Annotated in this window: 52 protein-coding genes (1 of these 52 only partly in view); 31 read left to right on the top strand and 21 right to left on the bottom strand. The window is 59.3% G+C overall.

The features are described from left to right. The 4 genes from tyrR to AB5Y83_RS03500 form a co-directional block, all read left to right on the top strand. On the top strand, positions 1-255 hold the end of the coding sequence (gene tyrR / locus AB5Y83_RS03515) for a transcriptional regulator TyrR (protein WP_005333656.1). It extends 1,293 nt beyond the left edge of the window; the window shows 255 of its 1,548 coding nt (coding positions 1,294-1,548); its start codon lies off the left edge, out of view; its stop codon occupies positions 253-255. Positions 256-444: 189 nt separating this feature from the next. Further along, positions 445-1,002, top strand: coding sequence for a YfiR family protein (locus AB5Y83_RS03510; RefSeq protein ID WP_005333646.1), 558 nt, complete (start codon positions 445-447; stop codon positions 1,000-1,002). Next, positions 999-2,228: a diguanylate cyclase gene (locus AB5Y83_RS03505; protein WP_368174718.1), complete on the top strand. Its 1,230-nt coding sequence runs from the start codon at positions 999-1,001 to the stop codon at positions 2,226-2,228. Before AB5Y83_RS03510 ends, AB5Y83_RS03505 begins: the two co-directional genes overlap by 4 nt. A gap of 35 nt (positions 2,229-2,263) precedes the next feature. Then, positions 2,264-2,752, top strand: a complete 489-nt coding sequence (locus AB5Y83_RS03500; RefSeq protein WP_005333642.1) for an OmpA family protein — start codon at positions 2,264-2,266, stop codon at positions 2,750-2,752. A 94-nt stretch (positions 2,753-2,846) separates the two neighbouring features. Here the strand turns inward: AB5Y83_RS03500 and AB5Y83_RS03495 are convergent, their stop codons facing one another. Beyond that, on the bottom strand, positions 2,847-3,584 hold the full coding sequence (locus tag AB5Y83_RS03495) for a TerC family protein (protein ID WP_005333641.1): 738 nt from the start codon (positions 3,582-3,584) through the stop codon (positions 2,847-2,849). A gap of 120 nt (positions 3,585-3,704) precedes the next feature. Here AB5Y83_RS03495 and AB5Y83_RS03490 point away from each other — a divergent pair, with 120 nt between their 5' ends. From AB5Y83_RS03490 to AB5Y83_RS03480, 3 genes are all read left to right on the top strand, one after another. Further along, entirely contained in the window at positions 3,705-4,820 is a 1,116-nt protein-coding gene (locus tag AB5Y83_RS03490; protein WP_181223970.1) for an ATP-NAD kinase family protein, read from the top strand. Positions 4,821-4,919: 99 nt separating this feature from the next. Continuing rightward, positions 4,920-5,198, top strand: coding sequence for a YfcL family protein (locus AB5Y83_RS03485; protein WP_368174717.1), 279 nt, complete (start codon positions 4,920-4,922; stop codon positions 5,196-5,198). A gap of 98 nt (positions 5,199-5,296) precedes the next feature. Beyond that, a complete protein-coding gene (locus AB5Y83_RS03480) occupies positions 5,297-6,961 on the top strand; it encodes an AMP-binding protein (RefSeq protein ID WP_236322567.1) in 1,665 nt (554 codons plus the stop codon). Between the two features lie 109 nt (positions 6,962-7,070). Here AB5Y83_RS03480 and AB5Y83_RS03475 read toward each other — a convergent pair whose 3' ends face one another. The 3 genes from AB5Y83_RS03475 to AB5Y83_RS03465 form a co-directional block, all read right to left on the bottom strand. After that, on the bottom strand, positions 7,071-8,234 hold the full coding sequence (locus tag AB5Y83_RS03475) for a PLP-dependent aspartate aminotransferase family protein (protein ID WP_279487534.1): 1,164 nt from the start codon (positions 8,232-8,234) through the stop codon (positions 7,071-7,073). 139 nt (positions 8,235-8,373) lie between these two features. Next, positions 8,374-9,417 (bottom strand): isopenicillin N synthase family dioxygenase, encoded by a 1,044-nt coding sequence (locus AB5Y83_RS03470; RefSeq protein ID WP_368174716.1) that lies wholly within the window; start codon positions 9,415-9,417, stop codon positions 8,374-8,376. Between the two features lie 429 nt (positions 9,418-9,846). Continuing rightward, complete coding sequence (locus tag AB5Y83_RS03465; protein WP_368174715.1) at positions 9,847-10,485, bottom strand: NAD(P)-dependent oxidoreductase; 639 nt, start codon at positions 10,483-10,485, stop codon at positions 9,847-9,849. A gap of 101 nt (positions 10,486-10,586) precedes the next feature. Here AB5Y83_RS03465 and AB5Y83_RS03460 point away from each other — a divergent pair, with 101 nt between their 5' ends. Then, positions 10,587-11,477, top strand: coding sequence for a LysR family transcriptional regulator (locus AB5Y83_RS03460; protein WP_368174714.1), 891 nt, complete (start codon positions 10,587-10,589; stop codon positions 11,475-11,477). A 124-nt stretch (positions 11,478-11,601) separates the two neighbouring features. Here the strand turns inward: AB5Y83_RS03460 and AB5Y83_RS03455 are convergent, their stop codons facing one another. From AB5Y83_RS03455 to AB5Y83_RS03440, 4 genes are all read right to left on the bottom strand, one after another. Then, positions 11,602-12,504: a LysR family transcriptional regulator gene (locus AB5Y83_RS03455; RefSeq protein ID WP_013723653.1), complete on the bottom strand. Its 903-nt coding sequence runs from the start codon at positions 12,502-12,504 to the stop codon at positions 11,602-11,604. 100 nt (positions 12,505-12,604) lie between these two features. Further along, a complete protein-coding gene (locus AB5Y83_RS03450) occupies positions 12,605-13,864 on the bottom strand; it encodes a CynX/NimT family MFS transporter (RefSeq protein WP_368174713.1) in 1,260 nt (419 codons plus the stop codon). Then, positions 13,861-14,760, bottom strand: coding sequence for a pirin family protein (locus tag AB5Y83_RS03445; protein ID WP_368174712.1), 900 nt, complete (start codon positions 14,758-14,760; stop codon positions 13,861-13,863). The genes AB5Y83_RS03450 and AB5Y83_RS03445 overlap by 4 nt, the downstream gene beginning before the upstream one ends. A gap of 58 nt (positions 14,761-14,818) precedes the next feature. Then, positions 14,819-15,556, bottom strand: coding sequence for an isochorismatase family protein (locus tag AB5Y83_RS03440; protein WP_017409602.1), 738 nt, complete (start codon positions 15,554-15,556; stop codon positions 14,819-14,821). A 192-nt stretch (positions 15,557-15,748) separates the two neighbouring features. Between AB5Y83_RS03440 and AB5Y83_RS03435 the strand changes: the two genes are divergently transcribed. Then, positions 15,749-16,684, top strand: coding sequence for a LysR substrate-binding domain-containing protein (locus AB5Y83_RS03435; protein ID WP_368174711.1), 936 nt, complete (start codon positions 15,749-15,751; stop codon positions 16,682-16,684). A 5-nt stretch (positions 16,685-16,689) separates the two neighbouring features. Here the strand turns inward: AB5Y83_RS03435 and AB5Y83_RS03430 are convergent, their stop codons facing one another. Next, on the bottom strand, positions 16,690-17,598 hold the full coding sequence (locus AB5Y83_RS03430; protein WP_368174710.1) for a LysR substrate-binding domain-containing protein: 909 nt from the start codon (positions 17,596-17,598) through the stop codon (positions 16,690-16,692). A 276-nt stretch (positions 17,599-17,874) separates the two neighbouring features. On the opposite strand from AB5Y83_RS03430, the gene metE reads away from it, so the two are divergent. Both metE and AB5Y83_RS03420 read left to right on the top strand, forming a co-directional pair. Continuing rightward, positions 17,875-20,139, top strand: coding sequence for a 5-methyltetrahydropteroyltriglutamate--homocysteine S-methyltransferase (metE, locus tag AB5Y83_RS03425; protein ID WP_368174709.1), 2,265 nt, complete (start codon positions 17,875-17,877; stop codon positions 20,137-20,139). A gap of 176 nt (positions 20,140-20,315) precedes the next feature. After that, a complete protein-coding gene (locus tag AB5Y83_RS03420; RefSeq protein ID WP_368174708.1) occupies positions 20,316-21,065 on the top strand; it encodes a substrate-binding periplasmic protein in 750 nt (249 codons plus the stop codon). Between the two features lie 36 nt (positions 21,066-21,101). On the opposite strand, the gene AB5Y83_RS03415 is transcribed toward AB5Y83_RS03420, so the two are convergent. Continuing rightward, entirely contained in the window at positions 21,102-21,965 is an 864-nt protein-coding gene (locus AB5Y83_RS03415) for a LysR family transcriptional regulator (protein WP_368174707.1), read from the bottom strand. Positions 21,966-22,131: 166 nt separating this feature from the next. Between AB5Y83_RS03415 and AB5Y83_RS03410 the strand changes: the two genes are divergently transcribed. The 5 genes from AB5Y83_RS03410 (at position 22,132) to AB5Y83_RS03390 (ending at position 29,900) form a co-directional block, all read left to right on the top strand. Then, positions 22,132-23,565: a glycoside hydrolase family 1 protein gene (locus tag AB5Y83_RS03410; protein WP_120414110.1), complete on the top strand. Its 1,434-nt coding sequence runs from the start codon at positions 22,132-22,134 to the stop codon at positions 23,563-23,565. A gap of 194 nt (positions 23,566-23,759) precedes the next feature. Further along, the gene (ycaO, locus tag AB5Y83_RS03405) at positions 23,760-25,520 is read left to right on the top strand and encodes a 30S ribosomal protein S12 methylthiotransferase accessory factor YcaO (protein WP_005352574.1); all 1,761 of its coding nucleotides are present in this window, start codon (positions 23,760-23,762) and stop codon (positions 25,518-25,520) included. Between the two features lie 381 nt (positions 25,521-25,901). Beyond that, positions 25,902-26,750, top strand: coding sequence for a formate transporter FocA (gene focA, locus AB5Y83_RS03400; protein WP_005333620.1), 849 nt, complete (start codon positions 25,902-25,904; stop codon positions 26,748-26,750). A 46-nt stretch (positions 26,751-26,796) separates the two neighbouring features. After that, positions 26,797-29,079 (top strand): formate C-acetyltransferase, encoded by a 2,283-nt coding sequence (pflB, locus tag AB5Y83_RS03395; protein WP_058056933.1) that lies wholly within the window; start codon positions 26,797-26,799, stop codon positions 29,077-29,079. Between the two features lie 197 nt (positions 29,080-29,276). After that, entirely contained in the window at positions 29,277-29,900 is a 624-nt protein-coding gene (locus AB5Y83_RS03390) for a hypothetical protein (RefSeq protein ID WP_368174706.1), read from the top strand. 93 nt (positions 29,901-29,993) lie between these two features. Here AB5Y83_RS03390 and AB5Y83_RS03385 read toward each other — a convergent pair whose 3' ends face one another. Together AB5Y83_RS03385 and AB5Y83_RS03380 are read right to left on the bottom strand one after the other, a co-directional pair. Next, positions 29,994-30,428: a YcgN family cysteine cluster protein gene (locus AB5Y83_RS03385; protein WP_005352569.1), complete on the bottom strand. Its 435-nt coding sequence runs from the start codon at positions 30,426-30,428 to the stop codon at positions 29,994-29,996. Between the two features lie 410 nt (positions 30,429-30,838). Continuing rightward, positions 30,839-31,324 (bottom strand): cell division inhibitor, encoded by a 486-nt coding sequence (locus tag AB5Y83_RS03380; RefSeq protein WP_139429787.1) that lies wholly within the window; start codon positions 31,322-31,324, stop codon positions 30,839-30,841. 230 nt (positions 31,325-31,554) lie between these two features. On the opposite strand from AB5Y83_RS03380, the gene AB5Y83_RS03375 reads away from it, so the two are divergent. After that, entirely contained in the window at positions 31,555-31,752 is a 198-nt protein-coding gene (locus AB5Y83_RS03375; RefSeq protein ID WP_005333612.1) for a DUF4250 domain-containing protein, read from the top strand. 375 nt (positions 31,753-32,127) lie between these two features. Beyond that, entirely contained in the window at positions 32,128-34,602 is a 2,475-nt protein-coding gene (locus AB5Y83_RS03370; RefSeq protein ID WP_368174705.1) for a glycogen/starch/alpha-glucan phosphorylase, read from the top strand. 63 nt (positions 34,603-34,665) lie between these two features. Here AB5Y83_RS03370 and AB5Y83_RS03365 read toward each other — a convergent pair whose 3' ends face one another. Together AB5Y83_RS03365 and trxC are read right to left on the bottom strand one after the other, a co-directional pair. Beyond that, a complete protein-coding gene (locus AB5Y83_RS03365) occupies positions 34,666-36,048 on the bottom strand; it encodes a DASS family sodium-coupled anion symporter (protein WP_005333606.1) in 1,383 nt (460 codons plus the stop codon). Between the two features lie 161 nt (positions 36,049-36,209). Beyond that, positions 36,210-36,644 (bottom strand): thioredoxin TrxC, encoded by a 435-nt coding sequence (gene trxC / locus AB5Y83_RS03360; RefSeq protein WP_069555989.1) that lies wholly within the window; start codon positions 36,642-36,644, stop codon positions 36,210-36,212. A 187-nt stretch (positions 36,645-36,831) separates the two neighbouring features. Here trxC and AB5Y83_RS03355 point away from each other — a divergent pair, with 187 nt between their 5' ends. From AB5Y83_RS03355 to AB5Y83_RS03340, 4 genes are all read left to right on the top strand, one after another. Then, complete coding sequence (locus AB5Y83_RS03355) at positions 36,832-39,636, top strand: response regulator (protein WP_368174704.1); 2,805 nt, start codon at positions 36,832-36,834, stop codon at positions 39,634-39,636. Positions 39,637-39,802: 166 nt separating this feature from the next. Beyond that, on the top strand, positions 39,803-41,539 hold the full coding sequence (locus tag AB5Y83_RS03350; protein ID WP_368174703.1) for an ABC transporter transmembrane domain-containing protein: 1,737 nt from the start codon (positions 39,803-39,805) through the stop codon (positions 41,537-41,539). Next, entirely contained in the window at positions 41,536-43,287 is a 1,752-nt protein-coding gene (locus AB5Y83_RS03345) for an ABC transporter transmembrane domain-containing protein (protein ID WP_368174702.1), read from the top strand. The genes AB5Y83_RS03350 and AB5Y83_RS03345 overlap by 4 nt, the downstream gene beginning before the upstream one ends. Positions 43,288-43,454: 167 nt before the next feature. Next, positions 43,455-43,928 carry a DUF4442 domain-containing protein gene (locus AB5Y83_RS03340; protein ID WP_005352552.1) on the top strand — a complete coding sequence of 158 codons (474 nt, stop codon included), beginning with the start codon at positions 43,455-43,457 and terminating at the stop codon, positions 43,926-43,928. Positions 43,929-43,961: 33 nt separating this feature from the next. On the opposite strand, the gene ybcJ is transcribed toward AB5Y83_RS03340, so the two are convergent. Then, the gene (ybcJ, locus tag AB5Y83_RS03335; protein WP_005361116.1) at positions 43,962-44,195 is read right to left on the bottom strand and encodes a ribosome-associated protein YbcJ; all 234 of its coding nucleotides are present in this window, start codon (positions 44,193-44,195) and stop codon (positions 43,962-43,964) included. A gap of 260 nt (positions 44,196-44,455) precedes the next feature. On the opposite strand from ybcJ, the gene AB5Y83_RS03330 reads away from it, so the two are divergent. From AB5Y83_RS03330 to pdxY, 3 genes are all read left to right on the top strand, one after another. Next, a complete protein-coding gene (locus tag AB5Y83_RS03330) occupies positions 44,456-45,019 on the top strand; it encodes a hypothetical protein (RefSeq protein WP_043824279.1) in 564 nt (187 codons plus the stop codon). An 83-nt stretch (positions 45,020-45,102) separates the two neighbouring features. After that, on the top strand, positions 45,103-45,879 hold the full coding sequence (locus AB5Y83_RS03325; RefSeq protein ID WP_219594341.1) for a DUF429 domain-containing protein: 777 nt from the start codon (positions 45,103-45,105) through the stop codon (positions 45,877-45,879). A 173-nt stretch (positions 45,880-46,052) separates the two neighbouring features. Next, entirely contained in the window at positions 46,053-46,916 is an 864-nt protein-coding gene (gene pdxY, locus AB5Y83_RS03320) for a pyridoxal kinase PdxY (RefSeq protein ID WP_019446110.1), read from the top strand. Between the two features lie 103 nt (positions 46,917-47,019). Here the strand turns inward: pdxY and AB5Y83_RS03315 are convergent, their stop codons facing one another. The 4 genes from AB5Y83_RS03315 to AB5Y83_RS03300 form a co-directional block, all read right to left on the bottom strand. Continuing rightward, positions 47,020-48,138, bottom strand: a complete 1,119-nt coding sequence (locus AB5Y83_RS03315) for a glycerol dehydrogenase (protein WP_335819347.1) — start codon at positions 48,136-48,138, stop codon at positions 47,020-47,022. A 297-nt stretch (positions 48,139-48,435) separates the two neighbouring features. Then, positions 48,436-48,942 (bottom strand): GNAT family N-acetyltransferase, encoded by a 507-nt coding sequence (locus AB5Y83_RS03310; protein WP_107684903.1) that lies wholly within the window; start codon positions 48,940-48,942, stop codon positions 48,436-48,438. A gap of 91 nt (positions 48,943-49,033) precedes the next feature. Next, a complete protein-coding gene (locus tag AB5Y83_RS03305; protein ID WP_100645713.1) occupies positions 49,034-49,426 on the bottom strand; it encodes an NUDIX domain-containing protein in 393 nt (130 codons plus the stop codon). 17 nt (positions 49,427-49,443) lie between these two features. Beyond that, entirely contained in the window at positions 49,444-50,001 is a 558-nt protein-coding gene (locus AB5Y83_RS03300) for a class IV adenylate cyclase (RefSeq protein WP_368174701.1), read from the bottom strand. A 299-nt stretch (positions 50,002-50,300) separates the two neighbouring features. On the opposite strand from AB5Y83_RS03300, the gene AB5Y83_RS03295 reads away from it, so the two are divergent. Together AB5Y83_RS03295 and AB5Y83_RS03290 are read left to right on the top strand one after the other, a co-directional pair. After that, a complete protein-coding gene (locus AB5Y83_RS03295; RefSeq protein ID WP_181223985.1) occupies positions 50,301-51,146 on the top strand; it encodes a DUF5718 family protein in 846 nt (281 codons plus the stop codon). A 57-nt stretch (positions 51,147-51,203) separates the two neighbouring features. Next, positions 51,204-51,644: an acetyltransferase gene (locus tag AB5Y83_RS03290; protein WP_216962352.1), complete on the top strand. Its 441-nt coding sequence runs from the start codon at positions 51,204-51,206 to the stop codon at positions 51,642-51,644. A 68-nt stretch (positions 51,645-51,712) separates the two neighbouring features. Here the strand turns inward: AB5Y83_RS03290 and AB5Y83_RS03285 are convergent, their stop codons facing one another. Together AB5Y83_RS03285 and AB5Y83_RS03280 are read right to left on the bottom strand one after the other, a co-directional pair. Next, complete coding sequence (locus AB5Y83_RS03285) at positions 51,713-52,033, bottom strand: DUF4377 domain-containing protein (protein WP_368174700.1); 321 nt, start codon at positions 52,031-52,033, stop codon at positions 51,713-51,715. 92 nt (positions 52,034-52,125) lie between these two features. Continuing rightward, positions 52,126-53,412 carry a citrate synthase gene (locus tag AB5Y83_RS03280; protein WP_005333572.1) on the bottom strand — a complete coding sequence of 429 codons (1,287 nt, stop codon included), beginning with the start codon at positions 53,410-53,412 and terminating at the stop codon, positions 52,126-52,128. Positions 53,413-53,854: 442 nt separating this feature from the next. On the opposite strand from AB5Y83_RS03280, the gene sdhC reads away from it, so the two are divergent. From sdhC to AB5Y83_RS03260, 4 genes are read left to right on the top strand one after another with little or no spacing between them, the layout of a single operon-like run. After that, positions 53,855-54,232: a succinate dehydrogenase cytochrome b556 subunit gene (sdhC, locus tag AB5Y83_RS03275; RefSeq protein ID WP_021231296.1), complete on the top strand. Its 378-nt coding sequence runs from the start codon at positions 53,855-53,857 to the stop codon at positions 54,230-54,232. Beyond that, positions 54,226-54,570 (top strand): succinate dehydrogenase, hydrophobic membrane anchor protein, encoded by a 345-nt coding sequence (sdhD, locus tag AB5Y83_RS03270; RefSeq protein WP_005333558.1) that lies wholly within the window; start codon positions 54,226-54,228, stop codon positions 54,568-54,570. The genes sdhC and sdhD overlap by 7 nt, the downstream gene beginning before the upstream one ends. 1 nt (position 54,571) lies before the next feature. Further along, on the top strand, positions 54,572-56,338 hold the full coding sequence (gene sdhA / locus AB5Y83_RS03265) for a succinate dehydrogenase flavoprotein subunit (RefSeq protein WP_040066317.1): 1,767 nt from the start codon (positions 54,572-54,574) through the stop codon (positions 56,336-56,338). Positions 56,339-56,354: 16 nt separating this feature from the next. After that, positions 56,355-57,071: a succinate dehydrogenase iron-sulfur subunit gene (locus AB5Y83_RS03260; protein WP_005333549.1), complete on the top strand. Its 717-nt coding sequence runs from the start codon at positions 56,355-56,357 to the stop codon at positions 57,069-57,071.

Genomic DNA, 57,071 nt, shown 5'->3' with positions numbered 1-57,071 from the left:
CGTGCCATGACCCTGCTGGAAGGGGATGAACTGGGGCCCGAGCAGATCGACCTGCCGGTGGCGGCCGATACCATGCCGCTGATCGACGAGTGGTTTGAGGGGAATCTCGACGATGCGGTGAAGCGCTTCGAGAGCCAGCTGCTGGCCCGGCTCTATCCCGCCTTCCCGTCGACGCGCCAGCTGGCCAAACGCCTGGGCGTGTCGCATACCGCCATCGCCAACAAGCTGCGGGAATACGGCATCAGCAAGAAGTGATTTCCACCTTGCTGCCTGCCACCAGAGAGCCCGTTACCAGACGGGCTCTCCGTTTTCTTTACACGAACTCTGTAGTTGATGGCGGGGTGAGACTTGTCAGGCCAGTGTCAGCCAACTTACTATCTGGGTTCATCTACCCGAACCGCAATGCCATAGCAGCGGTATTGTCAAGGCGACCACCTCCCGATCATGCTGTTACTCTTTTCCCCCCGTTTAACTGCCCGTCTGGCGCTCCTGTTGGTTGCGTTTGGCCTGCTGTTGCCCCGCGCGCTGGCGGAAACGGCCGCGGAGAGCCGGGCGACGGCGGTCAGGGAGCTGGTGCTCGATATCATGAGTTATACCCGCTGGCCCACCGAGCCTGCGGTGCTGCGCATGTGCGTGGCGGCACCGACCGAATATGCCGGCGCCCTCTTTACCATCGATCGTCAGGCCAATGGCCGTACCGTGCAGGTCCATCGTTACGAGGCGAGCGATCCGGCCATCAGCGATCACTGCGATGTGCTCTATCTGGGAGTGCTCGACGAGCCGACCCGGATTGCGCTGTTTGCCCGCCTTCAGGGACACCCAGTGCTTAGCATCAGCGAATACAACCACGACTGCTCCACCAGCTCGGTGTTCTGCCTGCAGACCTCGCCGGACAGCGTGCGAGTGCGGTTTAAAGTGAACCTCGATGCCCTGGCCCTGAGCGGAGTGCGGGTGCATCCCGCCGTGCTCAAGCTGGCCCATGCCGACAAGGGGGTCCCATGAGACGACAGGTGAGCGCGGCTCCCTGCCGTCTGACTCTGCGTCAGAGCCTGGGGCGAACCCATCTGGTGGCCGCCATCACAGCCGTCAGCGTGGCGGGACTCTTTTTTACACTGGTGGCCCTGCTGGTAGTGCGTTTTTACGCCGACCACAATCTGGAGCTGGTCGCCCGCGCCATCAGCTACAGCGCCGAGGCGGCGGTGGTGTTCCATGATGAGGAGGCGGCGAGCGAGGCACTTAGCGGCATCGTTGCCAAGGAAGAGGTGGCCGAAGCCACTATCGTGCTGACTAATGGCCAGCTGCTCGCCAGTTGGGAGCGCCCCAGAAGCAACCCGCTGGTGACGCTCGAAGACTATCTGGCCCAACTGCTGATGCCGGGGCCTGTCAAACTCCCCATGCTGCGGGGTGGTGAGCAGATCGCCACCATCGAGCTGCGCGGCCACGGTGAATACCTGTTGCTGTTTTTGCTCTCGGCGCTGCTGGTGATGGTAGTTTGCCTGATGCTGAGCGCCATGGTGGCACTCTATGTGGCCGACCGGATGCAGGTCTCCATCACCGCACCGCTGCGCAAACTGGCACTTGTCGCCCACTCGGTACGCCGACAGCGCACCCTGGGGATGCGGGCGCCACCGGCCGATATCGTCGAGATTAACGAGCTGGGGGATGACTTCAACTCCCTGCTGGACGAGCTGCAAGCCTGGCAGGCCCAGCAGGCCCGCGAAAATGCCAGCCTGCTCCATCAGGCGACTCACGATGCCCTCACCGGACTGCCCAATCGCGCCCTGTTTGAAGCGCGGCTCGCGCAGGCCATCTCCCTCGGCGAGCAAGAGGGGTTTGCGCTGCTCTATCTCGACTGCGATCGCTTCAAGCAAATTAATGACACGCTGGGGCATAACGCCGGTGACGATGTGCTGATCGCGCTCTCAAGACGGGTACAACATCAGCTGCGTCCGGATGATCTGGTTTTTCGCCTCGGTGGTGACGAGTTTGCGGTGCTGGTTGGCCCACTCCAGCGACAGCATGAGGTGGAAGAGGTGATTGGCCGCATCCAGCAGGCGATGAGCGAACCGGTGGCGCTGCGTGACGGTCGTCAGCTGGTGGCAGAGGTGAGTGTCGGCTTCGCCGTCTATCAGGCGGGCATGAGTGCCAGCGTGCTGTGTGATCAGGCCGATGCAGCCATGTATCTGGCGAAACGGGCGCGCCGCAGCGAACAGCAAACCATCGCCTGACTGGCAAGAATAACAACATAAACAAGGAGCAAACCATGAAGATCACCCACCTGTTGAAAGTGACCCTGCTGGGGTTGATGTTGTCACTGCTGGCCGGTTGCCAGAGTGCCCCCAAGGGGTTGACCCCGGAGCAAATCGCCGTGCTCAAGGAGCAGGGCTTTTATCTGACCGATGAGGGGTGGACGCTGGATCTGGCCAACCGGGTGCTGTTTGCCAACAACGTGGGGGCGCTCAATCCCCAGACTCGCCAATCCGTTGAAAAACTGGGTAAAACACTGCTTGGCGTAGGGTTGGACAAGGCGCGGGTGGATGGCCACACCGACAATACCGGCGAGAGCAGCTACAACCAGCAGCTCTCCCTGAAGCGGGCCCAGTCGGTGGCCGATGTGCTGGTCTCGGTCGGCATGAAGCCAGCCAATCTGGAGATCCATGGCCGTGGCGAGACCATGCCGCTGGCGGATAACAAGACCAGAGAGGGCCGGGCCGCCAACCGCCGGGTTGCCATCGTCATCAGCGATCAATAACCCTTTCATCGTTTCGTTACCCATAAAAAAGAGCGCCCGACCGGCGCTCTTTTTGATCGCGACAGCTGGGGTCGCGAGGGCATCTGGGGCAGGGTTACTGCGCGCTATTTTGCCCGTTATTGTCGTGATGGCTGCGCAGGCGGATGTTGATCATCTCTACCACCAGCGAGAAGGCCATGGCGAAGTAGATGTAGCCCTTCGGAATATGCAGGTCCATCCCCTCGGCCATCAGGGCGAAGCCCACCAGGGTGAGGAAGGAGAGGGCCAGCATCTTGATGGTGGGGTGGCTGTCGACGAAATCACCGATGGATTTGGCGGCAAACATCATGATGAAGACGGCGATCATGATGGCCAGCACCATCACCGGCACGTGATCGGCCATGCCGACCGCGGTGATCACCGAGTCGAGGCTGAACACGATATCGAGGATGGCGATCTGGATCAGGGTGCTGATAAAGCCCGAGGCCGCTTTGCTGACGCTCTCCGGCTCAGCCGCCCCTTCCAGGGTGACGTGGATCTCGTGGGCACTCTTGCCGATGAGGAACAGGCCCCCCAGCAGCAGGATCAGGTCGCGGCCGGAGATGGCTTCACCCAGCACGGTGAAGAGCGGATCGGTGAGGCGCATCACCCAGGCCAGCGATAGCAGCAGCAGGATCCGGGTACCCATGGCGAGCCCCAGACCCAGAATGCGCGCTTTTTGACGCTGCGCCTCCGGCAGGCGACCCACCAGGATGGAGATAAAGATGATGTTGTCGATGCCCAGCACGATTTCGAGCAGGGTAAGGGTGGCGAGTGCGACCCAGGCAGAGGGATCAAGAACCCATTCCAGCATGATTGAACCTTGGTTGAAAATTGGTTGGAAAATTGAAGCAGCGCATTCTAGCAGGGGCGCCACTGCTTGTCCCAGAGGGGGGAAAAGATAAAAATGGTGGCCATCGCAAGGGAGGCAGGCATGTTTCGATTAGGGTTCATTATTAATCCGGTCGCCGGGATTGGCGGTGCAGTGGGGCTCAAGGGCAGTGACGGCGTGGTGGATGAGGCGCTTGCTCGTGGTGCCGTGCCCAAAGCGCAGGAGCGGGCGCGGCAAGCCTTGTTGCCACTGTGCGAGCTGAGCGTCCCGTTCGAACTGCTGACGGTGGCGGGAGAGATGGGGGAGGCGGTGGCCCGCGAGCTGGGGTTGCCCTGTCGGGTCATCTATCAACCGGTCGGGGAGAGCACCTCGGCCGATGATACCCGCCACGCCGCCGGGCTGATGCGCGAAGCCGGGGTCGATCTGCTGCTGTTTGCCGGTGGCGATGGCACGGCGCGGGATATCTGCGCCGCGGTGGGGGAGTCTTGCCATGTGCTCGGCATTCCCGCGGGGTGCAAGATCCACTCCGGCGTCTACGGGGTGACGCCTGCCGCCAGCGGGCGGGTGGTGGCGCGGATGATCGCAGGGGAACTGCTCAGCCTGATCGATGCCGAGGTGCGCGACATCGACGAGGAGGCGTTTCGCGCGGGCAAGGTGCGGGCCCGCCACTACGGCCAGCTGAAGGTGCCCGGCGATCTGCGTTACGTACAGGCGGTAAAACAGGGGGGCAAGGAGTCCGAAGAGCTGGTGTTGGCGGATCTCGCCGCCGGTGTGGTGGAGCAGATGGAGCCCGATACCCTCTATCTGATGGGCTCCGGCAGCACGGTGGCAGCCTGTATGGCAGAGCTCGGTCTGGAAAATACTTTGCTCGGTGTGGATCTGGTGGAAAATGGCCGACTTATCGGGCAGGATCTCAGCGCCGCCGAGATCCTGACCCGGATCCGCGGCCGTCGCTGCCGACTGATCATTACCCTGATAGGCGGACAGGGACATCTGTTCGGGCGCGGAAATCAGCAATTGAGTCCTGAGGTGATTCGGTGTGTCGGGCTGGACAATATCCAGGTGCTGGCAACCAAAGCCAAGCTTGCCGCCCTTGCGGGCAGGCCGCTGCTGGTGGACACCGATGATCCGCAGTTAAACCGGGCGTTGCGTGGTTATCTGCGAATAACCACGGGATACAAGGATCAGGTCATCTACCCGGTGGCCAACCCGGAATAGGACGCCAAGGACGCTGCTGGCCTGGCGCCAGAGAGCTGCAATCAACCGGATTGCGGTTCCATACCCCCGAATTTTTTGCCGCAAATGAGGCTGCGTTACATGACGATTCACGATTTTGAGCACAAGTTGTTGGGACTGATCGACAGCATGGTTGCCACCGCGACCGACGATGAGCTGTTTGCGGGGGGTTACCTGCGAGGTCATATCTCATTGGCGGTTGCCCAGGCCGAGCTGGAAGGCAAGACCCTGGTGCGGGACGTCAAGAGCTATGTGCTGCGCAGCCTCAACGAGGCGATCTTGCAAGGTGAGCTATCTGAAGAGGATGAAAAACTGGTGCAGGCGATGTGGAGTCGTTTGCAACAAGACGCAGAAGCTTGATCGGATACACAATTCAAACTGAAGTTTGAGTTTATCCTTCCCCTGAAGTTAGTGAAAGGTTAATAATAAGTTTCGCCTTTTGTTTCAGGGATTAAACTATGGCCTCCTCCTCACGCATTGCCAATAAACTGCCGCTCGAGATGCTCTATCACTGGGAGCGGCAGTGTCCTGATCGAACCTACCTGCGTCAAACCATCAACCGCGAATATGTCGATTTCACCTGGGGTGAAGTGGCCGATGAAGCGCGGCGGATGGTGACGGCCTTGCGTCACCTCGGTCTGGTGGCCGGTGACAAGGTGGCGCTGCTCTCCAAGAATTGCGCCCAGTGGTTTATCGCCGATCTGGCGATGCAGATGGGGCAATACGTGAGCGTGCCCATCTACCCGACTGCCAACGTCGACACCATCGAATATGTGCTGCGCCACAGCGAAGCCAAAGCGATCTTCGTCGGCAAGCTGGATGACTGGAAGAGTCAGGAGGCTGGCGTACCCACCGATCTGCTGCGCATCGCCTTCCCCTATGACACCATGCCAGCCAGCCACCAGTGGGACGATCTGCTGGAGGCGCATGAGCCGATCCCTGACAGCCCGGTGCAGGCCCCTGACTCCCTGCTGAGTCTGGTCTACACCTCCGGCAGTACCGGCAAACCGAAAGGGGCCATGCTGAGCGTCGAGCGCTACGCCTGGTCGTGCGAGAAGCTGGTGGAGACGGTGAGCCTGAGCCAGGCCGATCGGGGCTTCTCCTACCTGCCGCTGGCCCATATTACCGAGCGGGTCTACATCTACGGCGGCAGCCTCTATGGCGGCGCTACCATCGCCTTTCCCGAATCCCTCGACACCTTTATTGAAGATGTCAAACGCTGCCGTCCCACCGTCTTTATCTCGGTGCCGCGGCTGTGGGCCATGTTCCGCATCAAGATCCACGAGAAGCTGCCCCAGAAGAAACTCGAACTGCTGCTCAAGATCCCGCTCATCTCCGGCCTTATCAAACGCAAGCTGCAAAAGGGGTTGGGACTGGATCAGGCCCGGGTACTCGGCTGCGGCTCCGCGCCGGTCTCCCCTGCGCTGCTTGAGTGGTATCTGAGCATCGGTCTCAAGGTGACTGAAGCCTGGGGCATGACCGAGAACCACGCCTACTCCACCATCAACTACCCGTTCCGCGCCGACAAGATCGGCACCGTCGGCAAGGCGGGGATTGGGGTGACCATCAAGATCTCCGACGAGGGGGAGATCCTCTGCCGCTGCGAAGGGATGATGCTGGGTTACTACAAGGATCCCGAGCACAGCGCCGAGGCCATCGATGCCGAGGGGTGGCTCCACACCGGCGATATGGGCAAGCTGGACAAGGAGGGTTATCTCACCATCACCGGCCGGATGAAGGATGTGTTCAAGACCGCCAAGGGCAAGTATGTGGCGCCGGTGCCCATCGAGGGACTGCTGGGGCAGGAGCCCATTATCGAACAGCTCTGCGTGATTGGTTACGGCATGCCCCAGCCCATTGCGCTGGTGCAACTGGCCGAGAGCGCCATGAAGGGCAATCGGGAGGAGGTCAACGCCAGACTGGAAGCGGCGCGGGTTCGGGTCAACGATCAGCTGGAATCCCACGCCAAGATCCGCGGTATTCTGGTAGTGAAAACCCCCTGGAATATCGAGAACGGCGTGCTGACCCCCACCATGAAGATCAAGCGTCACCTGCTGGAGCAAAAGTACGCCCAGGTCGGGGATCGCTGGCCCTCATCCCAAGTGGTGGTGTGGGAGGAGTAAATCCCGTCTTTCCATAGCCTAACAAACAACAACGGCCCTTGATGGGTCGTTGTTGTTTGTTGGGCATCTCACTCGCCGCTGTTTTGTCGGCGAGTAAAAGCGCGCCCGGTTAGATCTGTGCCAGCGCGGCGGCCAGATCGGCAATCAGATCGTCTGCATCTTCCACCCCGATGCTGAAGCGGATGAGGTCGTCATTGACCCCGGCGGCGAGGCGGCTCGCCTCGTCCATGGCGGCGTGGGTGGTACTGGCCGGATGGCAAGCGAGACTCTCGAGATCCCCCAGACTCACCGCCTGCACGAACAGTTGCAGGTTATCGAGCAGGGTGGCGCAGCGTTCAAACCCGCCTTCAAGTTCAATACTCACCATGCCGCCAAAGCCGCTGGCGAAGGCGCCGAGGGCATCGTGGCCCGGATGGTTGGCAAGCCCCGGGTAGATCACCTTCTTCACCGCCGGATGGGCGGCCAGAAACTCGGCCACTTTCTGGGCATTGTGCAGGTGGGCATCCATCCGCAGCGGCAGGGTCTTTACCCCGCGCTGCAGCAGGTAGGCCTCCTGCGGGCCGATGGGGGAGCCGATATGCTTGAGGGCCACGGTGCGGATGGATTTCATCAGGGCGTGAGATCCCGCTACCACCCCGGCGATGATGTCGCCGTGGCCACCCAGATACTTGGTGCCGCTGTGCATCACCACATCGACCCCGAGCTCCAGCGGACGCAGCAGGTAGGGGGTGAGGAAGGTGTTGTCACACACTGTGATGGCGCCCACCTTGCGGGCCGCTTCCACCACCAGCCGCGGATCCACCACCTTGAGGGTGGGGTTGGTCAGGGTTTCGAACAGTACCACCTTGGTGGCAGGGCGGATGTTGGCCAGCAGATCCCGATCGCTCTCGTAGGCGGTGACCTTGATACCGGCGCGGCTGAAAGTCTGCTTCAAGAAGGCATCGGTGCCGCCGTAGAGCGGGCCGATATAGGCTACCTCATCGCCACTGTCGGCCAGGGCATACATGATGGCGCTCACCGCTGCCATGCCGCTCGCCACCACCAGCGCTTCATCGGCCCCTTCCAGCGCCGCCAGTTTCTGCTCCAGCTCGGCGGTGGTGGGGTTGCCAAAGCGGCTGTAGATAAAGCCGGGGGCTTGACCTGCAAAGCGCTCCTTGCCCGCCTGGGCGCTGAAGTAGCTGAAGGTGCTGCTCTGGTAGAGCGGGGTGGTGAGGGCGCCGGTCTGGGGGTCGATCCGCTGGCCGCTATGTACGCTCATGGTCTTGAATTTCATCGTGTTGCTCCGTGATGGCCAGGCTCTGGCCATGACTGGTTGTGTTTTGTAGTTCGTTACATGTTGTTTTTTGTCTGGTCGGGTATATCCATGCTGCTTGTGGCTTATGCATATACCCGCCTGCGGATCTTTGCGCTGCTTAGGCCGGTATCGCTTCGCTTTCAGTGCGTGGGAGGCGAGTGAATTCCACCGGCCCATAGTGACGCGCCGCTACATCCGGGTGGGAGCGCAGCCGCCCTTTGAGCACGTTCTCCCCTACCTGATAGAAGAGAGGGTTGGTCGGGTCACTCTCCGGCCCTTGCGCCTGCGCTGCCAGCTCTGGGGAGAGGCTGAGCAGCGGCACGGTGGCATCGAGCCGCGCCGCCATAAAGAAGGCGCAGGAGAGGCGCGATACGCCGGGCGGCGGGCTCACCACCCGATGCAGGGTCGCCTTGAGATAGCCGTTTGAGGCTAGCTCCAGCAGCTCGCCGATATTGACCACCAGCGCTCCCGGCAGGGGCGGTGCGGAGATCCAGCCGTCGGCCGTCTCGACCTCAAGCCCCGAGTGATTGTCCTGCATCACCAGCGTCAGGTAGCCAGGATCCTTGTGGGCGCCGACCCCCTGACTGCTGCCGCCCGCCTCTTGCCCCGGGTAGTGAATCAGCTTCATGTGTTGGTAGGGGGCGCCGCGAATACTGTCGTCAAACACGTTGGCCGGTTGCTCCAGCACCTCGGCAAAAGCGGCGAGCAGGGTGAGGGTGATATCGCTCAGCCGATCCTGCCACGCCAGCAGATGGCCTTTCATCTCGGGCAGGGCGGTCGGCCACTGGTTGGGGCCGATCAGCCGCTGCCAGGGTGCACGGGTCAGGGCCGCAGGCAGGGCTTGCGCCTCATTCATGATATCGAACTGCTCTCGCAGATCCGGCCGCGCTCGGGTCAGCTCGGCACCGACCCGGTTGTAGCCGCGAAAGTGGGGGCTGTTGACCATCTGCACTGCCAACTTCTCCTGCTCCGGCAGAGCAAAGAAGCGCGCTGCCAGCGCCAGAGTCTCTCGCTGCTCGGCGTCACTCAGGCCATGCCCTGTCAGATAGAAAAAGCCGACGTCGCGGGCGGCCGCGGCAAGCCTGGCCAGCATAGGGCGACGCACCTCGGGTGCCCCGTTGAGGGCAGCCAGAGCGATGCTCGGCAGTGGTGAATGTTCCATGTGCACCTCCTCACTCTTTCGTTATCTCTGGCGCCATCTCTTCTGCTGCCTCTGGTGCGGGCAGGCTTGATGAGCGGCAAACGGGATGGCGCGACAGTGTGGCGGTATGCGCAGCGGTGTGGCGCCATCTGGAATGAAGGGGATGCTACTGTTCGGCGTTATAAGACGGAAACAACAAATTATTCTTAGTTATATACAAAATTCGAAATGGAATTCGGCGCCTGATGGGCTGACGGGTTTTTGCGCAGCCATTGCGGGGTAAAGGGGCAACGATGAGGGGGAGAGTGATAACCAGAGGCAAGTTACCAGCGGCAATAATGACCAAAGCAGAAGGGAGGCGGATGCCTCCCTTCTGGTTGAGCGGGTGTTCACCTGACCGGAAGCACAGGCGAGTGACCGCGTATTCTGGCCTTAACCGCCTGCTGGCTCTCAGTAACCCAGGGTAAAGCGCTGGCGCTGGTGAGCCGGTTTTTCCACCTCGTTCAGCACGCCATCGGCCAGATCACCGGCGGTGATCCCGGCAGGCTGTTCGCCGCTAAAGAGCACCTGATCGCCACCAATCCGATAGCCGCCGCGCTTCTCGCCCGGTTCGAGGAACACCGGGGGAGAGACAAAGCGCCAGTCGAGGGTGGTTTCACGACGCAGGGCGGTGAGACCGTCGCGGGCCGCCAGCGCCCCCTGTTTCCACTCGGCCGGAAACTCCGGGGTATCCACCAGTTGCACGCCGGGAGCGACCTCCAGACTGCCGGCGCCACCTACTACCAGCAGCCAGCTGTTGGCCGCTTTGGCTGCTGCGACTATCGCGTTGGCGCCCTTGAGGTACTGGTCGTAGATATCCGGTGTGGTCCAGCCCGGGTTGTAGGCGCTGATCACCCGATCGTGCCCCTGGAGCACCTCGGCCAATGCCTGCGGGTTTTGGGCATCCACCGCCACGGCGGTGACCTGCGGATGGGCGGCCACCTTGCTGACATCGCGGACGATGGCGGTGACGTGATGGCCGCGGCTGATGGCCTCGTTCAGGATGGCTGAACCGACAAAACCGCTGGCACCGATCAGGGCAATCTTCATGGGGAACTCTCCTTCACTGTTGGAATGGGGCTATCCTACGCCGCCATTTATGATTTAATAATCACCTCAAAAATGCATTCACTTATAAGCTGGATTTAATAATGGAACAGCTCAGACGTTACGCCATCTTCGCCGCCGTGGTGGAAGCGGGCAGCATGACAGGGGCGGCCAAATCCCTTGGCATGACCCCCTCCGCCGTCAGTCAGCATATCAGCCAGCTGGAGAGCCTGCTCGGGCTGCCCCTGCTCCATCGCTCCACCCGTCGCCTCAGTCTGACCGAGGCGGGAGAGGTGGTATGGCAAGGGTGCCGGGCGTTGCAGCAGACCCTGAGCGAGACCGAGTTGCGCCTCTCGGAGGTGCGCGACGCCCTGCTAGGTGAAGTGCGGATCACCGCCCCGGTGGGGATGGCGGGCCAGCCGCTGGCTCTGGCCCTCTCACCGCTGCTGCAGGCCCACCCCGGCCTCACCATCCAGATCATCGCCGACGACGAGAAGCGGGATCTGATTGCCGAGCGGATCGACGTGGCGCTGCGGGTCGGCACCTTGCCTGACTCGACCCTGGTGGCCCGCAAACTGGGGCAGACCCGGATGCTGCTCTGCGCCGCTCCCGCCTATCTGGCGCGCAAGGGAGCGCCGCGCATGCCCGACGATCTGGCGACTCACGACTGGCTTTGCGGCGACATGCTGGGCAACGGTTTGCTGCTGCTCGATGAAAAGGGTGGCGAACACAGGGTGAGGTTCAAGGCCAAGGTGCTCTGCAATAACGTGTTGCCCTTGCGCCAGTTTGCGCTGGCAGGGCAGGGGATCTCGCTGCAACCGGAGGGAGAAATTGGCGAGGATCTGGCGCAGGGGCGTCTGCTGGAACTGCTGCCCGGTTTTCGGGTGCAGCCGATGGAGATCCACGCCATCACGCCGCAGCGGGAGATCCCGGAGAAGGTGCGGCGGGTGGTGGAGGCGCTGCGCAGCTATTTCGGCACGACGATGTCGTCATGAGCTGCGCCTTAATGGTTGAGAAAAGGCGCCCGATTATCCTGAAGGGGGATTATCCATAAGGCGGTTTGTCGAGAAGGGCGATAGCCCGGATGAGTAGATGGGCATGCTTGACTGTTAAGCATACTTAAAACGAACTGACGGCCCGCACCTGATCTTTGAGCCAATTAAGTCCGGTATCCTGACCGGAGCTCTTGTGCCAACTCATGTAGACGGGGCAATCCTCCGAGAGCCAGGGGAGGGGATAGCTGGCCAGATCCAGCGCCTGCCCCAGCTTCTCCATGTGCCACTGGCTAGCGACGCAGAGCCAGTCGGTACGACTCACCAGATGAAGGGCGGTGAGCAGGGAGTCGCTCTCGTAGGCAATCTGGCGCGGCGGCAGCGGCGCCTTGGTCAGGGTGTTGAGCAGCAAGCTGTCGAGCCGCCTGGTTTGCAATACCACGTGCTTTTCGTTGAAGAAGGTGGCCATGTCGGGGGCCTGGCGGATCCTGGGGTGATCCTTGCGGCAGGCGATGCGCAGGGCCTGGGACATGATCTGCTCGTTTTCGATCCCCTGCTCTGCCATCGGCTTGGTGGCCAGCACCAGATCAACGCTGTGCAGATAGAGGCTGTTCTGGCGCAGGGCTTCGTCCTGCACCTGGGTGTTCCACTCCAGCTGACAGTTGGGGGCTTGGGTCTGCAACAGGTTGTTGAGCTCCGGCAGGAAGAAGATATCGATATCGGGCACCCCCGCGATGCGAAAGGTGCGCCGACTGGTCTGGGGATCAAAGAGATCGGTGCGCTGCAGGCTGCGCTCCATGTCGTGCAGCGGCACCATGATCTCGTGGTGCAGACTGAGCGCTCGCGCCGTGGGGGTGATGCCGCGTCCCTGGCGGACAAACAGCGGCTCGCCCACCAGGCTGGTCAGGCGGCTGATGGCCTGGCTGATGGCCGAGGGGGTCATCTCCATCATTTCGGCGGCCGTGGTGACACCACCATAGCGGATCACCGCATCGAGGACGCGAAAGAGATTGAGATCGACTTGAGACATGGTGGCTACCGTTAAGCAAGATTAAACAGTTAACATACTGAACAGCCTCTTGTCCGGCCAGCATTCCCTGCGATAACTGTGATGTTTCCCTCTCTATTCGTCATCTTCCATCTTGCCGCGAATGCGATCGAGCCTGTTTTGCAGCCATGCTTGAGCCCGGCAGGTGGCCCGCGGCATAGAGTAGCGCGACCAGCAGCAAGCCGCCCAGAAAGAGCCAGCGAGCGTTCCCCCATTGGCCGTTGTCCGTCATCAGGGCCGCCAGCAACAGGGGGCCAAGCAGCTGACCGAGGTTGGCGAGCTGGACAAAAAATCCCTGCACGATGGCCAGTTGTATCGGCCCCTGACTTACTTCCTGCGCTGACGAGAGGATAGCCGGCGGTGACATACCACCCGACAGGGAGAGGGCGAGGCAGAGCCCATAGGCCCACCAAGGCGACAGGGCGGGCCAGAAGGCGAGCATGCCGCACAGCGCCATCAGGCCCAGTGCCCAGCTGATGAGCCGATCTCGCGCCACGCCCCGGCGCAGCAGCCATGCTCCCATCAGGTTGCCGGGAATATTGGCGACCACCGCCAGTGCCGAGAGCAGGGCGATCTGGCTTTGGCCAATCCCGGGGCTGCCTTGCAACATGGTTGGCAGCCAGACAAAGAGCGCCCATAACATCAGGCTGTAGAGCGTGAACGCCAACCCGTAGCGCCAGAGTGCCTTCTGCCGGAGCACCGTGAGTTGGCGCAGCGGGTGGCCCGAATTGATCGAGTTTTGGGGTGCCCCGACCCGCAGTTTATCTGCCGAACGACTGGCCAGCAGAAGCAGCAGGGCCGAGAGTTGCAGAGCCATCAGGATCAGCCAGGCCAGGCGCCAGCCACCTTGCGCCGTGAGCCAGGGGGTGAGCAGCATGCCGGCCGCCGCACCAAGGGGCAGGTTGACCGCCCACAGGCTCAGGGCCAGTCGTTTATCCTCCTCCCGGGTCACCGCCACGATAAAGGCGGGCATGGCCACCGAGACCAGCAAAAAGCCAATCCCCTCGACAATGCGCGACAGCAGCATCATGGCCAGCCCGGTGGCGGGCAGAGCCAACGCCCCGCCTGCCACGATAACCAGCAGCCCGACAACCCCGGTTTGCCTCTCACTCCAGAGGGTCAGCAACAGGCCGAGAAAGAGGCTGAAGAGGATCGCCAGCGTATTGAAAGCCGAGGCGAGATAGCTGGCTTCAAGCAGTGTCAGCCCCAGCTCGCTGCGCAGTATGCCGAGCACGGCGGGCACTTTGCCAAGGCAGAGGGCGCCGCTGGCACCGGCGAAAATGGCGAGGAAGACCAGAGGCCAGCGCGTGCCTTGTGGCTGGTGGCCTGCGAGCGTGTTCATGGCTGAGATTGGCCGTAGTGCAGCCACTCATCGTTGAGCTGGCCAAATTCGCCGCGCTGATAGGCATGCAGCCGATCCGCAATGGCGTCGTGGCTATTCATGACGAAGGGGCCATGTTTGACCAGGGGTTCATTGAGCGCCTGGCCTGAGAGCAGGACGAAGTGACAGGGCTCGGTGGCCTCAAGCTGCAGAGCCACCGCCTCGCCGCCATCGGCAGGCAGGCTGACCCCCATCCCGTGACCTGCCGGGATGAGGTGCCGCTCTCCCTCAGCTTGAAAAGTCAGCGATCCGGTCAGGGGATAGATCATCGCATTCCAGCCTGCCGCCAGCAGATGGTTGAAGCGGCTACCTGGCTCGCTATTGCCATCGAGCAGGGTAAAGGGTTGGGGCAGTTCTGCCGAGTGTGGCGCCGTTATCCCGTTGCTGTGGCCTGCGACCACCCGTACTCGCACCCCTTCGCCATGAAATTCGGGGATGGTGGCAGCGGCTGCGTGGACGGCAAAAGGCGACGCCATCTTCTGACGGGCAGGCAGGTTGACGAAGATCTGCAGGGCGTGGACATAGGGCGATTCCCCCTCCGGCTGCTCGGTATGCACGGCACCGCGCCCGGCCACCAGCCAGTGGAGCGCTCCCGGTTCGATGGGACCCTGATTGCCGAGGGAGTCGTAGTTGACGTGGGGGCTCGTCGAATCCTCGAACAGATAGGTGACGGCAGAGATCCCGGCGTGGGGATGGGGCTCGAAGGTGGGGGCGGTCATCTGAAAGTGATCCACCATCACCACGGGGTCTATCAGACCGTTGAAAAAGTGTTCGCCAAAATGATGTGCTTCAAAGCCGCTGCCAATGCGCAGTGGTTGGCCCTTGACGGGGGCAGAGAGATTCAGGCGTCTGGTCATCGATATAACCTCTTGAAGATAAAAGATGCCTTCGGTCATCTGACCGAAGGCGGGCGAGTTACGACTTCTTGGCACCTTCTTGCATCTGCCACACCAGGGTAGCGAAAGGCATGTCGAGGGCGCTGTAGACATCGTGCGCCTTGGGGTCGACGTTGCTGCGCAGCATCTCGACCGCGGCAGAGGCGTAGTCGGTGACCGGGATACCGGCCCCCAGCAAGCGTTGCAGCCCAGTGGTGCGCTTGGCTTCGTTGAAGGTGCCGGAGGCATCGAGCACCACCCGGGCATCATAGCCGGCAGCCTTGGCAGAGAGGGCCGGGAAGCTGGCGCAGATCTCGAGGGATACCCCGGCGATGATCAGCTGTTTGCGGCCGGTCTTCTCAATGGCGGCGCGCACGGCGGGATCGTCCCAGGCGTTGATGACGGTGCGGTTGATCACCTTCACATCCGGCAGGGCACTGGTCAGTTCGGGCATGGTGGGGCCCCACATGCCATCGGGCATGGTCGCGGTCACGATCACCGGCACGCCGAGGGCGCGGGCGGCGTTGGCCAGCGCCACCACGTTGTGCTTGAGCTCGCCCACCGTGGTGTCGCGCACGCCGCTCAGCAAGCCGACCTGATGGTCGACCAGCAGCAGTACCGCATTGTCTCGGGAGAGCATCTCCAGATAGCGGTTGGGTGATACGGTCGGATGGCTGGTTGCCTCGGCAGCCATGGCCGGTGTCGCTGTGGTGGCTAGCGTGGCGGTCAGGGTCGCCAGACCGAGCAGGGTGGCAGAGCAGATTTGTCGCAGTTTCATGGTGAACTCCTTGTGATATCGGAACAGTCAAACGGCCCTGGCTGGTGGGGCGGATTGCCCGCGCAGCAACCGTCTGATGGGGACAGGGCCATTATGATGGCTGCAAAAATAGCGACAATCTGGTGAAATAGGTTCTTATCGTTCCATCAATGGAACGATGTGAATGCACCTCACCCTGACCAAGGCTGCCCGATGACACCACTGGAACTTGATTTGAATGATCTCTATCTCTTCACCCATGTGGTGCAGCGGCAGGGATTCACCGCCGCCGCGCGGGCGCTTGGCGTGCCCAAGTCGCGGGTCTCGCGCCGGATCCGGCTGCTGGAGGAGCGGCTGGATACCCGTCTGCTGCAGCGTACCTCGCGTCAGCTCAGCCTGACCGATGCCGGTGAGGTGCTCTATCGCCACTGTCAGGCGATGCTGGCCGAGGCGCAGGCCGGAGAGGCGGCAGTGCGGCAACGGCAGCAGGAGCCGAGCGGTCTGGTGCGCATCAGCGTGCCCATTACCATTGCCGATGCGCTGCTTGCCCGCTTGTTGCCCGTTTTTATGGCGCAATACCCCAAGGTGAGGCTCGCCGTGCAAGCCAGCAATCGGCAGCTGGATCTGCTGGAGGAGGGGCTGGATGTGGTGATCCGCGGGGTGGCCTTCGAGCAGGCCCCCTCCAGTCTGGTGCAGGTGCCGCTCTGCACGGTGCAGTGGGGCGTGCTGGCGACCCCGGCGTGGCTCTCGCGCCACAATGCGCTGGCGCATCCACGGCAGCTGGAAGGAGAGGATGCCTTGCTTTTCAGCTCGCTGGAGCGTCAGGCCGATCTGTTGCGGCTGCGGCACGATAGCGGGGAGAGTGAGGAGGTGGCGGTCAATGTGCTGCTGCGCAGCGACAATGTGCAAACCCTCAAACAGGCGGCGCTGGCGGGGCTCGGGATGGTGGGCTTGCCACTTTACGCCTGCGTGGGTGAGTTGGCGGATGGGCGGCTGCAACAACTGTTGCCCGAGTGGCGTCCCAAAGATGGCAAGCTGGTGATGCTCTACCCAGCGCGGCGCGGCCTGTCACCGGCGGTCAGAGCCCTCATCGATTTTATCAAGTCAAAGTTGCCTGCACTGCTGGCAGAGGTCGGCCAGCCCCGCTGAGGGAGCTATCCCTCCATCTTGGTGCGAATGCGCTCGAACAGACTCTGCAGGCAGGCTTGATCCCGATCGGCGGCCCGCACCGCGCCGTACATATGGCGACGGATACCGCTGCCGAGGGGGCGGGCGCAGAGCATCCCCTGTCTGACAAACTCGTCGCTGGCCCAGCGTGGCAAGGCGGCAACCCCGAGGCCGGCGGCGGCCATCTGCAGCATCACCGAGGTGTTGTCCACCGGCTTGCAGCGGGCGGGCTCCACCTCGGCGGGTTGCAAAAAGCGGCTGAAGATATCCATGCGGCTGCGCTCCACCGGATAGACCAGCAGCACCTCCGCCCCCAGATCGCCCGGCTCGATGTGGCTCCGGTGGCAGAGGGGATGATCCGGTGCCATCACCAGAGTCAGATCAAAAGCAAACAGCGGCTCGAAGTGGAGATCGCCGCGGGCCTGCACGTCCGAGGTGAGCAGCAGGTCGAGCTGGCCGCCTAGCAGGGCATTGATGGCATCAAAGCCCGGCACCGACTCCACCTCCAGATCCACCCCAGGCCACTGGCGGCGAAAATCGGGCAACAGCGGCAGCAGCCACTGGATGCAGCTGTGGCAATCGAGCGCCAGATGCAGCCTGCCCGCATCGCCGCTCTGCAGGGCTTGCAACTGTTTCTCGGTCTGGGCCAGAGCGGGCAGTACCTGACGGGCGAGGGCGAGCAGCTGGCCGCCTGCCGCGGTCAGCACCAGCGGGCGGCTTTTGCGCAGGTAGAGCTCCAGATTGAGGCGGGTCTCCAGCTCTTTGAGCTGGTGGGAGAGGGCGGACTGGGTGAGGTTGAGGGTCAGCGCCGCACCGGCCAGCGAGCCCTGCTCGGCCAGCGCGGTCAATGTTTTCAAGTGTTTGATCTCTATCCCTGCATTGCTTGGCACTGCCATAAGATGGCTCCTTGTGAGATTGCGTATGGCGCTGAGGTTGCGGTCGGCGGTGGCCTGCTGCGCTTCTTGACTGCGGCACCTCTTGCACCTGTAAAAATCGGCCTCTGTATCCTTGCGGTGAACCTTACCGGCGGTCAGTTGAGGATTATTTGAGAGCCACTTGAAGAGGATTCAATAGCCAGCGTCACCTTATCTTGTCATTTTGGATGTGTAAACATCTGGATGGCTAAATCATCCAGTTTCCCATCAGATGAATGAGCATAAGGAAATGAACCTATGACACGAGCACACACCCTGGGCTTCCCCCGTATCGGCGCCAAGCGCGAGTTGAAATTTGCCCTCGAATCCTACTGGCGTGGCGAGACCACTCAGGCCGAACTCGTTGCCGTGGGCAAGACGCTGCGTGAGCGCCACTGGCAGGCCCAGCACGGCGCCGGGGTCAATCTGCTGCCGGTGGGCGACTTCGCCTGGTACGATCAGGTGCTCGGCACCAGCCTGCTGGTAGATGCAGTGCCTGCCCGCCACCGCCATGGCGAGACCGATCTCGACACCCTGTTCCGGGTCGCCCGCGGCCGTGCGCCGACCGGCCCGGCGGCGGCGGCCGCCGAGATGACCAAATGGTTCAACACCAACTACCACTATCTGGTGCCGGAATTCAGCCGTGACCAGCGCTTCAAGCTGGGCTGGAGCCAGCTGTTTGACGAGGTTGAAGAGGCCAAAGCGCTGGGGCTGCCGGTCAAGGCGGTGCTGCTGGGACCGGTCTCCTACCTCTGGCTCGGCAAGGAGAAAGAGAGCGGCTTCTCCCGCCTTGAACTGCTCGATCGCCTGCTGATTGTCTATCAGGAGATCTTGGCCAAGTTGGCCGCCCAAGGGGTGGAGTGGGTACAGATCGATGAACCTGCGCTGACGCTGGACCTGCCGGACGAGTGGCGTCTGGCCTATCTCAACGCCTACGAGCGCCTTGCGGGCCCTTGCAAGCTGCTGCTCACCACCTATTTCGGCTCGGTGGCCCATCAGCGCGACATCATCACCAGCCTCAAGGTAGATGGCCTGCATCTGGATCTGGTGGCCGCCCCCGAGCAGTTGGAGACCCTGGTGCCGCATCTGCCCGCCCAGTGGGTCATCTCCGCCGGGGTGGTCAACGGCCGCAACGTCTGGCGTGCCAATCTGGCCAAGCTGGCGCCGACTCTGAAGGCACTGAAAGCCAAACTCGGCGAGCGACTCTGGGTGGCCTCATCCTGCTCATTGCTGCATAGCCCGGTGGATTTGACCCTGGAGCAGGAGCTGGATCCCCAGACCCGCAGCTGGTTCGCCTTCGCCTTGCAAAAATGTTTCGAGTTGGGACTGCTCAGAGAGTATCTGGATGGGGGCGAGCTCGACAAAATCACCGCCTACAGCCAGCCCATCGTCGATCGGGAGTCCGACAGCCGGGTGCACAAAAAAGCGGTGCAGTCACGGCTCGCCAGCCTCACCAACAGCGATTTTGATCGTCACAGCCCCTATCCGGTCAGGGCCGAGCTGCAGCGCTCGGATCTCAAGCTGCCGCTGCTGCCCACCACCACCATCGGCTCCTTCCCGCAGACCTCCCAGATCCGGGTATTGCGGCAGGATTGGCGCGCCGGTCGCATCGATGACAGCGCCTACGAGGCTGGCATTAAGGCCGAGATCCGCGATGCCATCGCGCGTCAGGAGGCCATCGGGTTGGACGTGCTGGTACATGGTGAGGCCGAGCGCAATGACATGGTGGAGTATTTTGGTGAGCTGCTGGATGGCTTTGCCATCACCCGCTTCGGTTGGGTACAGAGCTATGGCTCCCGCTGCGTCAAGCCGCCGGTGATCACCCGTGACATCGACCGCCCGACCCCCATGACGCTCGAATGGACCCGATTTGCCCAGAGCCTGACCGACAAGCCGGTCAAGGGGATGCTGACTGGCCCTGTGACCATCCTCTGCTGGTCCTTCCCGCGGGAAGATGTGAGCCGCGAGCAATCCGCCCTGCAAATCGGGCTGGCCATTCGCGACGAGGTGGCAGATCTGGAATCCGCCGGCATCAAGATCATCCAGATCGACGAACCGGCGATCCGCGAAGGCTTGCCCCTGCGAAAGCAGGATCATCAGGCCTATCTCGACTGGGCGGTGCGGGCCTTCCGTCTGAGTGCAAGCCCGGTGGCGGACAGCACCCAGATCCACACCCACATGTGCTACAGCGACTTCAACCTCATCATCGAGGCGGTGGCGGCGCTGGATGCGGACGTGATCACCATCGAGACGAGCCGCAGCCAGATGCAGCTGCTCGAAGCGTTCGAACGCTTCAACTACCCCAACGAGATTGGCCCGGGCGTCTACGACATCCACTCGCCGAACGTGCCGAGCCAGAGCTGGATTGAGGGGTTGCTGCGCAAGGCGGCCAAGCAGATCCCGGCCGAGCGGCTCTGGGTCAACCCGGATTGCGGCCTCAAGACCCGCGGCTGGGAAGAGACAGAGGCCGCCCTCAAGGTGATGGTCGATGCCACCAAGGCGCTGCGGGCCGAGCTGGCGTAACCGGCAAGCCGTGACCGCCATCGATAAGGTGGTGTGCTGACAAACGAACGAGAGAGGGGAAGCCACTGCTTCCTCTCTTTTTTTTCGTTGGCCACTTTTTCCACTGGATCCTGAACCTTGCTGCAGCCTGCTTTGCACTAGGCTCAGAGTTGGCAGAAGTGGATGGAGTCGCGGCCATGAGAGTCAGTCTGGGGAGTGCAATCCTGTGGGGATTGCTGATGTGGCAGAGTGTATGGGCGGCGCCAGCGGCCGAGTTGAAGATGGTCTACTTTGACGACTTTGCCCCATATTCGTGGCGTGACGAACAGGGCAGGATGCGCGGGCTGATGATCGACGTGATGGATCGGGTGGTTGTGCAGATGGGGCTGCGGGTGCGCCATGAAGGTTATCCGTGGCAACGGGCGCAAAAACTGGTGCGGATGGCGCAGGCCGATGGCTTTGTCACCATCGCCACCCGGGAGCGCAGCTCTTACACATTGGTGGTGGAGGAGCCCGTTACCACGACGGTTTTGACGGTATTTACCCGGCTTGGCCACCCCCGGATGAGCGATTTTCAGCGTGCCAGCCGCTTGAGCGACTTCAAATCACTTACCTTTCTCGACTATTTCGGTAACGGCTGGGGCAAGGAGAACCTGGCGGGCTTCACCGTTCATCACACCATCAATGTCGATAATGTTTTCAAAATGCTGGCGGCGGGTCGGGGGGACCTGATGGTGACCGACCCACTGGTGGCACGCTTCAAACTCAACCAGCTGGGATTGTCCGGGCAGGTGGTCGAGGTGCCGCTGCAGCTTGCCTCTACCCCGTTCAATCTCTGCATCGGCAAGCACTCCCGCTTCAATACCCGGATAACCGAGTTCAACCGTGCCCTGCAACAGCTGCGACAAAGCGGCGAGTTGGCGCGTATCGTCGAACGCTATCGTTGATGCGTTGCCGCCATCTGCGGTTTGCCAAGGGCGTGTCTATCTTGGCGTCATATCGGCGATGGTTGCCCAGAAGGCATCGATCAAGGGCCCCTTGCTGTGGGGCGGACGGATCAGGCCAATGGTCCAGCAGGCTTCCCCGTCTCTCAAGGGGAGGGTGAGCACATCCGGGTGCTCTATGGTGGTGGAGGAGGGGACCAGGGTCCAGGCGATCTCGGCTGCCGCGGTGGCGACGCCAGCGGCGAAGTCGTTGACGTACTGGATATCGCGAAAACGCAGCCCGCTCTGGGCCAGATAGTTCATCAGGTGATCGTAAAACGACGGGGCCTTGTCCCGACGCAGGATCGCCAGCGGCTTGTCCACCAGATCCGCCAACTCCCTCACATCGCGGTAGCTGGCGGGCAGCACGGCGACAAAGTGGGCTTCGACCACTGGCAGGGCGTGCCACCCCTTGGGGGCGGGCAGGCGACAAAAACCGAGATCCAGCTTGCTTTCACTGAGCGCCAGCAGCTGGTGGTGGGTGGAGAGATCGTTGAGCTCGATAGTCACCTGCGGCCGCTCGGCGCGAAAACGGGCAATGGCGGCGGGCACCAGGATTTTGGTGGCCACGCCAAAGCCGATGCGCAGGGTGCCGACATTGCCCGCCAGCACGTCGCGGGCGGTGCGCGAGAGCTGCTCGCTCTGGATGACCACAGCGCGGGCATCCTCATACAGCGCCCTGCCCAGTCCGGTGAGGCGAGTGGTGCTGGCGTTGCGCTCGAACAGCTCACCGCCAAGCTCATCCTCCAGCCGCTTTATCTGTTTGCTCAGGGCCGACTGGGTAACGTGCTGACGTACCGCCGCTTGGCCGAAGTGCAGCACCTCCCCCAGAGTGACGAAGGCTTTCAGATCCCGTAGCTCCATCAGGGCTCCTTTCATTCCTGTTGGGAATGTTGAGTGGTCAAATTTGTCATTGGACGGAATTTTAGAAGTGATGGATGCTTATGCCAATTCATTTCGGGTGCCCAGACAGGGGGCGCCGAGTTATCAGAGATGGCTGACACCATCAGCGCAGAAGGAGCAACACCAGATGCATCACCACAAGTTCAACGACTTCCCGAGCGATTTTCTGTGGGGCGCAGCCTCCGCCGCCTATCAGGTGGAGGGAGGCTGGAATGCCGATGGCAAGGGGCCCTCGGTGTGGGATCTCTTCACCAAGCTGCCGGGCAAGACCTTTGAGGGGAGCAACGGCGATGTGGCGGTGGATCACTACCACCGCATGGAAGGGGACGTGGCGCTGATGGCCGAGATGGGGCTCAAGGCTTACCGCTTCTCGGTGAGCTGGCCGCGCATCTATCCCACCGGTCGGGGGGAGGTGAACGAGGCGGGGCTGGCCTTCTACGAGAAGCTGATCGACACCCTCTTGGCCCACCAGATCGAACCGGTGCTGACCCTTTATCACTGGGATCTGCCGCAGGCGCTGCAAGATGAGTACGGCGGCTGGGAAGACCGACGCATTATCGAGGATTTCGAGCGCTACTGCGTGACCCTCTATCAGCGTTTTGCCGGCAAGGTGAAGTACTGGGTGTCGCTTAACGAGCAGAACTACAACCTGACCAACGCCTATCAGCTCGGCACCCATCCGCCCGCTGTGCAGGATCGCAAGCGCTTCTTTGCCGCCAACCATATCGCGTTTCTGGCCAACGCCCGGGTGATCAAGGCGTTTCGCCAGCATGTGCCAAATGGCCTCATCGGCCCGAGCTTTGCCTACTCCCCTGCCTATCCGGCGTCGTGCGACCCGAAAGATATGCTGGCCTATGAGAACGCCGAGGAGTTCAACAACCTCTGGTGGCTGGATGCTTACTGCTTTGGCCGCTATCCGCAGGCGGCGCTCGCTTACTTGCGAGAAAACGGCGAGGCCCCGGAGATCCTGCCGGGCGATATGGAGCTGCTGCGCGAGGGGACGCCCGACTACATCGGCGTCAACTACTACTACACCCTGACCTACACAGATAACCCCTTGGGCGGTCAGACCCTGCAGCGGATCAACACCACCGGCAAGAAGGGAACTACGCCATCGAGCGGCATCCCCGGCCTCTACAAGACGGCGCCCAATCCGCACCTTGAGACCAGTAACTGGGACTGGGCCATCGATCCGACCGGTATGCGTATCGCCCTGCGTCGCCTCTCTTCCCGCTATGGTCTGCCGCTGATGATCACCGAGAACGGCCTTGGCGAGTTCGACAAGCTGGAGGCGGGCGACAAGGTGAACGATGTGTACCGCATCGATTACCTGCGCAGCCACGTCAAGGCGTGCCAGGAGGCGATGCAGGATGGGGTCGAATTGCTCGGCTACTGCGCCTGGTCGTTCACCGACATCCTGAGCTGGCTCAATGGCTACCAGAAGCGTTACGGCTTCGTCTATGTGGAGCGTGACGAGCAGGGGGGCTCCCTTCGCCGGATCAAGAAGGCGAGCTTCCACTGGTATAGCCAGGTGATTGCGAGCCAGGGCAAGCAGCTCTGACGGTTTATCGCGTCGCGTAACCAGCGGGCCCAGGCAATCCCCGGGCCCACGCTGTTTGTGGCGGGGGAAGAGGGGGCAAGCCGGTTTCTCACCGTGCGACTCATCCCTGTTTACTGATTTTTGTCCTGCCAAAGCCGCCGACCCCTGCTATTATCTGCGGCCGAACATGAGCCAATAAAAATCAGGATATCGTGATGACTGACCACACTTTTATTCCCGGCAAGGACGCGGCGCTGGAAGACTCCATCGAACGCTTCCAGACCAAGCTGCAAGCCTTGGGCTTTGATATTGAAGAGGCCTCCTGGCTCAACCCCGTGCCGAACGTCTGGTCGGTGCATATTCGCGACAAAGAGTGCGCCCTCTGCTTTACCAACGGCAAGGGTGCCAGCAAGAAGGCGGCCCTCGCGTCTGCCCTTGGCGAATATTTCGAGCGTCTCTCCACCAACTACTTCTTCGCCGACTTCTATCTGGGCGAGCAGGTCGCCAACGGCGATTTCGTTCACTACCCGAACGAGAAGTGGTTCCCCATCGAGGGTGACCAGTTCCCGGCCGGTCTGCTCGACAGCTTCACCCGCAAGTTTTACAACCCGGATGGTGAAGTGACCGCCGACATGCTGGTGGATCTGCAGTCAAACAACGAAGAGCGCGGTATCGTCGCGCTGCCGTTCGAGCGTCAGTCCGATCACGAGACCGTCTACATCCCGATGAACATCATCGGCAACCTCTATGTCTCCAACGGCATGAGCGCCGGCAACACCAAGACCGAAGCGCGCACTCAAGCGCTCTCCGAGGTGTTCGAGCGCCACGTGAAGAACAAGATCATCGCCGAGGCCATCAGCTTGCCGCTGATCCCGGACGAGGTGATTGCCCGTTATCCGGGGATTGCCGCCTCCATCGCCGCCCTCGAAGCAGAAGGCTTCCCCATTTACAGCTTCGATGCTTCCCTGGGTGGCCGCTATCCGGTCATCTGTGTGGTGCTGCTCAACCCGAGCAACGGTACCTGCTTTGCCTCCTTCGGCGCCCACCCGCGCTTCGAAGTGGCCTTCGAGCGGACCGTCACCGAGCTGCTGCAGGGCCGCGGTCTCAAGGATCTCGACGTGTTCGTGCCGCCGTCATTTGATAACGAGCAGGTAGCTGATCACCACAACCTCGAGACTCACTTCATCGACTCCTCGGGCCTCATCAGCTGGGATCTGTTCAAGCAGGATGCGGACTTCGAGTTTGCCGACTGGGACTTCCGTGGCACCTCGCAGGAGGAGTTCGATCACCTGATCGGCATCTTCCATGAGCTGGAGCAGCCGGTCTATATCGCCGACTACGAGCATCTGGGTGTCTACGCCTGCCGCATTCTGGTGCCGGGCATGTCCGACATCTATCCGGCCGAAGATCTGCTGCTGGCCAACAACAATATGGGCGCCAACCTGCGCGAAGTGATCCTGGCGCTGCCATCACTTGATTGGGATGCCGAGCAGTACATGGCGTTGTTTGATCAACTGGATGAAGAGGGGCACGACGAGCGTACCCGTGTACGCGAGCTGCTGGGCATCGCCGCTGCCAAGGGGACCGCGCTGCACACTCTGCGCGTTGGCGAGCTGAAAGCCATGCTGGCGCTGGCCGCCGGTGAGTTGGAGACTGCTCTCGATCTCATCGACTGGACCATGGAGTTCAACCAGTCAGTGTTCACTGCCGAGCGTGCCAGCTACTACCGCGCCCTGCGTGCCTGTGTCGAGTTGTTCCTCGACGAGGAGCGGGATCCGGAGCAGTATCGCGCCGTCTTCACTCGCATGTATGGTGAAGAGACGCTGGCACAGGCATGGGCCAACGCCACTGGCGAAGCACGCTTCCACGGGCTGGAGGCGGCCGATCTGTCGCTCTCCCAGTTCCCGCTGCACCAGAAGCTGCTGGCGGCCTACGAGAAGCTGCAGAAGGCCAAGCGAGCCCATCACTGGGCGTGATCGTTGCTGTAAAGGAAGGGGCCGTGTGGCCCCTTCTGTTTATCGTGCGGCAAGGCACGGGATTGTTATTCAAAGATGAAATAAAAAACAAAAAATACCCCTAAGGGGGTTGATGGCAGGGCAGGGGATGTGCTGTCGATCTGCAAAGATATCTTGCCAATGCCACATTTCCATGCTCTAGAATAAATTCTTTAAAATCATTGCATTAAAAATGTGATATTTCTGTTTCAGCTGATACCTGGTGTAAAGTGGCGTAGCCATCGCACTAAAATATTTGTAGTAAAATTACATTCGCACTCTGATAAACTTGATCAATGTCAATTTTGGCTATTTGGCCCTTTGTTATGATTTCAACAGGCAAAACATTCAGGTAGAAAATAATTGAAAGCTGAATCTCCATTCGATTGTCTCAAGCCCGAAGCCATCGCTGCACTGGCTGAAGACATCACCTATGCCAAGGCTACCAAGCCGGCATACAAGGTCATTCCACTGGCCATTACCGCAGGCGCTTTCATCGCCATCGCATTTATCTTCTACATCACAGTGACGACCGGAACCGGTTCCATGCCTTGGGGTATGGCCAAGCTGGTGGGCGGTCTCTGCTTCTCTCTCGGACTTATCCTCTGTGTGCTGCTCGGAGCCGAGCTGTTCACCTCCACCACCCTGACGCTGGTGGCCAAGGCTGCCAATCGCATCAGCTGGGCTCAACTGCTCAAGAATTGGGGTCTGGTTTACTTCGGCAACCTGATTGGCGGTCTGTTGATGGTGGCGCTGATCATCGTTTCTGCAGAGTACACGGCAGCAGACGGTCAGTGGGGCCTTAACGCCCTCAAAGTTGCCCAACACAAAATTCACCACACCTTCTTCGAAGCGGTGGCACTGGGTATCCTCTGTAACCTGATGGTATGTCTTGCTGCCTGGATGGCCTTTGGTGCCCGCAGCGCGACTGACAAGGTAGTGGTTATGCTGCTGCCGGTTGCCATGTTCGTTGCCTCAGGTTTCGAGCACAGCATCGCAAACATGTTTATGATTCCGGTTGGTATCGCTATCCACAGCGTGGCTAGTCCGGAATTTTGGCAGGCCATCGGCCAGGATCCGGCAACCTTTGCTGACCTGACCGTATCCAACTTCGTCCTACACAACCTCATCCCCGTGACCATCGGCAATATCATCGGTGGTGGCGTGATGGTTGGTCTGACTTACTGGTTTATCTTCCGTCGTCATCATTAAGGATGATTGCGGGATACTACATCAATACCGTGTGAGGTAATGAAAAATGGCAGAACTTAACGAACAGTTCCAAAAAGCATGGGAAGGCTTCGCGGCCGGTGAATGGCAGACCTCTGTCAACACCCGTGACTTCATCCAGAAGAACTACACCCCGTATGAAGGTGACGAGTCCTTCCTGGCTGGCGCGACCGAAGCGACCACCAAGCTGTGGGACAAGGTCATGGAAGGGATCAAAATCGAAAACCGCACTCATGCGCCGGTCGATTTTGATACTGACCTGCCCTCCACCATTACCGCACACGATGCCGGTTATATCGATCAGAGCCTGGAGCAGATCGTTGGTCTGCAGACTGACAAGCCGCTGAAGCGCGCCATCATCGCCAACGGCGGTATCAAGATGGTTAAAACTTCTTGCGAAGTGTACGGTCGTCAACTGGACCCGATGGTCGAGAAGATCTTCACCGAATACCGTAAGACTCACAACCAGGGCGTGTTTGACGTTTACACCAAAGACATCCTGAACTGCCGCAAGTCTGGTGTTATCACCGGTCTGCCGGATGCCTACGGCCGTGGCCGTATCATCGGTGACTACCGTCGTGTTGCCCTGTACGGTGTTGACTTCCTGATGGCCGACAAACTGGCCCAGTTCAAGTCCCTGCAAGCTGACCTGGAAAACGGCGTCAACCTGGAAGCCACCATCCGTCTGCGCGAAGAGATCTCCGAGCAGCACCGTGCCCTGGCACAGATGAAGGTGATGGCTGCCAAGTACGGTTGCGATATCTCCGTACCGGCCAAGAACGCTAAAGAAGCCGTACAGTGGACCTACTTCGCCTACCTGGCGGCAGTCAAGTCCCAGAACGGTGCAGCCATGTCCTTCGGTCGTACCTCCAGCTTCCTGGATATCTACATCGAGCGTGACCTGCAGAAAGGCCTGATCACCGAGCAAGAAGCACAGGAGCTGATGGACCACATGGTCATGAAGCTGCGTATGGTTCGCTTCCTGCGTACTCCGGAATACGATTCACTGTTCTCCGGCGACCCGATGTGGGCGACCGAGACCCTGGCTGGTATGGGCGTTGACGGCCGTACTCTGGTCACCAAGAACAGCTTCCGTATGCTGAACACCCTGTACACCATGGGCCCGTCCCCTGAGCCGAACCTGACCATCCTGTGGTCCGAGAAGCTGCCGGTCGGTTTCAAGAAGTACTGTGCCAAGGTATCCATCGAGACCTCTTCCGTTCAGTACGAGAACGACGATCTGATGCGTCCGGATTTCAACAACGATGACTACGCCATCGCTTGCTGTGTATCCCCGATGATCGTTGGTAAGCAGATGCAGTTCTTCGGTGCTCGTGCCAACCTGGCCAAGACCATGCTGTATGCAATCAACGGTGGTATGGACGAGAAGCTCAAGATCCAGGTCGGTCCGAAAACCGAGATGGTCAAGTCCGAGTACCTCGACTACAACGACGTAATGGATCGTCTGGACCACTTCATGGATTGGCTGGCCAAGCAATACGTTGCTGCGCTGAACATCATCCACTACATGCATGACAAGTACAGCTACGAAGCCTCTCTGATGGCGCTGCACGACCGTGACGTATATCGCACCATGGCGTGTGGTATCGCTGGTCTGTCTGTAGCGGCTGACTCCCTGTCTGCCATCAAGTACGCCAAGGTCAAGCCGATTCGTGACGAAGATGGCGTTGCCATCGACTTCGAAATCGACGGCGAATACCCGCAGTTCGGTAACAACGACGCTCGCGTTGATGATATCGCCTGTGACCTGGTTGAGCGCTTCATGAAGAAGATTCAGAAGCTGAACACCTACCGTGGTGCTGTTGCTACCCAGTCTGTTCTGACCATTACCTCCAACGTGGTATATGGCAAGAAGACCGGTAACACCCCGGATGGCCGTCGTGCCGGTGCTCCGTTCGGCCCGGGTGCAAACCCGATGCACGGTCGTGACCAGAAAGGTGCTGTTGCTTCCCTGACTTCCGTAGCCAAGCTGCCGTTCGCTTACGCTAAAGATGGTATCTCCTATACCTTCTCCATCGTTCCGAACGCACTGGGTAAAGATATGGAAGCCCAGAAAGCCAACTTGGCTGGCCTGATGGACGGTTACTTCCACCACGAATCCAACGTAGAGGGTGGTCAGCACCTGAACGTTAACGTGATGAACCGTGAAATGCTGCTGGACGCCATGGAAAATCCGGAGAAATATCCGCAGTTGACCATCCGCGTATCCGGTTATGCCGTTCGCTTCAACTCTTTGACCAAAGAGCAACAGCAAGACGTCATCACCCGTACCTTCACTGCTTCTCTGTAATCGAGAGATAGTGAGCAAAAACCGGCGCCAAGGCGCCGGTTTTTTTATGCGTGCGATTCAGGGGGAGTAATCATCCCCTGTGAATCGCCTCCAGTTCCATCGCAACCACAACAGTTGTTACTGGGTATTCGAAGAGGATTAAGGGGTGAACAGAGGCGCCATCGCGGGTATCAAGCAATACCCATAAGCCTGTGACTATGGAATCATTCTCTGCCTCTGCCTCTGCCTCTGCCTCTGCCTCTGCCTCTGCCTCTGCCTCTGCCTCTGCCTCTGCCTCTGCCTCTGCCTCTGCCTCTGCCTCTGCCTCTGCCTCTGCCTCTGCCTCTGCCTCTGCCTCTGCCTCTGCCTCTGCCTCTGCCTCTGCCTCTGCCTCTGCCTCTGCCTCTGCCTCTGCCTCTGCCTCTGCCTCTGCCTCTGCCTCTGCCTCTGCCTCTGCCTCTGCCTCTGCCTCTGCCTCTGCCTCTGCCTCTGCCTCTGCCTCTGCCTCTGCCTCTGCCTCTGCCTCTGCCTCTGCCTCTGCCTCTGCCTCTGCCTCTGCCTCTGCCTCTGCCTCTGCCTCTGCCTCTGCCTCTGCCTCTGCCTCTGCCTCTGCCTCTGCCTCTGCCTCTGCCTCTGCCTCTGCCTCTGCCTCTGCCTCTGCCTCTGCCTCTGCCTCTGCCTCTGCCTCTGCCTCTGCCTCTGCCTCTGCCTCTGCCTCTGCCTCTGCCTCTGCCTCTGCCTCTGCCTCTGCCTCTGCCTCTGCCTCTGCCTCTGCCTCTGCTTCTGCTTCTGCTTCTGCCTCTATCTCTCTGAATGCGCAGCTGGGAGGGGTTCTGGTTTAGAGATATGTGTGAAGCTACAAACCCTGCTTGCAGAAACAACAAGGGCTGCACATTGTGCAGCCCTTGTCTCTGGAGAATAGCGGGTTGAGCGTGTCAGCTGGCCCAGGTGATGATGTGATCGATCCATTCACCCGCCTGATCCTCGTGAATGACTTTGCCACGGACGGATTGACCAGCCTGATGCATCGCGGAACGACTGCCGGTCAGCAGAGGATGCCACTCTGGAAGAGCGTCACCTTCAGACAGCAGGCGATATGCGCAAGTTGAGGGGAGCCAGTCATATTCGGCGATCTTGTCATGGGTGATCTGCAGACAGTCAGGCTCTTTTTTGAAACGATTGGCGTAATCAGAGCACTGACAGGTCTTGGTGTTAAGCAAATTGCAGGCGACATTGGTGAAAACCAGTTCGTCGGTATCTTCATCGATCAGCTTGTTGAGGCAGCATTTTCCGCAACCATCGCAGAGGGATTCCCATTCGGATTCAGTCATCTGCTGCAGACTCTTGGTCTGCCAAAAAGGGGCTTGCATCATACCGCTCACTTATTACACCTGATAAAACGCGTGGTTATACCCCTTGTTACCCGGTATTTCAAGGAGAGGGTCACTCCGGGGGGAAAATTGTCGTGATCAGCTCAAATGAATGCAATGACTTTCAGCCTCATCATATTGCTCAAACGGGTTCGCTGGTGGGCAGGAAGTCCCGCAGGTTTGAATACTTGGGCTGCATGATAGTTCAGTTCAGGTTTTATTTTCTGCTTCTTTATCCGTTACATCTTTTGATGTTTGTCTGCTTGCAGCAAGCAGGGTCAAATGATCTCCGATGCCTACCGTCAGGCTGTTGCACGCTTGTCTTTCAAATAAAGCCGCTGGTCACATATTGTTTGCGCCCTTGTCACTGCGACCCGCGGGAGAGCCTACGTAGGCGTTCGTTTTTTGTCTTAATGATTGAGATAGATATCTTGCTCTGCATAGGCCAGCAGAGGTGTGCCGAGGTTAGTCCGTTTCGCGCCAAAGAAGCGGGTGAGTACGCCAGATTGCTGTCCCAGTCGCTGTAGCTTGACGTGATCCAGCTCGATCTGCTCGGGTAGCCAGGTAAATACGGCGGCGCAGTGACCATTGCCCAGACTGCGCTCCAGGGTTTGCTGCCAGTTCTTGATTTTGGGGCTATGTACCACCAGCACTCTCCTGGGATCGATACCTCGCTCTTCCAGACGGCTGACTGTGGGGCGTCCCGGCGGGGCGATCAACAAGATCCAGCCGGTATGAGCCTCCCCAAGCTTTGTCAGCTCGCTCAGAAACTGATCATCAGACTGGATAGTCACACCATAATGAGCCAACTCCGCTTTGCAGGCGGTTCTGGTTGGCCAGGGCTTGCTCATGACACGATTCATCGCAAAGGGCAGTGAGTGCAGGGGCTGGTTCATATATGGGGTTCCTGTATGAATATCCAAGCTGTATGTGCATACAGTAGTTCTATCCTGTGGCAGTGACAAGGTGTTTTTGCTGAAAAATGTGATGGTGTTGGCATGTGTCGTTAGTAAGGTTATGTTTTTAAACACTATTTAATATAAAGCTGGCTGGGTGTTTTTCGTACTATGGACAAACCTTGCGTAACCGCCCATGGTTATACAGGTCATTTACAGGAGGTGCCGCCATGGATATCAGTACCTTGCAACGTCTTGATGCCAACATCTTGCTGGGCATCATCAATGAGAAGCTAAGGCTTGAGTGCGACGGGTTGGAGGAGTTGCTGGCCTATTATGATATGAGTGAAGAGCAGTTGGCAGGGCGTCTGGATCAGATTGGGTACCATTACGATCCATTGAGTAATCAGTTCAAGGCACATCTTTAAGGGTGCAATGATTGCTTCATATTTATACGGTAATTTTTCAGGCACATTGAAACCGGTTTCAATGTGCCGTCTTGCTGCCTATTTTCAGGGATTTTCAAGGCTTGGCAATCTCTGAAAACCTATTCATGCCAGAATATTTTTATTATTTCATTAAGTTTATGATAATAAAGGGAATGTTTGTTTTTGTGTGATCAATTAAAGGAAAGGGTTTTCAAGCTTTTCAGGCTGTTTTTATCGGTTAAAGTGTGACTTGCGTTAACTTTTAATTCTGCCGCTTTAGTTAGTATTCTCACGCCGGTACATATTTTGAGATAACAACAGCGCCGGTCCCGCAAGCGGGATAACAATTTTATTTGTAACGAAGGAATATGGTTTATGGCTACCAAGAAGAAGACAGACCAGGATCTCCAACTGGATAAAGATCAGCTCAAGGCGAGTATCGTGCGTCACCTGCGTTCTACCTTGGGAACAAGCGAACAGAAAGCCTCTCCCGAAGCGTGGTGGAAAGCCACTGCTGCGGCTGTCAATGAACAGGTGTACGAGCGCCTGACCCGCACTCAGCAGACTCATTTCAAGAAAGATACTCGTGCGATTCACTATCTCTCTGCTGAATTCCTGATGGGACGATTGACTTCCAACAACCTGCACAACCTCTCCCTCTACAAGACTTGCGAAGAGGCGCTGGGCGAACTCGGTCTGGAACTGACCGACCTGTGCGAACAAGAGCCGGACATGGCACTTGGCAACGGCGGCCTGGGTCGTCTGGCTGCCTGCTTTATCGACTCGCTGGCCACTCTGAACTATCCGGCGGTTGGTTACGGTATCCACTACGAACACGGGCTGTTCCGTCAGGAAATCCAGGATGGCCGCCAGATCGAGCGTCCGGACTCCTGGCGTGAATATGGCAACCCCTGGGAGATCTGCCGCCCCGAGTCGGTGCAAGAAGTGCCGCTCTATGGCTACGTCGAGACCGTGTTTGGTGATAATGGCGGCCTGAAGAAGGTATGGCACGCCGGTCGCAAGATTAAAGGGGTGCCTTGGGATATTCCGGTGGTCGGTTTTGGCGGTCACACCGTCAACATCCTGCGTTTGTGGGAATCCCGCGCCTCCGAGTTTTTCGACTGGGACGTGTTCAACGCCGGTGGTTACATCGACTCCCAGGCTGAGAAAGCCCAGGCCGAGACCATCTCCAAGGTGCTGTATCCGAACGATGAGACCGATGCAGGTAAAGAGCTGCGTCTGATCCAGCAGTACTTCTTCTGTGCTTGCTCCATCAAGGACATCATGCGCCGCTACAAGCGGGTCCATGGCAGTGACTTCAGCAACTTTGCCGCGCAAATTGCCATTCAGCTCAACGATACTCACCCGACTGTCGCCATCCCGGAACTGATGCGGGTGCTGGTTGACGAGGAAGATCTGAACTGGGATGCCGCTTGGGCTATCTGCTATCAGCTCTTCTCTTACACCAACCACACTCTGCTGCCGGAAGCGCTGGAGAAGTGGTCGGTCAGCCTGTTCGAGAAAGTACTGCCTCGCCATCTGGAGGTGATTTACGAGATCAACGCCCGCTTCCTGAACGAGTTGGTGGAGCCCAAGTGGCCGGGCAACGATGCCATCAAGGCCAAGCTCTCTATCATCGAAGAGGGTGATGTACGCAAGGTTCGCATGGGCAACCTGTGCGTCATCGGTTCGTCCAAAGTGAACGGTGTGGCCGAGATCCACTCCAAGCTGGTGAAGGAAGATCTCTTCCCCGAGTATGCCGAGCTGTGGCCGGAAAAAATGTGCAACGTGACCAACGGGGTGACCCCGCGTCGCTGGCTGCTGGCGTGCAACCCGGAACTGGCTGGCCTCTACAACGAAGTAGTGGGCAAGGAGTGGCCGCTGCAACTGGACAAACTGCGTGGCGTGGTGAAGTTTGCCGACGACAAGGCGTTCCAGCAGCAGTTCATGACCATCAAGCGTCACAACAAAGAGAAGCTGGTCAAGGTCATCAAAGACGAAACCGGTATCGATGTCAGTGCCGAGGCGATCTTTGACGTTCAGATCAAGCGTCTGCACGAGTACAAGCGCCAACAGCTGAACCTCATTCACATCATGGCACTCTATCGTCGTCTGCTGGCCAACCCGGACTATGACATGCATCCGCGCGTGTTTATCTTCGGCTCCAAAGCGGCGCCCGGTTACAAGCTGGCCAAAGACATCATCTATGCCATCAACAAGCTGGCGGATCGGGTCAATAACGATGCTCGTATCCAGGGCAAGCTGAAAGTGGTGTTCATGCCGAACTATCGCGTGAGTCTGGCCGAGAAGCTGATCCCGGCGGCAGATGTCTCCGAGCAGATCTCTACTGCAGGTTATGAAGCATCCGGTACCGGCAACATGAAGATGGCACTCAACGGTGCAATCACCATCGGGACGCTGGATGGAGCCAACATCGAGATCGCTGAAGAGGCGGGTGCCGAAAACTGTGCCATCTTCGGTCTGAACGTGGACGAAGTGAAGTCGCTTAAGGCGCGCGGTTACAACCCGTACGACTTCTATTATGCCAACTCCGAGCTCAAAGCCGTGCTGGACTGGTTTGATACCGACTACTTCACGCCGGGTCGTCCGGGTGAGCTGGCCTCCATCAAGCGCTCCTTGCTGGAAGGGGGAGACCCTTACCTGACCCTGGCGGACTTCCAGTCCTACTCGGATGCACACAAGCTGATCGATACCTGGTATCGGGATCCGGCACTGTGGGCGAAGAAGGCCATCATCAACTCGGCCACCATGGGCAAGTTCAACTCCGACCGCTCTATTCAGGACTATGTGGATCGGATCTGGGATCTGAAGGCCTGCAACATCGGCTAATCGGATTCATAAATGAGAAAACCCCCGCAATGCGGGGGTTTTTGTTTATTGGGGGGAGCTGGATCAGAGGATGTCGCCAACGAAGTAGGCCAGCAGGGCGAGCAACACGGTAAAGACCACGTTCAGAGCCATACCGGCTTTCATCATCTCCCTTTGGCGGATGTGGCCACTGGCAAAGACGATGGCATTGGGCGGCGTGGCGACTGGCAGCATAAAGGCACAGGAGGCACCGATAGCGATCAACACCGACATCACCACAGGTGATACACCCAGCGCCTCGGCGACACCGGCAAACAGGGGAACCAACAGTGCGGCGGTGGCGGTGTTGGAGACCAGCTCGGTCAGGAACACCACGAAGGCGGCCAGCATAAGCAACACAACAAAAATGTTGGCGTTGGAGAGTACGGCCGACAAATGGCTGGCCAGGAATGCGCTGGTACCAGTGGCCTTGAGAATGGCGCTCAAGGTCAGACCGCCGCCAAACAGCATCAGCACGCCCCAGTCGGTGTTCTGGTTGACGTCATCCCAGCTGGCGACACGGCTGACCACGATGGCAACGATGGCGCCCATGGCAATCAGGGTGTCGAGTTGCGGAATACCGCCAAAGGCGTTGGAGATGGGTTGTGAGCCGATCCAGAGCACAACGGTTGTCAGGAAGATTGCCAGCGTCACTTTCCGCTCGCGGGTCCAGTTGATGGTGACATCCTGGATCTCGACGCGGTGGCTGAGACGCGGGCGGGTTACCAGATAGAGCAGGGCAATGCCGCAGGGCATCAGGATCAGCACGACTGGAACACCGAATTTCATCCAGTCAGTGAAGCCAATCCCCATCTGGGCGGCTGCGATGGCGTTGGGTGGGCTACCCACCAGGGTACCGATGCCGCCGATACTGGCGCTGTAGGCGATCCCCAGCAATACGAAGACGAAGGTGGCGCGCTCTTTTTTGCTATCGAGGCGTGCCAGCATACCGATCGCCAGTGGCAGCATCATGGCGGTGGTAGCGGTGTTGCTGATCCACATCGACATGGCGGCTGTGATGGTAAAGAGCAGGATGACGCCCCAACCTAGATGACCATTGGCCAGGTGCATCACCTTGCCTGCCATCAGGGTATCCAGTCCCTGTTTTGAGAGGGCTGCCGCGAGGGCGAAACCGCCAAAAAAGAGGAACAGGATCGGGTTGGCAAAATCGGTGAGGGATTTGCTCATGTCAAACACCCCGAGCACGGTAGCCAGCAGAGGTACCAGCAGCGCGGTGATGGTGACGTGCAGTGCTTCGGTCAGCCAGAGGATGGCGATAAAGACCAGAATGCCCAGCCCCTTGTTGACCATGGGGTCAAACGGGAGCCAGGCGAGCATGGCACAAAGTAGCAAGACATCAAGGATGACGATCCCTGATTTGATGTCCAGCCAGCGAGATGGAGCAGAGGGTACAGCTGATGTGTGCATAATGTTCTCTCGGTTAATTTATGGTTGTTTTTGTGTTGCTGAGGTTACATCCATTCACTTGTTTGAAACAGACTCACATGTTGAAAATCAGCCTCTACTCACATACTCATTGATAAAAATGAGGAAATGAACACATAAATAAAACATGTGCAAAATATAAATCAAACATCCATGAACTGTTCCAGCCACTGCTTGAACATGTTCTTGGGCAAGGAGCCATTTATCTGGTTCACCAGTTTGCCCTGTTTGAAGACCATCAGGGTGGGGATGCTGCGAATGGCGTAACGGGCGGCAATGGTGCTCTGCTGCTCGGTATCGACTTTGACAAAGCGCATCCGTGGTTCGAGTTCATGGGCAACCTCATGAAATACCGGAGCAAACTGCTGGCAGGGGCCGCACCAGCTGGCCCAGAAATCGACCACGACTGGGATATCTGAGTTGATCAGGGTATCGAAGTTATCCGCCTTCCCGAGGCAAGGGGTCTGGCTGAACAGGAGGGCTTTGCAGCGCCCGCATTTGGCAGATGTATCGATATGGGTAACGGGCAGGCGGTTCCTGGTAAAGCAGTGGCTACAATAAGTAGTGATAAATGACATAATTGGTTCCTTCTAAATCAGCTCTGGCCGGGGATATGATGAGAAGCCAGAATGAAGCAATCGCGAAACAATAGCGAAATATCAGAGCAATAACGGTAACACAGTGCCCAGCGGGAGTGGATAATTCCCCCAGGGGTCATTGCCTAACCGGATAATTCAGCGACCACCAGATGAGAGTCGAGACGGGATGAATAAAGGATCACGGAAAAACCGTGCTGTGCCAGGGCTGATCGTTGCCTTGCTGCTCGCCTTTTCGGGCTACTGCTGGCAGTCGCTCAGTCAGCAGCAACAGGCCCACGACCTGAACGACGCGGCCGAGGTGGTGCTGAACCGGATCAACGCCGATACCGTCTATCTGCTTGGGCGGGAGCAGGCCAATGACAGCAATGTCCAGCAGCGCCTGAACCAGTTATCCATCACCCTTGACGGTTTTGTACGGGAAGTCAGAAGCGATCCCGAGCTGCTGCAAGACGATCTCTCCCAGGCACTGCTTGAGGACATGGATAACTATCTGATGGCGCTGGCCAGGCTTCATGCCATTGAGATGGCTATCGAGTACCTCAATGCGCCCCTGCAGGCCCAGATTAAAAAGGTGCGGGGGATAAGCCCGTCAGACAGTGCTCTCCATCGCGACCTGGAGGAGCTGGCGCAACTGAGCAACTATCTGCAGCGCAGTTGGGACAAACGTGAACAGACTACGCTGGACCAGCTGCAACAGCAGTTGCAATCCCGTTATGGCAACTTGCCGGAGATCGCTACCCTGATCCGCCTGAGCAAGGAGATGGGCCAGCAGGTGATTGCCTATCACACCTTGCGTTACCAGCTCATCGACATGCATGTGATCGAGAGTCTGGTGCGCTGGAAACTCGACAAGCTGGAGCGCGCCTCCTCTTTGATGAACCGCTTCTATCTGATGGTGCTGTGCGGGGCTTTGATCTGCTTTGCGCTGGTGGCCTTCACCCTGTGGCGCCGCAACCAGAAGCTGAGCGAGTTGTCGCGCCAGACCGGCTTGCTGGCTCAGGCCAAAAGCGATTTTCTGGCCAACATGAGCCATGAGATCCGCACCCCCATGAATGCCATCATAGGTTTTAGCTCGCTGGCACTGCAGACTGAACTGGATCAACAACAGCGGGACTATTTGGGCAAGATCAAATCCTCATCCGATACCCTGCTGCTGCTGATCAACGACATCCTTGATTTGACCAAGGTGGAGTCAGGCAAGCTGACGTTGGAGGAGATCGACTTCGATCTCAGCGAGCAGCTCGATTCGCTGGCGGGCATGTTTGCCGATCTGGCGGAGCGCAAACACGTGGAAGTGGTTATTCGCAAGTCACCGGAAGTGCCGGTCTTCTTGCGTGGGGATCCCTTGCGATTGGGACAAGTGCTGGTCAATCTGGTGAACAACGCCATCAAGTTTACCGAACGCGGTGAAGTCGAAGTCTGCATCGAGCTGGCCAATCCTCACCCAATGCGGATCCGCTTCAGTGTGCGCGATACCGGCATCGGTATTGCCGAAGAGAAGCAGACCCAACTGTTTCAGGCGTTTACCCAGCTGGAGGCGGGCAATACCCGAAAATATGGCGGCTCGGGACTCGGGCTCAATATCTCCCAGCGGCTGGTGGAGCTGATGGGGGGGCGGATCACCGTAGAGAGTAAGCCTGGCGTCGGCTCTCTGTTCAAGTTCGATATTCCGATGGCGCAGGCGGTCTACGGCGTCGCTGGACGGAAAGTCTTCTTCGAAAACCAGCCGCTGGTGATGGTGATGGATGACAACGAACTGGTGCTGGATCTGGCCCGGGATATTCTGACTCGGGCGGGAGTGCGAGTGCTGCCGGTTAACTCCCTTTCCCGCGCCCGTCAGCTGCTCCGTGAAGAGGGACCGAATCTGCGGTTGGCGATCCTCGACTGGCGCATGGGCCAGGAGGATGGGCTCGATCTGGCGCTGGAGATGTATCAGCACAGCCAGTGGCGGCGGATCCCCATTCTGATGATCAGTGCCTGGGCCAGAGAGGGGTTGCACGCCCGGATGGACAGCATGGGGTTGACCCATTTTCTGCCCAAACCGATGACCGAAAATGCCCTGCTGGCCAAGGTGGACGAGCTGCTCAACGGCAGCTCCTACGAACTCAACCTGCGCAAGGCCGAGGCACAGGGGGATCAGCAACACTTCAAATCCCTGTTGCAGGGTACCCGAGTGCTGTTGGCGGAAGACAACCGGGTCAATCAGCAGCTCATCATCGAGTATCTGCGGCGCGTCGATGCGGTAGTGTGTGTGGTCAGCAATGGTCGGGAGGCGGTGGAGCGGGTCGCAGAGCAGCCTTTTGACGTGATCCTGATGGATTTGCAGATGCCGGTGCTGGACGGGCTCGATGCCACCCGCCAGATCCGCAAGATGGTCGACAAGCACGATGTGCCCATCATTGCCCTCACCGCCAGTGCCATGCCCGGTGACAAGGAACGTTGTCTGGGGGTGGGGATGAATGGCTATGTCACCAAGCCGGTGAGCAAGCTGGATCTCTATAACAACCTGCTGCAGTGGGTAAAGCCGCAAGGGGTGGAGCAGGCGGGGATCATGGAGGTTAAACCGCCGGATATGATCGGGATCCTCGATCTGCAGGATGCCCTCAAGCGGCTGGAGCAGGACAAGGAGGCGTTGCAGATCCTGTTCAAGCTGTTCATGTCGGAACACAAGGACGACCTGTGGGAGATCCGCTCCGCCCTGCGCCGTCAGCAACCCGAGGTGGCCAGCAAGCTGCTGCACACCCTCAAGGGGGTGTCTGCCAATATCTCGGCGGCCCGTCTGCAATTGGTGGCTGGCGAGCTGGAGTGGCGCTTGCGGCAAAACGAGGTGCTAAGCGAGACGGATCTGGAGCAGTTGCAACAGGTCTTTAGCCAGACCCGGGAAGAGGTGTCACACTTCCTGTTGACCGGTGAGCAGCATGAAAATTCGTATAATCCCTATTCATCAGGGGATGATCGCATGTCACAGTGAATTAAATAGTAATTATTCTCAACCATCCCGGTTCGGGATATGATGAGCTTTCGTTCGAATCGCCTCCAGCCGGAGGCGATTGTTTTCATTCTTCTATTTCTGCGTGGCTTCTCTGATGGCTGCTCCTTGGAGCGGTCACGGGCAGAGAGCGCTAAAGGTTGGTGGTGTGAGCGTATTTCTACGATTGAGCTGGTTTTTCAAGGAGCAGTGGCCCCGTTATCTGGCTGCCATCTCCCTGCTACTGATGGTGGCCCTGTTGACCGTTATTCCGCCCAAAGTGGTGGGCTGGGTGGTGGATGGCATCACCAGGGGCGGTCTCGACAATGGTACCCTGATGCGCTATCTGGCGGGGCTGTTTGGTCTGGGTGTGCTGATTTATCTGCTGCGCTACGTCTGGCGGGTGATGCTGTTCGGTGCCTCTTACCGTCTGGCCTATGTGTTGCGCAATCGCCTGTTCAGTCATTTCACCCGGATGAGCCCAGATTTTTATCAGCGCCACCGTACTGGCGATTTGATGGCCCATGCCACCAATGACATTCAGGCTGTGGAGATGACCGCTGGCGAAGGGGTGCTGACCCTGGTGGACTCCATCATGGTCGGGGTATTGGTGCTCTCCATCATGTGCAGCCAGTACTCCTGGCAGTTGACGCTGGTCTCCTTGCTGCCGCTGCCGGTGATGGCCTATTTCATGAACCGCTTCGGCACCCAGATCTACACCCAGTTCAAGGCGGCGCAAGGGGCCTTCTCCAGGCTCAACAACAAGACCCAGGAGGCCCTTTCCGGCGTGCGGGTGTTGAAATCCTATGCGGTTGAATCGCTGGAAGATGAAGGCTTTGCCGAGCTGACCAAACAGGCGGGGGAGCGCAATATGGCGGTGGCCCGCATCGATGCCAAATTCGATCCGGTCATCTATCTCTGTATCGGTTGCTCCTACTTCCTCGCGGTGGCGGGGGGTAGTGTGCTGGTGCTGCGCGATGAGCTGACTCTGGGTGAGCTCACCAGCTTCACCATGTACCTCGGCCAGCTGATCTGGCCGATGTTTGCCATCGCCTGGCTGTTCAACATCATCGAGCGGGGCAGCGCCGCCTACTCCCGTATCGAAAGCCTGCTGGGGGAGCGTAGCGATATCGAAGAGCCCGCCCAGCCGGCCGCGTTTACCTCTGCCTTTCCTTTGCAGATCAAAGGGGTGAGCTATCAACTTGAGCAGCGCACCCTGCTTGCGGATATCGACGTTACCCTCAAGCAAGGGGGGATGCTCGGGGTGGTGGGGCGCACCGGGGCAGGCAAGAGTTCCCTGCTCAAGCTGCTGATGCGCCTTGCCAATCCGACTCACGGTTCGATAGCCATGGGGGGCGTACCGATTGACCAGTTGCCGCTCGCCACACTGCGCAGCCAATTTGCATATGTGCCGCAGGAGCCATTCCTGTTTTCCACCACTATCGCCGCCAATATCGCCCTGGGCAAACCCGATGCGAGCCGCGAGGAGGTCGAACGGGTGGCGCGCATTGCCTGTGTTCACGATGATATTGTGCGTTTCCCCAAGGGCTATGAGACCGAGGTGGGGGAGAAAGGGGTGACCCTCTCCGGCGGCCAGAAACAGCGGCTGGCCATTGCCCGCGCCCTGCTGCTGGATGCGCCCCTTCTGGTGCTAGATGATGCGCTCTCGGCGGTGGATGCCCACACCGAGCAGCAAATTCTGCACGCTCTCAAAGCCCATCGTCGCACCCTGATCCTGGTCAGCCATCGCATGACGGCGGTGGAGCAGGCCGACGAGATCCTGGTGCTGGAGCAGGGGACCGTTAGCGAGCGGGGTCATCACGGTGCCCTGATGGCGCACAATGGCTGGTATGCAGATATGGTGCGTTACCAGCGTCTCGAAGAAGCGGTGGAGGAGAGCCTGTGAATCCGACCATTAAACGACTGCTCGCCTACTGCGCCCAGTATCCTCGCTGGCTTATTCAGGCGGGGATCTGTTTGCTGCTTGCCACCGGCGCCGAAGTGGCCGGACCGCTGCTGATCAAGCTTTTTATCGATGACTATCTGGCGCCACGCAATATCGTGCTGCCCACCATAGCCCTGATTGCAGCGGGCTATCTGGGTTTGCAGGTGCTGTCGGCGGCGGGCTTCTATTTGCAATCCCTGCGCTTCAATCGCATTGCTCAGGCGGTGGTGCAAACTTTGCGCGAGCAGGTATTTGCTACCGCCATCCGTTTGCCGGCCCGCTACTTTGACAAGCATCGCTCCGGCTCGCTGATTTCCCGCATCACCAACGACACCGAGGCGATCATGAACCTCTATGTGCAGGTGATTGGCTTGCTGGTGCAAAAGGTGGTGCTGTTGTGCGGCATCCTCATCTCCATGGCGCTGCTGGATCTGCGGCTGATGCTGGTCTGCTCCCTGCTGCTGCCCGCCGTGGGCGGGGTGATGTGGCTCTACCAGAAACTGAGTGTGCCGGTGGTGCGAGCGACTCGCAGCCTGCTCTCCGACATCAACAGCCGCCTCAACGAGTCGCTGCAGGGGATGCCGGTGATCCAGGCGATGGTGCAGGAGCGCCACTTTGCCAACGCCTTTGCCGAGGTGAACCAGCAGCACTGGTCGGCACGGATCAGGAGCCTCAAGATCAACGGCATTTTGCTGCGTCCGCTTATCGATCTCTTCTACATGATGGTGCTGATCGGTCTGTTGGCGCTGTTCGCCCACGAGGGGGGGAGCCACGCCGGTGCCATTCAGGTGGGGGTGCTCTACGCCTTTATCAGCTATCTGGGGCGGATGATCGAGCCGCTCATCGAGATGACCAACCAGCTTAACCAGCTGCAGCAGGCGATGGTGGCGGGGGAGCGTGTCTTTGCCCTGCTCGATGAAACCCGCGAGAGCACCGATGGCGAGATGATCCCGCTGGAAGGGCGGGTCAGTTTCGAGCGGGTGAGCTTCTCCTACGATGGTGAGCAACAGGTGCTGCGGGAGGTCAGCTTTGCCGCAAAACCGGGCCAGATGCTGGCGCTGGTGGGCCATACCGGCAGCGGCAAGTCCACCATCATCAGCTTGCTGATGGGCTTCTATCCGCTGGATCAGGGGCAGATCCGCTTCGATGAGCACGCACTGGATACCCTGTCGCTGGCGGCTGTGCGCCGCAGCATCGGGCTGGTGCAGCAAGATCCCTTTATCTTCGTCGGCACCCTGGCGGAGAACCTGCGTCTCGGCCGCGCCGGAATAGACGAAGCGCGGCTCTGGCAGGCGTTGAGCGAGGTGCAGTTGGCCGACTTTGTGCGCAGCTTGCCACAGGGGATCAACACCCTGATGGAGGAGGGAGGCAAGAACCTCTCCGCCGGTCAGCGGCAACTGCTCTCCTTTGCCCGCGCGCTGGTGGGGGATCCGCGTATCCTCATTCTGGATGAAGCGACGGCGAGCGTGGACTCCCAGACCGAGCTGGCGCTGTCGCAGGCGATCTCTGCCGCGCGTCGTGGCCGCACCACCATCGCCATCGCCCACCGCCTCTCGACCATCGTCGATGCGGACGAGATCCTGCTACTCTCCCGCGGTCAGGTGAGCGAGCGGGGTACCCATGGTGAGTTGATGGCCCTCGGCGGTCACTATGCCCAGCTGTTCGAGATGCAGAGTCAGGGGGCCTGGCTGGAAGAGAAGCGTGCCTGAGCGGCACATTTGCTGTAACAGCGACATGAGCGAAAAGAGGGAACCGGTGCGGTTCCCTCTGTTTTTTTGGGTTGGGCAAAAGGTCGTAACCGTGATCCCTGTGCTTGTCGAATGGCGCAGATGCAGGCAACATGTTGTTTACATTAACTCATCGGATCAGTTCGCATATGGATTTGCAACGCTTCAAAGCCAATCTGGCGCTCCGGCTGTTTGCCTGGCGCTATATTCCCGTCATCGGGTTTTGTGCCCCGATCATCGAAGAGATGAACGCCAAGGCGCTGCGCATTCGCATTCCCCTTGGCTGGCGTACCCGCAACCATCTGGGCAGCATGTATTTTGGCGCGCTGGCGACCGGCGCCGATCTGGTAGGCGGTCTGCTGGTGATGGAGAAGGGGCGGCAGCGGCGCAAGAAGGTGCACTTCGCCTTCAAGGATGTGCAGGGGGAGTTTTTGAAACGACCGGAGGGGGATGTGCAGTTCGACTGCGCAGCGGGGGAGGAGATTGACGCCATGATCGACGAGTCGCTGGCAAGCGGTCAGCGCATCAATCGCCCCATCCGGGTGGTGGCCACCTGCCCGTCATTGAACGGGGATGAGGCGATGGCGCGTTTTGTGCTGACCCTGTCGATCAAGGCCAGCTAGCGGGTTGCCGGAGAGTGGCTCCCCGAAACGGGTTTAGCCAATCTCCGGGCTGACGCCCTCTTTCACCACGACCTTCATGCCGTTGAAGTTGACCACCTGTTCGGCCACGATCTTGCAGCGCTTGCGGGTCTCGACCTGACCGTCCACCTCGACCAGCCCTTCGGCAACGAGGGCTTTGGCGGCGCCGCCACAATCGGCCCACCCCTGATGTTTGATAAGGTCACACAAGGCAACGAAGGGGTGACCTTCGAGCAGAAACGTCTCCATGGGAAATCCTCTAGATGGATGAATGCCGGATACAGCAGGGCGACTATTTTAGGCAGTTCGCTCAGGCAAAGAAAGGAAGAGGAACCACTCGCTGTGAAAAAGTGGTCGATTGTCTTTGAGGTGGCGCTTTCGCAAGTCCTGATGGAGAGGTGAGAGGGCCAACCGTGACGTATCGTGACGCACCTCGTCCCTGCTGGTGTGCCCACACTCTCCCTTGACTGTTAGGATCGGGCCACTCTCAATGGCCCAAGGAACTTCCCATGACACTCTCCCGCCTGCTGCTGGCATGCAGCGCCCTTACTCTGTGCGGTGTTGCGCAGGCCAGTACTCCGGTGCAGGTCTCGCTGCCCGGGGTCAATTTGCCCGCGTCCCATCAGGTGGAAGGAGCGCGCGCCTCGCTGCTCTACGGTCGGACCGGTCAGGTGAAGGGTATTGATCTGCCGATCTTCGCCCTCTCCGATGTGGATCAGTTCAGCGGCCTGCAGCTCGGGGTATTCCTGGGTGCTGGCCGGGTGCGCCACCAGTTTGGCGGGGTCGCCATCAACGCCATCAACTGGCACGAAGGGCAGGATACCGGCGTCAATCTGGGGCTGGTCAACCTGACCAACAATGTGCAGGGGCTTAACTGGGGGGCGGTCAATATCGCCAGGGGCAATGCGTTGGCCAACGTCGGCTTCGTCAATTACGCCGAGCGTACCACCTTCCAGATCGGCTTTATCAATGCGACCAAGCACCTCGATGGCTTGCAGATCGGGCTGGCCAACTACGCCACCAACGGCGTGTTTCCCATTTTGCCACTGGTGAACTTCCAGAAATCGTTCTGAGTGGGCGGTTCGCTTTGCGTTAGGGGCCTCTGCTGATTACCCTGTGCCTCTTGTAACTTGTGACAGGCGAACAGAGGTGATTGATGACGGCAGGGCAGATGAGTGCAATCGGGATCGGCTGGGATGTGCGTGGCTGGCAGGGCAGTGCCCAGGCGGTGGCCGTGGTGGGCTGGCAGGCCGACTCCAACCGCCTGCACTGGCTCGGGGTGTCGCCGCTGTTTCGCTTGAGCTCGCGGGTGGCGCCGGATCTGGCCGCCCTGTTGCGTCCGGCCCTGCAAAACGAGCTGACCCTGATGCAGGTAGAAGCCTGCCCGCAACTGGCGCTCGGTATCGATGCGCCGCTCGCCTTTCCCCGTGCCTTGCGGGATCTGCTCAACGGCCAGCCACACAGCTGCGCCGTGCCCGAACGGGAGATAGACAACCCCTACGCCTATCGTGACTGCGAGCGCTGGTTGTATCAGCAGTATGGCAAGAAGCCGCTGTCGGCCACCTTCGACCGGCTCGGCAACAACGCCACTCTGGCGCTCTCCATGCTGCCGCGGCTCTCTGATCTGCAACTGGTGCCGACCGTTGCCCCGAAGGCCAGTCGTGCCGTGCTGGAGGTCTATCCGGCATTGGCCAAAGTGGGCGGCAAGGCCTCCCCGGCACGGCCCGAGCTGGCGGCCTTACTGCCTGCGGACGTGCTGGTCGGCACCGATCGCTACGATGCGGTGCTCTGCGCCCTGATGGCGCTGCAATATGCCGCTGGTGGCAAGGTGACGGTATTGCCTGAGCTGATTTCGCCACCCAGTGACATGCCTTGTGATGAGGGATGGGTCTATCACTTTGCCCGTCATGCTGTAGAGCACAACGGCATGTGACGACGGGGACGCGGCACATCATGGCGCCGCTCACCCTGTGGAGGCGGGCCAAATGGCGCAAAAAACCTGCCTTTAGTCAGGAAATTGCCTGTTCATCCCGCGCCAAGGTGGCGCATCGTTATCTTCATCCGATATATTGCCCACCTTGCTGATCCTTTGCTGTGGTATTCCCGATGAAATCCGTTCTCTCTATTCAGTCCCACGTGGTCTTTGGTTGTGCCGGCAACAGCGCGGCCGTCTTCCCCATGCGCCGCCTTGGTATGGATGTATGGCCCATCAACACGGTGCAGTTTTCCAACCACACCCAATATGCCCAGGGGTGGCAGGGGATGGCGATGCCGGCAGGCCATATCAGTGCGCTGGTGAAAGGATTGGGCAATATCGAGGTGTTGAGCCAGTGTGACGCCGTGCTGAGCGGCTACCTTGGCTCCGCCGAGCAGGGGGACGAGATCCTGACCGTGGTCAACGCCGTCAAGGCGGCCAACCCCGATGCCATCTACTTCTGCGACCCTGTGATGGGTCATCCGGAGAAGGGGTGTATCGTCGCTCCCGGCGTTACCCGTTTCCTGACCGAGCAGGCGTTGCCGGTGGCCGACATGATGGCCCCCAACCTGCTGGAGCTGGAGACCCTCTGTGATACCCATCTGGCAGATCTGGATCAGACCCGCGCGGCTGCCCATCAGCTGCTGGCCCGCGGCGTCAAGCTGGTGCTGGTCAAGCATCTCGGTCGTGCGGCGCAGGACTCCAGCCGCTTCGAGATGCTGCTGGCCACCCCGCAAGGGGATTACCTGATTGCCCGTCCGCTCTATGACTTTGCCCGCCAGCCGGTGGGGGTGGGCGATCTTATCAGCGCCCTGATGCTGGCCAATTTGCTGGCCGGTCACGATGCGGTCAGCGCGTTCGAGCGCACCAACGCTTCGGTGGATGCGGTGCTGCAGGAGACTTGGCGCCAGCAGGCTTACGAGCTGCAACTCATCGCCGCGCAAGATGCCTTTGCCCTGCCAGAGGTTGCAGTGCGAGCGGTGAAACTGCCCTGATACTGCGCTGACTTTCGTCTATCCCGACAAGGGGATGCAGATGAAAAAGGCTTGCCAATGGGCAAGCCTTTTTACTGTTTGCACTGTTTAGTGCGGCAAGCAATCAGATGCGGGGATGGCGGAGGCGATAGCGCTCAGCCATGGCATTGGCAGCTACCATGGCGGCGTAGACATCCTGTTCACTCACGGTCATCGGCATGTTGCCCATGGTATCGAGGGGATCGCAGGCCAGCTGCGCCACCTTGCGCCACTCGCTTTCATCAAAGTGGGTGAGCCCCAGCTCTTGCAGCGTCATGGGCAGGCCTGCACAGTCGATGATGCGAAACACCTCATCAAGTTCATGTTGCGGGGCGCGCTCAAGCACGAGTTGGGTCAGCAGGCCGAAGACCACCTTCTCGCCATGCTGGGCACGATGGAGCTCCGCGATCAGTGACATGCCGTTGTTGATTGCATGAGCGGCGGCCAGCCCACCGGCTTCTGCGCCGACGCCACTGAGGTAGATGGTGGCCTCGATAACCTGCTCCAGCGCCGGGGTCGAGACATGGTGGTGTATCGCATCCATGGCCAGCTCGATGTTTTCACCAAGCAGTTCGTAACAGAGCTTTGCCAGACCAAGGCCAGTGCGTGAAGGACGCTTGCCGACCAGATTGAGCCCGTCCGCCCGATAGCAGGCGCGCGCTTCGAAATAGGTGGCCAGGGCATCGCCAACGCCTGCGGAAAAGAAGCGGGGAGGGGCGGCGGCAATGATGGCCGTGTCAGCCAGCACCACGTCCGGATTTTGCGGCAGGAACAGATAGCGTTCAAATTCACCCGCCTGGTTGTAGATCACTGCCAGCGCCGTACAGGGGGCATCCGTGGAGGCAATCGTCGGGAACAGCACAACCGGACGGCGCAGATAGAAGGCCACGGCCTTGGCGACATCCAGCGTCTTGCCGCCGCCGATCCCGACAATCACGTTCGCACCATATTGCTCTGCAAGGTGGGTCAGGCGGTGGATCTCCTGTTCGGTGCATTCGTAGCGAAACTTGTCGACCACTCCCCTGAGACCTGCCTGCAGGAGCCCCGCCAAAGCTTCTTCCCGTACCCGCTCCAGAATGAACTCATCGCTGATGAGCAACGCATAGTCACCAAAATCTTTAACGTGCTCATGGAGTTGCGGGAGAAGGTGTTGACCGATGATGAACTTTTTGGGGGAGGTAACTGTACGGGGCAAAGTGGGCATCCATTATTCCTCAAGGCAGTGAATAACATAAAATTGATTATCAAATGGGTCTCTTACGATACGCCTGATGAGGCAATAGATGAAGAAGAAAAGGGGGGCGTTTTAATCATTAATTAATCTTTCTATTTGTTTGGCTGTATTTTGGGGCGGCGATTGGCGGTGTTGAGGCATACAGGAGCACTGGCCGTATCGTGGCAATCCGTCGCAAGCCAAATTGCTGCAACAAACAGTCACGCGGGCAACAAGCAAGGCCGCTTGGTGCGGCCCTGATGTATGTGGATAAGAGATAGGGGATGGTCAGAGCGGTTTATAGAAGATGACGGTCGCAGCAAGAGTGCCATCTGCGTTGCGCGCAAAGATCGGGATCTGGCCCGCCTCCAGATAGCCGAGTTGACGATAGAGGTGGGAGGCCACATCACCGGCGCGAGTATCGAGCACCAGCAGCGAACGGCCCGCGGCATGGGCGCCTTGTTCCATTGCCTGCATCAGCGCATGACCGACACCTTTGCCTCTCGCCGTTTGCAGTACCATCAGTTTTTCCACCTCGGCCCGGTGGCGACCGTTGGCCTTGCCACAGAGCGCGAGCTGAACCGCTCCCACGAGCTGTTGTTGCTCAAGGGCCAGCCACAGCTTTCGGTGACCTGCCACAAGATCCGCTTCAACTCCTTGCCAGTAGCGGGTAGATTCCTCCGTGGTCAGCGGCGGTAAAAATCCGACCGAGGCGCCGCTATCGACACAATCTTGCAGCAGGGTGATGAGCGCACTTTGGTAGGTCGCTGCGCTATTAACTTCCACAATGTCCATCTGACATCCTTGTCGTTGCGTTGCTATGTGGCTGATTGCCACCGTTGGTTCATATGAGGTGGGTACGTATGCTCGCCGCGAGTACGGCTTGTCAGCGGATCAGCCCCTGCTCAACCAGCCAGACAAACAGCAGGCGGGAGACGGGGGAGAGCTCATCGAGGTGAGAGCTGTCGAGCCAGCGCAGTTCGGCAATTTCTGCCGAGGCGATCGGGGTGCCGCTCGCTTCGCCGGTGTAACAGCGCAGTCGCACCTCGACTCCTGCCGGTTTGCCATCGGCCTGGGCGCTGAACTCGCAGGCAAAGCGCAGGGTATCGGGCTGCAGGGTGACAGCCAGCTCCTCCTCAATCTCGCGGATCAGCGCCGCCTCGTCGCTCTCGCCCGGTTCCCGCTTGCCGCCTGGGATGTAATAGATGTCCTTGCCGTGGGAGCGGGCGCAGAGCAGCTGCTGATCTTTAAAGGTGAGCCAGGCGAGTTTGTCGATCATTGAGTTGCATCCTCTGGTTATGTGGTGTGTATTGCCTGCATGTACAGGGTGCGGTAGGAGCGAGGCTCCTGCGCATCGGGAGAAAGTCCCAACTGATCTGCCAGCGCGAGCAGTTGCTGGCGAAACGCCGGGAGGCGTTCCTCGTCATCGGTCATGATGGCGAGCTCGGCAAAATCCCCGATCTCGGCCAGATGATCCAGGGTGACGTGAAACGGGCCAATAAAGTAGATGCTGCGCCTTTTGGTGATCACGAGTATCTGCCGGTAGTTCATGGTCAAGAGCATGCTGACGGCCTTGTCCGCATTATTGATATTGACCGCCTCGCAGCGATCCGTCTCGGGCCCCTTGACGATCCAGAGCTGGATGCCGGAGGGCTGCATGGTGCGGATAGCCAGACTTTTGCCAGCCTGGGCAAGGGCATCATCCGGGGTGTCGAAGTAGCGATCCTGCTCCAGATTATCCTCCAGCATGATCTCCTGATTGAGGGCGAGCAGTGCCTTGAGGAAGGCGGGGCGATCCGTCAGCTGATATTTGAACTCGACTTCGAAGCGGCCCTGAAAGTGCGCCTGTGACATCAAGAAGATCCCTCTGTGAGCCTGTGTGGCAGGCAGCCTAACAAAGATGAAGTTGAGTCCCAAGGAGAAAGAGGGGATAGGTCGGAAACGCACTGTTTCCAGCGCGGTGACCGCGTAGCTGAATGAGTGCGCAATCGCTGGTTCGCCACAGCCTTCTCGTCCCTAAAAAAGCGGACTGGCGCACATCACGACAGGGCCGGACTGGGCGAAGGCGGGCCCCTTGTGGTTTAATCTTGCCACTTTAGCGGTAGTGGGCGACGGGCCTGCTACCTTGCGTGGGCAAGATGCAGGTGAGCAAGATGCAGATAGCAGCAGAGAGCAAGTTTATCGGACTCGGGGTCGCGGGCAATTTCGCCGGTCATCTGGAGCAGGCGGGCGAAGCATCGGACTTCGTAGCGGTAGTCGTGCGCGACACCACGGCGCCCAAGGCGCTGTTTCCCTTCTTTGTGCCGGGCCATCCGGGTCAGCTCGGGGTATTCCCGTTGAGCGACAAGGCGATCTTCCTGCCGGAAGCGGCGGTCAGCGGTGACGAGAAGGTGCAGATCGAGCCGGAAGTAGCCCTCTGGTGCGAGCTGGAGTATGCCGGCAAGCAGGTGGTGGCGATCCATCCCCGCGCCTTTGGTGCCTATAACGACTGCTCCATCCGCCGTCCCAACGCCAAGAAGATCAGCGAGAAGAAGAACTGGGGCGAAGAGAGCAAGGGGTTGGCGGCCAAGCTGCTGCCGCTTTCCGGTTTTGCCGCCGGTTGCGAGCTCGATGACTATCGTATCGCCTGCTATCTGGAGCGCGATGGCGAGCTGCACGCCTACGGGGTAGACAGCGCCGCCATCGACTACAGCTACTTCCACGGCAAGCTGCTCGACTGGGCTATCGACAAGTTCAATCATCAGCAGGATGAGGGGCCGGCGGAGCACATTCAGGGACTGCTGGCGCAGGCGGGACATCCTCCCCATGCGCTCATCAGTATCGGCGCCACCCGCTATACCCCGTTTGGCGAGACCCACTTCCTCAAACCGGGCGACACTTCCTGCGTGGTGGTCTACCCGGGCAGCCGTTATAGCGAAGCGGATATTCGCGAGGCGATCCGCAGCCGCCACTTTGGTGCTGATATGTCGGTGCTGCTGCAGGCGGTGCAGGCGCGCTAATCAGATTGGCCCGCGGGAAGGTGTCTCTTCCCGCTGGTTATCATATCGAGTCATTTCATGACGATTGTTCAGGTATCCCGGGCCGATTATCCGGCCCTGATCGATCTGTGGGAGGCCTCTGTTCGGGCGACCCACCACTTCCTGCCCGAGGCCGAGATCCTCGCGCTTAAACCGCTTATTCTGGAGCACTACTTCGATGCGGTGACACTGCACAGTGCCCGCTCAGAAGAGGGGCAGATTACGGGTTTTAGCGGAGTGTACGAGGGCAAGCTGGAGATGCTGTTTGTGGCTCCCGGGGCGCGCGGCAGTGGCGTGGGGCGTTTGCTGGTGGCCCATGCCATCACGCAGGGCGGCGCGACGCTGGTTGACGTCAACGAGCAGAATGAGCAGGTGGTGGGCTTCTACCACAAGATGGGGTTCGCCGTGACGGGCCGCTCGCCGCTGGATGGTCAGGGCAAGCCCTATCCGCTGCTGCATATGGCGCTGGCGCCGACCTGATGAGGCGCAGTACCCATAAACCAACGGGGGATGGCATCAGCCATCCCCCGTTTTTTTGATCGTGTTTGTTACTTGCTGGCGACCTTGTTCACCACCTGGATCAGCTGATAGCGCACGGAGGGGGCATCGGCCGGCACATCGGTGAGTTGCTCCTTGCTGACTGTGAGCTGATACCGGTAGCCCGGCTCGAACTGGAAACCTTCAATATTCTGGTAGAACAGCGTCCAGGGCTGCTGCTCATCACTGCGAACCTGCATGCACTGCATCGGGCCAACTCCGACGCAATCGACCAGCTGGCTGTTGATATAGAGGGTCTCCCCCTGTGACGAGGCGTGGGCGCTCTGGCAGGCGGTCAGCAGCAAGGCTGCGCTGATAAACAGTGGTTTCATAATGGACTCCTTAACGCGAAAGGGGGCATTAGAGCGGCAAACAAAAAGGCGGTCAATGACCGCCTTTGTAACAAACCATATCAGCGCAGTGGTTAGCGCTGCTCGAGTGGAGTGAACTCGCGCAGCGGGTGGCCCACGTAGAGCTGGCGTGGGCGACCAATCTTGCTGTCCGGGTCTGAGTGGAACTCGTTCCAGTGCGCAATCCAGCCGATAGTGCGGGAGATGGCGAAGATCACGGTGAACATGCTCATCGGGATGCCGATCGCCTTCATGATGATGCCGGAGTAGAAGTCTACGTTCGGGTAGAGTTTCTTCTCGACGAAGTAGGGGTCGGAGAGCGCAATACGTTCCAGCTCCATGGCCACGTCCAGCAGCGGATCCTTGATCTGCAGCTCGGTCAGTACTTCGTGGCAGGTTTCGCGCATCACGGTGGCACGGGGGTCGTGGTTCTTGTAGACGCGGTGACCGAAGCCCATCAGACGGAACGGATCATTCTTGTCCTTGGCCTTGGCGATGTACTCGGGGATGCGATCCACCGAGCCGATCTCTTCCAGCATGCGCAGGCAGGCTTCGTTGGCGCCACCGTGGGCCGGTCCCCACAGGGAGGCGATCCCCGCGGCGATACAGGCGAACGGGTTGGCACCGGAGGAGCCAGCCAGACGAACGGTGGAAGTGGAGGCGTTCTGCTCGTGATCCGCATGGAGGGTAAAGATACGATCCATGGCACGTTCAACGATGGGGTTGACCTTGTACTCCTCGGTCGGCACGCCAAACATCATGTGCAGGAAGTTACCGGCATAGGAGAGGGCGTTACGCGGCTGCATGAACGGCTGGCCGATGGAGTACTTGTAACACATGGCGGCCAGAGTCGGCATCTTGGAGAGCAGACGGAAGGCACAGATCTCGCGATGCTGCTCGTTATTGATGTCGAGGGCATCGTGATAGAAGGCGGAGAGGGCGCTGACTACACCGCACATGATGGCCATGGGGTGGGAGTCACGACGGAAGCCGCGGAAGAAGAAGGCGATCTGCTCGTGCACCATGGTGTGGCGGGTGACCAGGCGTTCGAATTCGGCATATTGGGCCTTGGTCGGCGCTTCGCCGTACAGCAGGATATAGCAGACTTCCAGATAGGTTGCCTGGGTGGCCAACTGGGCGATGGGGTAACCACGGTGCAGCAAGACACCCTGATCCCCGTCAATGTAGGTAATGGCAGATTTGCAAGAACCGGTCGCCATAAAACCGGGGTCAAAGGTGAAATACCCCTGTGATCCCAATTTTCTGACATCGATAACATCCGGGCCGATGGTGCCGGAGAGGATCGGCAGTTCGACCGGATCTTTTCCGGGCAGGTGTAGGGTGGCTATCTTATCAGCCATAGCACGTCTCCTTTGCTCTTTATAATTTGGTTCCAGTCCTACTCTATTACGACTTTTATGACGCTGGCAAAGGTTGTTACCCATACCGAAGTGGCTGGAGCGCCTTATTTGAAACAGAGTTCCTTATCAATGTCAATTTTGCTGGAACCCCATTAATGGCATTAATGAAATGTTAAATTAAATATGCGATCGAGTTTGCGGTTTTGTGTTTTCTTTGTAGCTAATTGATTGTCTTCGGTTAAGGCCGCCGATATACTGCGCCACGTGGGTCATGGCTGCGGGTGTTTGAAACGCTTTGGCAAAGCCTGATGTGAAACCGAAAACTCGCGTTTTGGCTTTTTCAGAGTGTTTTGGTAACAAAAAACCAACAATCACCATTCCGTGCCCTCAAGTGTGAGTTAAAACAATAACTAACGTGCTCAATGGAGCTGAGTGGGCAAGCGTGAAAAACAAACAGAGACCGGTCAACCTCGACCTACAGACGATCAGCTTTCCTGTCACTGCCATTGCATCCATCCTGCACCGTGTTTCAGGGGTCATTACCTTTGTTGCACTGGGCATCTTGCTGTGGATGCTTGGTACTTCACTCGCCTCTCCCGAAGGGTTTGCAACCGTGGTTGCCATCATGGACAACTTCCTGGTCAAACTCGTGCTGTGGGGGATCCTGACTGCGCTGGCATACCACATTGTGGGCGGCTTGCGTCATCTGGTCATGGATATGGGCTATTGGGAAGAGCTGGAATCCGGCAATCAGAGCGCCCGCGTGGCCTTCGTGATCACCGCGATCCTGGCTGTATTGGCGGGAGTGCTTGTATGGTAACCAATTCTGCAACCTTCGGGCGCAGCGGCGTTCACGATTACATCCTGATCCGTGCCACCGCCCTCATCATGACCTGTTATGTCCTCTATCTGGTGGGCTTTGTCGCGTTCAACGACATCACCTACGAGGTGTGGGCAGGCTTCTTCGCCAAAACATTCACCAAGGTATTCACCCTGTTGACCCTGCTCTGCGTACTGATCCACGCCTGGATTGGTCTGTGGCAGGTGCTGACTGACTATATCAAGCCGGTAGGGCTGCGCGGGGCGCTGCAATTTGCCCTGGTCGTGGTGCTGTTTGTCTATCTGATGACGGGTTTCGTCGTGCTGTGGGGTGTGTAAGGTGACTATTCCAACTCGTGAATTTGATGCGGTGGTGATTGGTGCCGGTGGTGCCGGTATGCGCGCCGCGCTGCAGATTGCCCAGTCCGGCAAGAGCTGCGCTCTGTTGTCCAAGGTTTTTCCAACCCGTTCTCACACTGTCTCCGCCCAGGGCGGGATCACGGTTGCGCTGGGCAATGCCCACGATGACAACTGGCAGTGGCACATGTATGACACGGTAAAAGGTTCCGATTACATCGGTGATCAGGAAGCCATCGAGTACATGTGCAAAACCGGCCCCGAGGCTATCTATGAGCTGGAGAACATGGGGCTGCCCTTCTCCCGTTTCGACAACGGGTCTGTCTACCAGCGTCCGTTTGGTGGTCAGTCCAAGAATTTCGGTGGCGAGCAGGCTGCCCGTACTGCGGCTGCGGCCGACCGTACCGGTCACGCCCTGCTGCACACCCTTTACCAACAAAACGTCAAGAACAAGACCACCGTCTTCTCCGAGTGGTATGCGCTGGATCTGGTGAAAAACCAGGACGGCCATGTGGTGGGTTGTACCGCCATCGATATGGAGAGCGGTGAAGTGGTCTACTTCAAGGCCAAGGCTACCGTGCTGGCCACCGGCGGTGCCGGTCGTATCTACCAGTCCACCACCAACGCCCACATCAACACAGGTGACGGCGTCGGCATGGCGCTGCGTGCCGGCGTCGGCGTGCAGGACATGGAGATGTGGCAGTTCCACCCGACCGGCATCGCCGGGGCAGGGGTGCTGGTAACTGAAGGCTGCCGTGGTGAAGGTGGCTATCTGCTCAATAAAGATGGCGAGCGCTTCATGGAGCGTTACGCGCCAAACGCCAAGGACTTGGCCGGTCGCGACGTGGTGGCCCGCTCCATCATGATCGAGATCCGTGAAGGCCGTGGCTGCGATGGTCCCTGGGGCCCGCACATCAAGCTGAAGCTGGATCACCTCGGCAAAGAGGTGCTGGAATCCCGTCTGCCGGGGATCTGCGAACTCTCCCGCACCTTTGCCCACGTGGATCCGGTCAAAGAGCCGATCCCGATCATCCCGACCTGCCACTACATGATGGGCGGCGTGCCGACCAACGTGAATGGCCAGTGCCTGACCCAGGACAAGAACGGCAACGATGTACCGGTGGTCGGTCTGTTTGCGGTGGGCGAGATTGCCTGCGTTTCGGTGCACGGTGCCAACCGTCTGGGTGGCAACTCCCTGCTGGATCTGGTGGTGTTCGGCCGCGCTGCTGGCATGCATCTGGTCAACACTCTGGGCGAGATGGATCACGGCCGCGATGCTTCCGAGTCGGATCTGGATGCCGCACTGGCCCGCTTCAACCGCTGGGAAAATTGCCGTGATGGGGAAGACCCTGTGCAGATCCGCAAAGACCTGCAGCGCTGCATGCAGAACAACTTCTCCGTATTCCGCGAAGGTGCGGCGATGGCAGAAGGGTTGGCCGAGCTCAAGGTTATCCGCGAGCGCCTCAAGTCAGCCCGTCTGGATGATACCTCCAAAGAGTTCAACACCCAGCGCATCGAGTGCCTGGAGCTGGACAACCTGATGGAGACGGCGTTTGCCACGGCGGTTGCCGCCAACTTCCGTACCGAGAGTCGCGGTGCTCACTGCCGCTTCGACTTCCCGGATCGCGACGATGAGAACTGGCTGTGCCACAGCCTCTATCATCCGGACACCGAGTCCATGACCCGTCGCGCTGTCAACATGTCACCCAAGACCCGTGAGGCGTTCCCGCCCAAGGTCCGGACTTACTGATTGCGGAGCCAGCCCTATGAACGTCACATTCTCTGTCTACAGATACAATCCGGATGTTGATAACGTCCCCCATATGAAGGAATATCGTCTTGATATTCCTGAAGGTTCCGACATGATGGTGCTCGACGCACTGATCCAGTTGAAAGAGCTGGATCCCACGCTCGCCTTCCGCCGCTCTTGCCGCGAAGGGGTCTGTGGATCAGACGGTCTCAACATGAATGGCAAGAATGGTCTTGCCTGTATCACCCCGCTCTCCGACCTGCTGAAGAAGGGCAATAACGTCGTTATCCGCCCCTTGCCCGGCCTGCCGGTGATCCGTGATCTGGTGATCGACATGACCCAGTTCTACACCCAGTGGGAGAAGGTCAAACCCTTCCTCATCAATGATGACAAGTTGCCGCCGGTGCGTGAGCACCTGCAATCCCCCGAAGAGCGCGCCAAGCTTGACGGCCTGTACGAGTGCATTCTCTGTGCCTGCTGCTCCACTTCGTGCCCCTCCTTCTGGTGGAATCCCGACAAGTTCATCGGTCCGGCCGGGCTGCTCGCCGCCTACCGCTGGCTGGCTGACAGCCGCGACACCGCGACCACCGAACGACTGGGGAATCTGGACGACGCCTTCAGCGTGTTCCGCTGCCATGGCATCATGAACTGCGTGAACGTCTGTCCGAAAGGCTTGAACCCGACCAAGGCGATTGGCCAGATCAAGTCGATGTTGCTCAATCGGGCTGTTTAG

Origin of the sequence: Aeromonas sp. R5-4, assembly GCF_040908215.1 — a bacterium.
Lineage (GTDB): Bacteria > Pseudomonadota > Gammaproteobacteria > Enterobacterales > Aeromonadaceae > Aeromonas > Aeromonas veronii.
Note: the sequence above shows the minus strand (reverse complement) of the source record. Positions and strands in the feature narration are given on the sequence as shown.

Bases quoted from the DNA above. Each gene is read 5' to 3' on its own strand.
- AB5Y83_RS03295 (WP_181223985.1), top strand. From the start codon at position 50,301: ATGCAGATAGCAGCAGAGAGCAAGTTTATCGGACTCGGGGTCGCGGGC.
- AB5Y83_RS03475 (WP_279487534.1), bottom strand. From the start codon at position 8,234: ATGAAATTCAAGACCATGAGCGTACATAGCGGCCAGCGGATCGACCCC.
- AB5Y83_RS03380 (WP_139429787.1), bottom strand. From the start codon at position 31,324: ATGAACCAGCCCCTGCACTCACTGCCCTTTGCGATGAATCGTGTCATG.
- AB5Y83_RS03490 (WP_181223970.1), top strand. From the start codon at position 3,705: ATGTTTCGATTAGGGTTCATTATTAATCCGGTCGCCGGGATTGGCGGT.
- AB5Y83_RS03385 (WP_005352569.1), bottom strand. From the start codon at position 30,428: ATGCAAGCCCCTTTTTGGCAGACCAAGAGTCTGCAGCAGATGACTGAA.
- AB5Y83_RS03300 (WP_368174701.1), bottom strand. From the start codon at position 50,001: ATGTCACAGGCGCACTTTCAGGGCCGCTTCGAAGTCGAGTTCAAATAT.
- ybcJ (WP_005361116.1), bottom strand. From the start codon at position 44,195: ATGGAGACGTTTCTGCTCGAAGGTCACCCCTTCGTTGCCTTGTGTGAC.
- AB5Y83_RS03375 (WP_005333612.1), top strand. From the start codon at position 31,555: ATGGATATCAGTACCTTGCAACGTCTTGATGCCAACATCTTGCTGGGC.
- AB5Y83_RS03260 (WP_005333549.1), top strand. From the start codon at position 56,355: ATGAACGTCACATTCTCTGTCTACAGATACAATCCGGATGTTGATAAC.
- AB5Y83_RS03485 (WP_368174717.1), top strand. From the start codon at position 4,920: ATGACGATTCACGATTTTGAGCACAAGTTGTTGGGACTGATCGACAGC.
- AB5Y83_RS03435 (WP_368174711.1), top strand. From the start codon at position 15,749: ATGACACCACTGGAACTTGATTTGAATGATCTCTATCTCTTCACCCAT.
- AB5Y83_RS03315 (WP_335819347.1), bottom strand. From the start codon at position 48,138: ATGCCCACTTTGCCCCGTACAGTTACCTCCCCCAAAAAGTTCATCATC.
- AB5Y83_RS03355 (WP_368174704.1), top strand. From the start codon at position 36,832: ATGAATAAAGGATCACGGAAAAACCGTGCTGTGCCAGGGCTGATCGTT.
- AB5Y83_RS03285 (WP_368174700.1), bottom strand. From the start codon at position 52,033: ATGAAACCACTGTTTATCAGCGCAGCCTTGCTGCTGACCGCCTGCCAG.
- AB5Y83_RS03450 (WP_368174713.1), bottom strand. From the start codon at position 13,864: ATGAACACGCTCGCAGGCCACCAGCCACAAGGCACGCGCTGGCCTCTG.
- AB5Y83_RS03420 (WP_368174708.1), top strand. From the start codon at position 20,316: ATGAGAGTCAGTCTGGGGAGTGCAATCCTGTGGGGATTGCTGATGTGG.
- AB5Y83_RS03465 (WP_368174715.1), bottom strand. From the start codon at position 10,485: ATGAAGATTGCCCTGATCGGTGCCAGCGGTTTTGTCGGTTCAGCCATC.
- AB5Y83_RS03280 (WP_005333572.1), bottom strand. From the start codon at position 53,412: ATGGCTGATAAGATAGCCACCCTACACCTGCCCGGAAAAGATCCGGTC.
- sdhD (WP_005333558.1), top strand. From the start codon at position 54,226: ATGGTAACCAATTCTGCAACCTTCGGGCGCAGCGGCGTTCACGATTAC.
- AB5Y83_RS03330 (WP_043824279.1), top strand. From the start codon at position 44,456: ATGACACTCTCCCGCCTGCTGCTGGCATGCAGCGCCCTTACTCTGTGC.
- AB5Y83_RS03370 (WP_368174705.1), top strand. From the start codon at position 32,128: ATGGCTACCAAGAAGAAGACAGACCAGGATCTCCAACTGGATAAAGAT.
- AB5Y83_RS03500 (WP_005333642.1), top strand. From the start codon at position 2,264: ATGAAGATCACCCACCTGTTGAAAGTGACCCTGCTGGGGTTGATGTTG.
- pflB (WP_058056933.1), top strand. From the start codon at position 26,797: ATGGCAGAACTTAACGAACAGTTCCAAAAAGCATGGGAAGGCTTCGCG.
- AB5Y83_RS03430 (WP_368174710.1), bottom strand. From the start codon at position 17,598: ATGGCAGTGCCAAGCAATGCAGGGATAGAGATCAAACACTTGAAAACA.
- ycaO (WP_005352574.1), top strand. From the start codon at position 23,760: ATGACTGACCACACTTTTATTCCCGGCAAGGACGCGGCGCTGGAAGAC.
- AB5Y83_RS03470 (WP_368174716.1), bottom strand. From the start codon at position 9,417: ATGGAACATTCACCACTGCCGAGCATCGCTCTGGCTGCCCTCAACGGG.
- AB5Y83_RS03510 (WP_005333646.1), top strand. From the start codon at position 445: ATGCTGTTACTCTTTTCCCCCCGTTTAACTGCCCGTCTGGCGCTCCTG.
- AB5Y83_RS03340 (WP_005352552.1), top strand. From the start codon at position 43,455: ATGGATTTGCAACGCTTCAAAGCCAATCTGGCGCTCCGGCTGTTTGCC.
- AB5Y83_RS03310 (WP_107684903.1), bottom strand. From the start codon at position 48,942: ATGGACATTGTGGAAGTTAATAGCGCAGCGACCTACCAAAGTGCGCTC.
- AB5Y83_RS03305 (WP_100645713.1), bottom strand. From the start codon at position 49,426: ATGATCGACAAACTCGCCTGGCTCACCTTTAAAGATCAGCAGCTGCTC.
- AB5Y83_RS03365 (WP_005333606.1), bottom strand. From the start codon at position 36,048: ATGCACACATCAGCTGTACCCTCTGCTCCATCTCGCTGGCTGGACATC.
- trxC (WP_069555989.1), bottom strand. From the start codon at position 36,644: ATGTCATTTATCACTACTTATTGTAGCCACTGCTTTACCAGGAACCGC.
- AB5Y83_RS03415 (WP_368174707.1), bottom strand. From the start codon at position 21,965: ATGGAGCTACGGGATCTGAAAGCCTTCGTCACTCTGGGGGAGGTGCTG.
- pdxY (WP_019446110.1), top strand. From the start codon at position 46,053: ATGAAATCCGTTCTCTCTATTCAGTCCCACGTGGTCTTTGGTTGTGCC.
- AB5Y83_RS03410 (WP_120414110.1), top strand. From the start codon at position 22,132: ATGCATCACCACAAGTTCAACGACTTCCCGAGCGATTTTCTGTGGGGC.
- AB5Y83_RS03445 (WP_368174712.1), bottom strand. From the start codon at position 14,760: ATGACCAGACGCCTGAATCTCTCTGCCCCCGTCAAGGGCCAACCACTG.
- AB5Y83_RS03325 (WP_219594341.1), top strand. From the start codon at position 45,103: ATGACGGCAGGGCAGATGAGTGCAATCGGGATCGGCTGGGATGTGCGT.
- AB5Y83_RS03480 (WP_236322567.1), top strand. From the start codon at position 5,297: ATGGCCTCCTCCTCACGCATTGCCAATAAACTGCCGCTCGAGATGCTC.
- AB5Y83_RS03455 (WP_013723653.1), bottom strand. From the start codon at position 12,504: ATGTCTCAAGTCGATCTCAATCTCTTTCGCGTCCTCGATGCGGTGATC.
- AB5Y83_RS03440 (WP_017409602.1), bottom strand. From the start codon at position 15,556: ATGAAACTGCGACAAATCTGCTCTGCCACCCTGCTCGGTCTGGCGACC.
- AB5Y83_RS03390 (WP_368174706.1), top strand. From the start codon at position 29,277: ATGGAATCATTCTCTGCCTCTGCCTCTGCCTCTGCCTCTGCCTCTGCC.
- AB5Y83_RS03290 (WP_216962352.1), top strand. From the start codon at position 51,204: ATGACGATTGTTCAGGTATCCCGGGCCGATTATCCGGCCCTGATCGAT.
- metE (WP_368174709.1), top strand. From the start codon at position 17,875: ATGACACGAGCACACACCCTGGGCTTCCCCCGTATCGGCGCCAAGCGC.
- AB5Y83_RS03495 (WP_005333641.1), bottom strand. From the start codon at position 3,584: ATGCTGGAATGGGTTCTTGATCCCTCTGCCTGGGTCGCACTCGCCACC.
- AB5Y83_RS03460 (WP_368174714.1), top strand. From the start codon at position 10,587: ATGGAACAGCTCAGACGTTACGCCATCTTCGCCGCCGTGGTGGAAGCG.
- AB5Y83_RS03505 (WP_368174718.1), top strand. From the start codon at position 999: ATGAGACGACAGGTGAGCGCGGCTCCCTGCCGTCTGACTCTGCGTCAG.